The sequence below is a fragment of the Variovorax sp. GW821-FHT10C12 genome, assembly GCF_059415405.1.
This window is the reverse complement of the sequence record NZ_JBWKNE010000013.1, coordinates 1-54,446: the sequence shown is the minus strand read 5'-3', so window position 1 is coordinate 54,446 and position 54,446 is coordinate 1. Positions and strand designations below refer to the sequence as shown.

Below are 54,446 nucleotides of genomic sequence, written 5' to 3'. Positions count from 1 at the left end.
CGATCGCGCTGGAGAGCCTGGGCGTCGAGGTCGACGCCGTGCGCCGTTCGCGCCGCCGCTTCGCTTGCGCCTGCCTCGACTGGAGCGAACGCCGCCCGCACCTGGGTGGCGCGCTCGGGGCCGCGTGGCTGCAGCTGTCGCTGCGGCGCGGCTGGGTGCGGCAGGAACTCGACGGGCGCGCGCTCACGCTCACGCCGAAGGCGCAGCGCGAGATGCCGGAACTGTTTGCTTGAAGGAGAGGGCGCTCAGGCTTTCAGCTTGAGCAGATAGATCAGCGGCCCGGCCATCGCAATGTCGAGCTCGAGAAAGCTCTCGAAGTCCTTGCCCGCCATCCAGTACGGGTCCCAGTTGTTGCGCCTGATGGTCTTCTGCCAGAGGTCGTGCGTGGTGGCGCGCTGCACGGCGTCGAGCAGCTGGCCGCGGCGGTAGGGCGGGACCTTCTTGCCGGTCATCACGCCGCGCCAGTTGGCCAGGTCGGCGTCCACGCCCTGCTGGCGCACCGACGAAATGCCCTGGAACGGGTGCTTGGACGACACGCCGATGGCGCGCAGCTTGCCGTTCGCGATGTTCTCGGCGAACTCGCTGTAGCCCGAGATGCCGACCGCCGCCTTGCCCGTGTCGAGCGCTTCGACCACCTGCGCGCCGCCCGGGTGCGGCTGGTAGTTCAGCGACGCCGAGGCGCCGGCCACGCGCGCCAGCATGCCGGCGAACATGTGGTCCACGCCGCCGGCCGAGCCGCCCGCGATGACCGTGTTGGCGGCATCGGCGCGCAGCTGGGCGATGAGGTCCTTGGGGGTCTTGATGGGCGAGTCGGCCTTGACGGCGACCACCTCGTAGTCGCTGGTCAGGCGCGCCACGGGCGACACGTGCGCCAGCGTGACGGCGGGCTTTTGCAGCGCGACCGCGCCGACCATCACCATGCCGCTGACCAGCAGCGCCTCGGGGTCGGCGTCGTACTTCTCGACGTACTTGGCCAGCCCGATGGTGCCGCCCTTGCCGCCGATGTTCTCGTAGGTGACGTTGCCCACGGCGCCCGAGGCCAGCAGGGCGGCGCCGAGGGCGCGGCCGGTCTGGTCCCAGCCGCCGCCTTCGTTGGCGGGAATGACGATGCGCAGCTTGCTGCTCAGCGGCGCGTCGGCCGCGCGGGCGTTGCCGGCCCACAGCGCGGCCTGGCCCGCACCGGCGGCTGCGGCCGAGGCTGCCAGCCAGGTGCCGAAACGGCGGCGGGACAGGGGAAGGGCGGCGGCAGGCAGCGAAGACGGGCGCATCGTGTTTCCATTTGTGTACGTGACAGCCAATGATGTCCGCGAAACAAGGCAAACACGCCCTCGCCCGCACAGGGAGAAACCCTGAGGGGAAAAAAGGGGCGAAAGGCGTCGGAGCCTACTGGAAAGCCACTTCCGCGAAGCTTCGCAGCTTGCGGCTGTGCAGCCGGGTCGTGCCTTCCTCGCGCAGGATCTCGATGGCGCGCATGCCGATGCGCAGGTGCTGCTCCACGCGCTCGCGGTAGAAGTGGTTGGCCATGCCGGGCAGCTTGATCTCGCCGTGCAGCGGCTTGTCGCTCACGCACAGCAGCGTGCCGTAGGGCACCCGGAAGCGGAAGCCGTTGGCCGCGATGGTGGCGCTTTCCATGTCCAGCGCCACGGCACGGCTCTGGCTGAAGCGGCGCTGCGGCTGGTTGCCGGGCAGCAGCTCCCAGTTGCGGTTGTCGGTGCTGGCCACGGTGCCGGTGCGCATGATCTTCTTCAGGTCGGGGCCTTCGCACTTCGTGACGTCGGCCACCGCCTGTTCGAGCGCGAGCTGGATCTCCGACAGCGCCGGGATCGGCACCCACAGCGGCAGCTCCTCGTCGAGCACGTGGTCCTCGCGCACGTAGGCGTGGGCCAGCACGTAGTCGCCCAGCTGCTGCGTGTTGCGCAGGCCGGCGCAGTGGCCCAGCATCATCCAGGCGTGCGGGCGCAGCACGGCGATGTGGTCGGTGATGGTCTTGGCGTTGGCCGGGCCCACGCCGATGTTGGTCATGGTGATGCCGCTGTAGTCCTCGCGCACGAGGTGGTAGGCCGGCATCTGCGGCAGGCGCGGCGGCGCGGTGCCCTGGCTGCCGTCCAGCAGGTGGGCGAAGGTGTCGCTGTGGCCCGCGGCCAGCCCGCGCCGGCGCGTGATCACGTTGCCGGGCTCGATGAAGGCGATGTACTCGCTGTTCTCGTCGGCCATGGCCTCGTGGCCCAGGCGCACGAACTCGTCGATGTAGAACTGGTAGTTGGTGAACAGCACGAAGTTCTGGAACCACTCGGGCGCCGTGCCCGTGTAGTGGCGCAGGCGGTGCAGCGAGTAGTCGACGCGCGCCGCCGTGAACAGCGACAGCGGCTGCGGCTCGCCGGGCAGCGCCTCGAAGGTGCCGTTGGCAATGCCGTCGTCCATGGCGCCCAGGTCGGGCAGGTCGAACACGTCGCGCATGAGGGCGCGGCGCTCGGCGCTCATCGTGCCTTCGATGTGGTCGTTCTCGGCGAACGAGAAGTGGATCGGAATGGGCTGCGTGCTGGTGCCGACCTCGATCTCGACCTGGTGGTTTTCCAGCAGCAGGCGGAACTGGTCGAGGTAGTAGCGCGAGAACAGGTCGGGCCGCGTCAGCGTGGTCTCGTAGCGGCCGGGGCCGGCCACGAAGCCGTAGCTCAGGCCGGCGTTGGCCGGCGGCGTGTGGCGCGAGACGGTGTGCGTGTGCACCCGCACGAACGGGTAGCAGGCCCGCACCCGGCCTGGCAGCGCCTCGCCGGCGACGAAGCGCAGCATCGATTCGCGCAGGTGGGCCAGGCCGCCCTGGTAGATGGCTTTGACCTGGTCGAGCGCCTCGGCGGCGTCGGTGAAACGGGCGGGAGCGACAAAGGTGGGCATGTAGGGCATGCCGTCATTGTGCAATGCGCCCGTGTCGATGGGGAGGCCAGACGGTCAGTCCAAAAGGCAGGCCAGCACCTTGGCCAGCATGTCGTCCACGTCCGTGGCCTGCACCGCGCCGGGCAGGGCGACGTCGCCGTGCATCACGAACACCGGCTTGCCCCATTTCAGGCCCATCGCCATCTCCGACAGCGTGCCCATGTTGCCGCCGATGGCGACCAGGCACACGCCGCTGCGCGCGATGATGCCGTTGCGCATCTCGCCCATGCCGGTGGGAATGGCCACGCTGAGCCATTCGTTGGCATGGCGGTCGTCGTCCTCGGGCAGGATGCCCACGGCGATGCCGCCGGCCTCCACCGCGCCGCGCGAGGCCGCGGCCATCACGCCGCCGCGCCCGCCGCAGACCACCGCCATGCCCGCGCCGGCCAGCGCATGCGCCACCGCGTAGGCGGCCTCGCATTCGGCCGGGCCACCGTCGCCCGGGCCGAGCATCGCCACCGGCTGGCGGTGGCGCTGCGGCCCCCACTGCCGTTGCGCCAGGCGCGTCAGCGCCTCAGTGACCGGCGCCGACAGCACCGCGCTCGCGCCTTCGTGTAAAGACATCGCCCACTCCCATCACGACCACACACACCACCATCAGCACCAGCGACAGGGCCGCCGCCACCGCGAAATCGGACCCGCCGTCGCCCACCTGCGCGAGCAGCATCAGCGGCAGGATGTTCAGCTGCGTGCCCACCAGCGCCAGCGCCGTGCCGTAGGTGCCCATGGCAATCGCGGCCACCATGCAGGCGTTCGACAGCACCGAGGGCAGCACCTCGGGCAGCACCGTGTCCCGGAAGGCGCGCGCCTTCGAGGCGCCCAGCGTGCGCGCCGCCTGCGCCGGGCGCAGGTCGAGGTTGGCGAACACCGGGTACAACGACAGCGCCACGCGCGGGATCAGGTAGTAGGCATAGGCCAGACCCAGGCCCGACACGCTGTAGATCCAGCTGCCGATCACGGCCGGGTCGGCGCCCAGCCCTGCGAGCAGCTGCGTCACGAAGCCCGCGCGCCCGAACGCGAGGATGAAGCCGTAGGCGATCACCAGCCCCGAGAACGCCAGCGGCAGGCCCAGCAGGGTCATCATCCATTGGCGCCGGCCCTCGGGCTGGCGCGCCAGTTCGATGGCGATGCAGGTGCCCACCAGCGCCGAGATCGCGCCCGCCGCCAGGCCCAGGCCCAGCGTGTTGCGCAGCGCGCCGAAGAACAGCGGGTTGCCGAACAGTCGCCCGAAGGCGCTGCCGCCCTCGCCGAAGGCCTCGGGCAGCAGCGCCGCCAGCGGCACCGCGAAGAAGAGCGCCATGAAGGCCCAGGCGGGCCAGGCGCCGAAGCGTCGCATCACGGCCTCTTACTTGCCCAGCGCGGCCTGCGCCCAGAGCTTGTCGACCTCGGCCTTGCGCTCCGAGGCCTTCACCACGTCCAGCGGCTTGATCTGCGGTGCGGCCGGCATCTTGGCCGCGACATCGGCCGACAGCGGCGTGCCCGGCACGGCGGGCCGCACGAAGCCCTGCGCGAACAGCGACTGGCCGGCCTCGCTCATGATGAAGTTGAGCCACAGCTTGCCGGCGTTCGGGTTCGGGCCGTTCTTCACGAGGCTGATGGCGTACGGCGCGGCCACGCTGGCTTCCTTCGGGATCACGACCTCGACCGCGTCGCCCATGCCGTCGACATGCTTGGCCTTGAGGCCGTCGTTCTCGTAGCTGATCCACACCGGGATCTCGCCTTTCAGGAACTTGGCATACGGCGTGGTGCCTTCCACGCGCAGCACGTTGCCGGCCGCATGCAGCTTGCCCAGGTAGTCGGTGCCGGGCTGCACGTTGTCGACGCTGCCGCCGTTGGCGTAGGCCGCGGCGAAGGTCAGCACCTGGCCGATGCCGGTGGAGCGCGGGTCGAGGTACACCACCGTGCTCTTGAACTCGGGCTTGAGCAGGTCGGCCCAGCCCGTGGGCACGTTCTTCACCAGCTTCTTGTTCACGAGGAAGGCGATGTTGAGCGTGTGGATGGTGAACCAGCGGCCCTCGGCCTCGCGGAACACGGCCGGCAGCTTGTCGAAGTTGACGGGCTTGAAGGGCGCGACCACGTCCTTCTTCGCGGCATCGACGGCCGAGGCGGCGAAGTAGTAGGCGGTGTCGGCTTGCGGGCGGCGCTTGGTCTTTTCGAGCGCGACCACGGTGGCGGCCGAGCCGATGTCGTTGTAGGTCAGCTCGATCTCGGGGTAGCGCTTCTTGAAGTCGCGGAACAGCGACTTCCAGTTGGCCCATTCGGGGCCGGTGTCGAAGGAGACGCACAGGCCTTCCTTCTGCGCTTCGGCGTACAGCGCCTTCTCGCCCGCGTAGAGCTCGGGGCCGTCGAAGGCGAAGGCGGTGCGCGCAAGGGACAGCACGGGCAATGCGCCGGCGGCCTGGATCAGATGTCTGCGTTGCATGGGGGCTCCTTGGAAGGAAAAGGTCAGTGGTCGAGCAGGCGAAGGTGTTCGGGAGCGATGGCGATCGCTTCGGCGGCTGGTGCTGCGGACTCGGCGAGGAAGGGCTTTCCGGCACCCGCCACGTCGAAGTCGTAGCGCGTGAGCGCGCCCAGGTAGCGCTGCGCGCCGGTGCGGCCGGCCAGGCGGTTCACGCTGTCGGGCGTCGGGTCGGGCTGGATGTGTTCGGGCCGCACCAGCACATGCACCGGCGTGCCGAAGGGCCGGTTGCCGGTCTCGGCGAAGAGTTCGGCAAAGCCCATGTCGAGCCGGCCCGGCGAGGCCACCTTGGCGGGCAGGATGGTCGAGAGCCCGACGAACTCCGCCACCGCGCGGCTCGCGGGGTGCTCGTAGATCTCGCGCGGCGTGGCGATCTGCAGCAGGCGGCCGTCCTTGAGCATGGCCACGCGGTCGGCCATCACCAGCGCTTCTTCCTGGTCGTGCGTGACCAGCAGCGTGGTCGCGTTGAAGCGCTGCTGGATCGCGCGGATCTGGTCGCGCAGATGGCCGCGCACGCTGGCGTCGAGTGCCGACAGCGGTTCGTCGAGCAGCAACGCGCGCGGATCGATGGCGAGCGCACGGGCCAGCGCCACGCGCTGCTGCTGGCCGCCCGAGAGTTGCGCCACGGCGCGCTGTGCATGGTCGCCCAGCCCGACGATGTCGAGCAGCTCCTGCGCGCGCTGGCGGCGCGGGGCCGTGTCCACCTTGCGCAGCTTGAGCCCGTAGGCCACGTTGTCGAGCACGCTCAGGTGCGGGAACAGCGCATAGCTCTGGAACACCATGCCGATGTGGCGCTGGTGCACCGGCGTGCGCGACATGTCGTCGCCGCCGAGCACGATGCGGCCCGTGTGGCCGGTCTCCAGCCCCGCCACCAGCTTGAGCAGCGTCGACTTGCCCGAGCCGCTGGGCCCGATCACCGCCACGAGTTCGCCCGTGCGCACGTCGAGCGACACGTCGTGCAGGCCGTGCGCGCTGCCGGGGTAGTTGTAGCTGACGTTGTCGAGTAAGAGGCTCATGCGCGCTGCTTCACCAGAGAAGAGGAAAGAAGGGCCGACGCGCTCGCCAGCACGAGAAGGATGACGGTCGCCGCGCAGGCAAAGCCCGTCGCGCCGTAGAAGGCCTGCAGCAGCACCACCGGGTAGGTGCGGTTCTGGAAGCTCGTGAGCAGGTTCGACAACCCGAACTCGCCCACCGAGATGGCCGCCACCATCACCAGCCCGCTGATCAGGCTCTGGCGCAGGCTGGGCAGCACGATGCCGGTGAACTGCTGCCAGCCCGAGGCGCCGAGCGTGGCGGCGGCCTGCTCGAGCCGCCCGAGGTCCAGGTGGCGCAGGTCGGTGAGCAGCGTGTTCGTGAGGTAGGGCAGCGTGAGGATCGCGTGCGCGGCGATCAGCAGCGGCATCGAGCCCAGCCAGGGTGCGAGGTCGGTGTTGAACACGATCATGTAGCCGAAGGCCAGCGTGATGGTCGGCACCGCGACCGGCGTGGCGCTCACGATGCGCGCCGCGATGCTGCTGCCGCGCCGCGCGCCGTGGTACAGCGCATAGGCCAGCGGCAGCGCCAGCACCGTGTTGATCGCGCAGGCCGCCATCGCCACCACGAGGCTGCTCACGAAGGCCTTGCGGAACGAGGTGTCCAGCCACAGGTCGACATACCACTGCCCGGTGATGCCCGTGGGCAGCAGCGTGTTGGTCCAGTTGCCGCCGAAGCTGCCGATCGCCAGCAGGGCGATGGGCAGCAGCAGGTACAGGCCGTAGACGAGCGAGATGCCGCGAATCAAGGGGGTGTCTCCGAAGGTCTTGCGCACCCGGCATACTTTCCGGATGCTCTACTTTTTGCCCACGGCGGATTGCCGCGTTCCAGCGAATTCTAGGAAGCAGATGCACACTTATGGGTGAAAGTTGGATGACGACACTTGAGCAATCGGCAAGTGTTTTTCACACGACTTTCATCAACCGGAGCCAGGCATGAAACGCGACTGCCCCACCATCCAGGAACTGCTGGCCTTCGACGCCGTGGCGCGCCAGCAGAGCATCACGCTCGCGGCCGGTGCCCTGTGCATCACCGTGAGCGCCGTCAGCAAGCAGATCGCGGGGCTCGAGGCTTTCCTGGGCCGCGAGTTGCTGCAGAAGAATGGCCGCGGCGTGCAGCTCACGCCGCAGGGGCGCGTGTACTGGCAGAAGATCTCAGGCGGCCTGCGCGCCATCGAGACCGCGACCTTCGAGGCGCGCTCGGGCGATGCCGGCGCCGGCCTGCTCACGCTGGCCAGCGTGCCCACCTTCCTCACCAAATGGCTCATTCCGCGCCTGCCGGCCTTCAGCCAGAAGAGCCGCCACGTGATGCTGAGCTTCAGCCGCCACCTGGAGCCCAGCGACGGCATCCCGGCCGGCGTCGATGCCGCCATCCGCTACGGCCCCGACGGCTGGCCCGGCGTGGTGTCCGAGTACATCGCGGGGCGCGAGTTCGTGCTGATCGTGGCGCGTGCGCTGGTCGAGGGGCGCCACCGCATCGTGCAGCCCATCGACATCGTCGGCCACACCTTGCTGCACCACGAGGGCGCGCCCACCGCCTGGCGCCAGTGGGCCGCGCAGCACGGCGTGCCCGAGGTGCAGACCGTGGCCGGCCCGCGCTTCGCGCAGTACTCGGCGCTGATCCAGGCGGCGCTCAACGGGCTGGGCATCGGCCTCGTGCCCAAGCTGCTGGTGCAGGAAGAGCTGGCCGAAGGCGCGCTGCTGAGCCCCTGCGGCACGCCGGTGCGCGTGGACCAGGGCCACTACCTGTGCTACCGGCCCGACCGCCTCGACCTGCCGGCCTTCGCGGCGTTTCGCGAATGGATCATGGACGAAGGGCAGAAGTCGCGCGGCGTGGAGACCGAGGCATGAAGCGGCCGTCTTCGCTACGCTCCGTCCACGGAACAACCAAGGAATCGAATCGATGAAAGTCGCAGTCATGGGTGCCGGCGCGGTCGGCTGTTACTACGGCGCCATGCTGGCGCGCGCGGGCCACGCGGTGGTGCTGATCGGCCGGCCTTCGCATGTGGAGGCGGTGCGTGCGAACGGGCTGCGACTGGAGACGAAGGCCTTCGATGAACAGGTGCGCCTCGAGGCCAGTACCGAGGCCGGTGCCGTGCAGGGCGCCGACCTGGTGCTGTTCTGCGTGAAGTCCACCGACACCGAATCGGCCGCCGCGCAGATCCAGCCGCACCTCGCGCCCGGCGCGCTGGTGCTCACGCTGCAGAACGGCGTCGACAACGACGCGCGCGTGCGCGCGGCGCTGCCGTCGCACGACGTGGCCGCCGCCGTGGTCTACGTGGCGACCGAGATGGCGGGGCCGGGCCACGTGAAGCACCACGGCCGCGGCGAGCTGGTGATCGCGCCCTCGCGCCGCAGCGACGAGGTCGCGCAGGCACTGATCGCGGCGGGCGTGCCCACGCAGATTTCCGACAACGTGCGCGGCGCGCTGTGGGCCAAGCTGGTGCTCAACTGCGCCTACAACGCGCTGTCGGCCGTGTCGCAGCTGCCCTACGGCGAGCTCGTGCAGGGCACGGGCGTGACGGACGTGATCCGCGACGTGGTCGCCGAATGCCTCGCGGTGGCGAAGGCCGAGGGCGTGGTGATTCCGGGCGACGTCGACGCGGCGGTGCGCGGCATCGCGCAGTCGATGCCCTCGCAGTACTCGTCGACCGCGCAGGACCTCGCACGCGGCAAGCGCAGCGAGATCGACCACCTCAACGGGCTGGTCGTGCGGCGCGGCGAGGCGCTGGGCGTGCCGACGCCGGCGAACCGGGTGTTGTTCGTGATGGTGAAGCTGCTGGAAGACAAGCAGCATGGGGCTCGCCTCTAGCCTCGACGGTTGGCGCGACTTCTGTATCATTTTGAAACGCGCCTCGCACGGCGCGACACGACGGGGTCTGCCACTCCGTTCCCACACAAGAAGCGCTGGAGGAAATCATGTTCGGACGGATGCAACAGGCCATCGTGCGGCCTTGGGGGGTGTTTTGCCTGACGGCCGTTCTGGCGAGCGCTGCGGTGGCGCAGACCGCCGAACCTCAGCAGGCCCATGTCATTTCAAAGCAGTGGCACGCGGACTACGAGGTCGCGTCGGACGGCCGGTCCACGATGACCTATGCATCGGCGAACCAGGTGCTTCACGCGAGCGCGCTGGAAGACGCGAAGTCCTTGTCCTTCTCGTACAGCACGAGCATCCAGAAGGGCGAGATCCTGGAGGCCTACACGTTGAAGGCCGATGGACGGCGCATTGCGGTGCCTGCGACCAACTACCAGACCGAGGTCAACAACGGGCGTGACGGTGCGAAGCCGCTTTTCTCGGACTACACGCGACTCTCGGTGGTGTTTCCGGACGTGGCCGTGGGAGATACGGTCGGGGTGAAGTACCGGGTGGCAGACAAGGAGCCCATCTTTCCGGGCGCTTTCTCGGTCGTCCAGTCGTTCTCGCCCGCCACCGTCTATGAAGATGCTCGCATCACGGTTCGTTTCGCCAAGCCACTTGCCCTGAAGTTCGAAAGCCACAACCTGCAGGAAGAAGCCGCCCGCGAGGACAACGGCCTTCAGGTGCGTGAGTGGCGCTACCGCAATCCTGTGCCGCGGACCTATGACGAGGCGGACGAAGGAATCTGGCGCCTGGAGGAATTTCCGGTGCTGATGGTGAGCACCTTCCCGAGCTACGAGTCGATCGCCAAGGCCTATGGCGACCGCGCTTTGCCCAAGGCCGAGCCCACGGCCCGTGTGACGACACTGGCGAAGTCCATCGTGGGTGACCAGACCGACCCGCTCACACGCGCCCGGCTGCTGTACGAGTGGGTGTCCCGCAATATCACCTACGGTGGCAATTGCATCGGCGTGGGAGCGGTCGTGCCACGAGACACCGACACGGTGCTCGACAACAAGATGGGCGACTGCAAGGACCACGCGACGCTGCTGCAGGCACTGTGGCGCGCGGCCGGTATCCGGGGCGAGCAGGTACTGATCAATGCCGGCAACCAACTCGACCTGCCAGCCACGCCCGTCGTGTCCATGGTCAATCACGTCATCAACTATCTGCCCGACTGGAAGATCTACCTGGACGCGACGGCCAAGGAGATTCCCTTCGGTTACCTGCCGAATGGCTCGCATGGCAAACCGGTTCTTCATGTCGGAGCGGCCACGACATTGGCGACCATCCCGCCTTCGGCCCCCGATCGCACGCAGCAGCATGTGCGGACCCGGCTTCGCATCGGCGCCGATGGCAGCGCGACGGGCGATATCCAGATCAGCCTCAAGGGAACACGGGCCGCGCAAATGCGCACCTACATGCGTGACCTGAAAGCGGCCACCGTTCGCGACTTCGTTCGACGCACGCTGTCGGGCTCCGGCTTCAAGGCCAAGGGCGAACTCGATCGCGGCGATCTGTCCGAGGCCAAGGCCCTGTCGGACGAATACGCGTTCGGCTTTACCTTCGAGATCGACAACTACCTGCAAGCCGGCACTTCCGGCGCCTTCCGGTTGGCGCCCGTCGTGAACCTGCCGCTGTCCGTTGCCGGCTTTGCGTTCAAGGGGGAGCAGGCCCCCGTGACGCGGCGCCACTACTGCGAAGGCTTCAAGATCGATGAGAGCTACGACATCGAACTGGCGCCCGGCGTGAGCTTTGCGCAACTCCCGGAATCGTTGACGAAGCGCGGGCGGTATCTCGAGTTTGCGAGCAGCTACAAGCGCACGAAGAACGGCGTGCGTGTGGTGCGTGAACTGTTCGACAAGACGCCGGAAGGTGTGTGCACGGCAGACTTCATGAATGCCTGGCAGGCCGAAGTCGAGCCGATTGCACAGAACCTGAAGTCACAGGTCTTCTACAAGCGCAAGTCGCGCTGAGTTCTCCAACGTGCGTCGGATGTCTGGCTGTCTGTGCCGGCCATCCCGACAACGAGACCGCCTGACTCGGGTCTCCCCAGCGTCCGGAGGCTCCGCGCTTTCTGGCTGGTCAGCCGGGCATCGGTTCGCGCATGGTGACGAACTCTTCGGCCGCCGTCGGATGGATGCCGATGGTGCTGTCGAAGAGCGCCTTCGTCGCACCCGCGCGCATCGCCACCGCGAAGCCCTGCACCACCTCGCCCGCGTCCGCGCCCACCATGTGCAGGCCCACCACGCGGTCGCTCTTCTTGTCGACCACGAGCTTCATGAAGGTGCGCTCGCTGCGGCCCGAGAGGGTGTGGCGCAGCGACTTGAACTCGCTGGAGAACACGGTGACCTCGCCGAACTTCGCGCGCGCGTCGATCTCGCTGTAGCCGCAGGTGCCGATGTTCGGGTGGGTGAAGACGGCGGTGGGAATGAACTCGTAGTCCATGCCGCGCTTGCCTTTGCCGAACAGCGCATCGACCACCACCATCGCTTCGGCCAGCGCCACGGGCGTGAGCTGCACGCGGGTCGACACGTCGCCCACCGCGTAGATCGACGGCACCGAGGTGCGGTAGTGCGCATCGACCGCGATCGCGCCCTTGGCGTCGAGCTTCACGCCCGCCGCCTCGAGGCCGAGCCCTTGTGTGTTGGGCACGCGGCCGGTGGCGAAGAGCACGGTGTCGGCCTCGATCTGCTGGCCGCGCGCGAGCGTGACCACGAGGCCGTCGGGGCCGCGCGCGATCGACGAGGCCTCGCAGTTCAGGCGCACGTCGACGCCGGCCTTGCCCATCTCGCCGGCCAGAAACTGGCGCACGTCGTCGTCGAAGCCGGTCAGCAGGTGGGCGCGGCGGTGCAGCTGCGTCACCTTGGACCCCAGGCCGTTGAAGATCGACGCGAACTCGCAGGCGATGTAGCCGCCGCCCACCACCAGCAGGCGCTTGGGGAACGGGTCGAGGTCGAACATCGCGTCGGAGGTCACGATGTGCTCGCGGCCAGGAATCTCGGGCACGAAGGGCGTGCCGCCGGTGGCCACCAGCAGGTGGCGCGCGGTGTGGCGCCTGCCTTCGATTTCCACCGTGTGCGCATCGACCAGCTGGGCCCAGCCGGTGACGAGCGTGACGCCCGAGTTCTTCAGCAGCGAGCCGTAGATGCCGTTGAGCCGGCTGATCTCCTTGGCGCGCTGGGCCTTGAGGTGGGCCCAGTCGAACTGCGGCGCCGACGGGAGCTTCCAGCCGTAGCCTTCGGCTTCCTCGAACGACTCGGCATAGCCGGCCGCGTAGCTGTAGAGCTTCTTCGGGATGCAGCCCACGTTGACGCAGGTGCCGCCGAGCTCGGCGGCCTCGGCCAGCGCGACGCGCGCGCCGGTCTGCGCCGCCATGCGCGCGGCGCGGACGCCGCCGCTGCCGCCGCCAATGACGAAGAGGTCGAAATCGAATGGTTGCATGTGAAAGACGCTCCTTGCGGCCGACTGTAGCGGCGGGGCGATGGCGGCGCTTCGCGCACGGGCATGGCCGTGAAGCACCGCGGCCTGCGAGGGTCTTTGCCGGGGGGCGCTTGACCCTGAAGCTGCTTCAGGGAATCCACTGCAGTCAGGCCCGCGGGAATTCATCGCCATCGGCGACGTTGCCACCGGCCTGTTGCACGACGCAAGGGAGAAACACATGGGCATGCTGGAACGACTCTTCGGTGGACATGGCGGCGCGCGCCACGGCGGTGGCGGCGGGCACCATGGCTCGCAAGGTGGCCATGGGTATGGCCGCGACGCACCGCCGCCGCCACCCGGCGGCAGCGCCTGCCCGGCCTGCCGCGCGGTGAACACGGCCGGTGCGCGCTTCTGCCAGCAATGCGGCACGTCGATGCTGCCCGCGGCCTGCCGGCAGTGCGGCACGGCGATGGCGCCCGGCGCGAAGTTCTGCGCGCAATGCGGGCAGTCGACGCAGGCGACGTAGCGCGGCTGACGTGCGAAAAATGGGGCGGGCCGACAGCGAGAATCCGCGCTTGTCGGCAATGAAGGAGGAGCCCCATGAAGAACGATTCCAACAGGCAGAAGAAAGACGGCACGACACTGGCCTGGCTGCCGGTCCTGGCGCTGTGCGCGATGGCCGTCGCGCCGGCCGGCGCGCAGCTCGCGCGCAAGCCGTCGTACTACCAGCAACAGAACCAGCCACAGCCCGAAGGGCCGGCCGCGCAACTCGTGCCGCGCCCGGCCGTGCCCGCCTCGTTGCCGGCACTGCGCAGCCAGGGCGATTTCGACACGCTGGCGCGCGTCTACGACGCCGGCACGCCGATGCAGCTGGCCCATGTGCTGTTCGCGATCGACCGGCAGGCCAGGCCGGCGCGCATGCACTACATCGACACGCCGCGCTTCCAGCTGCATGTGCGTTTCCTGCGCGACACGCGGCTCACGCCGAACACGGTCAAGCGCGAGATCGACCGCAACTACCTCGTGCCCGACCGCCGCTTTTTGTTCGGCACGCTGAGCTGGCAGCAGAACATCGGCACCTTCACCTACGAGTTCTGGGAAGGCGACCGGCTCACGGTGCCGCTGCTGCGCGAAGCCGAGGCACAGGTGAAGGCCAGCTTCTTCGCGCCGGTGAAGTTCAAGACCAACTCCACGCTGCACGAGCGCATCGCGAAGGAGGCCGGCATCGACTTCGTGAGCCAGGAAGCGCTGATCCGCGAGCAGCCCTTCCTGCCGATGAACCTGGGCACCGCCACCGGCCGCGTGCGCATCGTGAACGACGCCTCGGGCCTGAACGCGCTGTTGCCCGACGACATCGCCGTGCTGCGCGAGGTGCCGATCAACCTGCCGCCGGTGGCCGGCGTGCTGACCGAGCGGCCGTCCACGGCGCTGTCGCACGTCAACCTGCTGGCCAAGGGCTGGGGCATTCCGAACGCCTACGTGCGCGATGCCGCCACGGTGTTGAAGGCGCACGCGGGCCAGTGGGTGGCGCTGAAGGTGGCGGCCTCGGGCTACCAGCTGCGTCGCCTCACGCCGGAAGAAATCGCCGCGCTGCCGCCGCGCGCCGTGCGTGCCGCCGCCACCGGCGCACTGCCCGGCAGCAAGGCCGCGAAGCCGGACCTGCGCGAGACGCGCCTGCTGCCCTTGGCCTCGCTGCGTGCGCGCCACAGCGTGCAATGCGGCTCGAAGGCGGCCAACCTCGGCGCGGTGTTGGCCGCGCGCATTCCCTCGACCACGGTGCCCGACGGCTTCTGCATTCCGTTCGCGCACTACGACCGCTTCATGCGGTCGAACGGGCTGGCCGAGCGCATCGCGCGCATGCAGCAGCAGTCCGGCTTCGCGGGCGACCCGCAGGTGCGGCAAAAGGCGCTGGCGCAGCTGCGCGACGAGATCGTGCAGTGGCCCGTCGAGCCCGCCACCGCGGCGGCCTGGCGCGCGGCGTGGCAGGCGCAGCTGGGCGGGGGCGGCGTGTTCGTGCGCAGCTCGTCCAACTCGGAAGATCTGCCGGGCTTCAGCGGCGCGGGGCTCTACACGACGGTGCCCAACGTGAAGACCGGCGACGCGCTCGAGCTCGCGGTGAAGAAAGTGTGGGCCTCGGTGTTCAACCCCGAGGCCTGGGAGGCGCGCAGCGCCGCGGGCTTCGGCGCCGAATCGGTGCTGATGGGCGTGTTCGTGCAGACCGCCATCGACTCGACCAACGCCGGCGTGATGATCACGCGCGACCCCTTCGACGCGGGCCACCCGCACGTCACCTACATCTCGGCCAAGCGCGGCATCGGCATCCGCGTGGTCGAGGGCAAGCGCGTGGCGGAGCAGGTGATGTACTCGAGCTGGTCGAAAGCCATCCAGGTGCTCAGCCGCTCGGCCGAAGAGACGGCGCTGCAGCTGGACAAGGACGGCGGCGTGAAGGAAGTGCCCGTGGAAGTGGGCCGCCACGTGCTGACCGACGAGCTGGTGGTGCGGCTCGCCGCCGTGGGCGCGGCGGTGAAGCGCACCTTCAACGCGGTCGACCAGGACATCGAATGGGCGACCGTTGGCGACAAGATCGTGCTGCTGCAGGCGCGGCCGTATGTGGAGCGGCGCCGCTAGTTCGCAGCGCCCTCAGCCCGGCGTGGCACGCGGGCGGTGGCCCGGCAACGTGTTCAGCGGAATGCGCAGGTAGGCCACGCCGTTGTCGTCGGGCGGCGGCAGGCGGCCGCCGCGCACGTTGACCTGCATCGACGGCAGGATCAGCGTGGGCACTTCAAGCGTGGCGTCGCGCGCGGTGCGCATGCGCACGAACGCGTCTTCGCCGATGCCGTCGCGCACGTGGATGTTGTGGGCGCGCTGCTGCGCCACCGTGCTCTGCCAGCGCGGCTCGCGCGTGGCGGGCGGGTAGTCGTGGCAGACGTACAGCGTGGTCTCGGATGGCAGCGCGAGCAGCCGGCGCATCGAACGGTAGAGTTCGCGCGCGTCGCCGCCCGGAAAGTCGGCGCGCGCGCTGCCCAGGTCGGGCATGAAGAGCGTGTCGCCGACGAAGACCGCGTCGTCCACGAGGTAGGCCATGTCGGCCGGCGTGTGGCCGGGCACGCGCAGCGCCTGCGCCTCGATCTCGCCGATGTGAAAGCGCTCGCCGTCCTTGAACAGGTGGTCGAACTGGCTGCCGTCGGGCAGGAAGTCGCGTTCCAGGTTGTAGAGGCTGCGGAAGGTGGCCTGCACCGTGCGGATGTGCTCGCCGATGGCGATGCGCCCGCCGGCCTGCGACTGCACATGGCGCGCGCCCGAGAGGTGGTCGGCGTGCGCGTGGGTCTCCAGGACCCAGTCGACCTGCAGGGCCTGCGCACGCACGTAGGCCAGCAGGCGGTCGGCCGAGGCGGTGTCGGTGTGGCCGGAGCGGAAGTCGTAGTCGAGCACCGGGTCGATGACGGCGGCGCGCTTCGTGGCGCGGTCCCAAGTCACGTAGGACACCGTGCCCGTCGCGGGATCGAAGAAGGCCTGGGTGGTGGCGCGTGGGGGCATGGGGGTCGGGGTCATCGGCGCTCCTTCTGCGGTGCCTGGAGACCAGGCCGTCGTTCATTCAATCAAGCGACAAATATTATATGAATTAATATAATGTTATTTCGCGAACTGTCATTTCCCCATGAAGACCTCGACCCCCGCCATCGACCCCGAACGGCTGCGCAGCGCCGCCGGCCAGGCCGTCGCCGTGCTCAAGCTGCTGGCCCACGAGGCCCGGCTGCTGCTGCTGTGCCAGCTCTCGCAGGGCGAGATGTGCGTGAGCGACCTCGAAAGCACGCTGGGCATCCGCCAGCCGACCCTGTCGCAGCAGCTGTCGGTGCTGCGCACCGAAGGCGTGGTGGACACCCGCCGCGAGGGCAAGAACATCTACTACCGCGTGGCCGACCCGGCCCTGCTCGAGATCCTGGCGGTGCTGTACCGCCTCTATTGCCCGAAGGAGAACTGAAGATGCCCACCATCGACTGGCCGCATTTCACGCCGTGGGCCGCACTGGCCGGCGGCGTGCTCATCGGCCTGGCCGCCGCGATGTTCGTGCTGCTCAACGGGCGCATCGCCGGCATCAGCGGCGTGCTGGGCGGCCTGCTGCGCCCCGCGAAGGGCGACGTGGCCTGGCGCGCGGCCTTCGTGCTCGGGCTGGTCGGTGCGCCGCTCGTGTACGGGCTGTTCGCCGTGCTGCCCGCGGCGCAGATCGACGCGGGCTACGGCACGCTTGCGCTGGCCGGCCTGCTGGTGGGCGTGGGCACGCGCTACGGCGCGGGCTGCACCAGCGGCCACGGCGTGTGCGGGCTGGCGCGGCGCTCGCCGCGTTCGCTGGTCGCCACGCTGGCGTTCATGGCCGCGGGGTTCGCCACGGTGTTCGCGGTGCGCCACCTGTTGAACTTCTGAACCGGGAGACCTGCCATGTGGACCGCCATTGCTTCCTTGCTCGCCGGCCTTGTCTTCGGGCTCGGCCTCATCGTCTCCGGCATGGCCAATCCGGCCAAGGTGCTGGGCTTTCTTGACCTGGGCGGGGCCTGGGACCCGTCGCTCGCCTTCGTGATGGCCGGCGCGGTGGCGGTGAGCACCGTCGGCTTCCTGCTCGCGGGCCGTCGCAAGGCCTCGCTGCTCGGTGGGCCGCTCGCGCTGCCCAGCCTGCGCCACATCGACCGCCGCCTGGTCGGCGGCAGCCTGCTGTTCGGCGTCGGCTGGGGCATCGCGGGCTTCTGTCCCGGCCCCGCGCTGGTCTCGCTCGGCACGGGCGAGACCAAGGCGCTGGTCTTCGTGGGCGCCATGCTGCTGGGCATGGGCCTGTTCGAGCTGCTTGAGCGCCGCCGCTTCGCGCGGCGCCCGGCCTCAGCCTGAGAAGGCGCGCGCGGTCAGCCGTACAGGTACTGCGGCAGCCACAGCGTCAGCCCCGGCCAGATGTACATGAACACCATGCACAGGATGACGATCAGCATGTACGGCATCATCCCCGCGAAGATCTGGTTGATCGTCACGTGCGGCGGCGACACCCCCTTCAGATAGAAGGCCGACATCGCCACCGGCGGCGACAGGAACGCCGCCTGCAGGTTCACGAACACCAGCACGCCGAACAGCAGCGGGTCGATCTGGAAGTGCGCCAGCAGCGGCAGGAAGATGGGCACGAAGATCACGATGATCTCGGTCCACTCCAGCGGCCAGCCCAGCACGAAGATGATCGCCTGCGACAGCAGCAAAAACTGCAGCGGCGACAGGTTCATGCTCAGCACCCACTCTTCGACGATGCGCTGGCCGCCCAGCAGCGCGAACACCGCCGAGAACAGCGCCGAGCCCACGAAGAGCCAGCAGACCATCGAGGTGGTCTTGAGCGTGAGGAACACCGCCTCCTTGATCTTCTTGAAGTTCAGCGTACCGGCCTGCCACGCCATCAGGAAAGCGCCGGCCGCGCCGACCGCCGCCGACTCGGTGGCGGTCGTGATGCCGAACAGGATCACGCCCAGCACCACCAGCGTGAGCGTGGCCAGCGGCATCACCGACGACACCAGCATGCGCAGGATTTCGAACTGCTCCGCGTCCATGCGCCAGTAGTACCAGCCCAGCAGCGCGAGCGTGAAGAGGCAGGCCACCCAGAAGCCGGTGTAGAAGGCCTCGGGCACCGCGGCGGTCTTGGGCGCTTCGACTGCGTCGCCCAGCTGCTGCAGGCCGCCTTCACTGGCAGGGGTGGCGGCCGGCTCGCTGCCCGGAGGTTCCTCGACGCCGCCGGGGGGCTCCTGCAGGCCGCCGCCTTCGGTGGTGTTCGCGGGTTCGTCGGTGCTCGGCGGCTCGGCCAGACCGGTGCCGGACGGCTCGGCTACAGCCGGCGCGGCGGCTGCGGGTTCGCCGGTCTTCTGCGTCGCCTGCTGCGTGGCCACCGGGGCCGGCGCGTTGTTGTCCTTCTGCGAGTAGATGGTCACGTACCACCACACCGAGCCTAGTGTGACGGCGGCCAGCGCCAGCGGCACCAGCGCGCTCAGCAGGCCGCGCAGCAGCATCCACCAGGTGAGGCGCACGCCCTCGACCGCGCCGCGCAAGGCACGCCCCGGCGACACCACGGCCGCGGCGAGCGCGGGCAGCATGCGCGGCGAGTAGCTGGCCGCGATGTGGGCGACCCACGACGAGATCGGCGCGCGCTGCTGGTCGATCGGCAGCTTGGGCGCCACCTTCGGTTGCAGCATGGCCCAGCCGATCACGTAGATCAGATAGAGGAATGCCAGGAAGAAGCCCGGGAACATCGCCGCCGCATAGAGCTTGACCACCGACTGCCCGGCCACGGCCGCGTACACGATGATCATCACCGAGGGCGGAATGAGAATGCCCAGCGTGCCGCCGGCCGTGATCACGCCGGCTGCCAGGCGCGTGTCGTAGCCCGCGTTGAGCATGGGGCGCATCGCGATCACGCCCATCAGCACCACCACCGCGCCCACCAGGCCGCTCGCAATGCCCCAGAAGGTGCACACGATGAGCGTGGTCACCGCCAGCGAGCCCGGCACGCGGCGGAAGGCGAGCTGCACGCTGTGGAACATCTTGTCGACCAGCGCGCCGCGCTCCATCACGTAGCCCATGAGCACGAAGAGCGGGATGGACAGCAGCGTCTCGTTGGTCATGGCCCCGAAGGCGCGCTGCACCATCAGGTCGAAGACCTTGTTGTCGAGCCAGGGCGAGGCGGGGTCGTAGAAGGCGATGAAGCCGAAGAACATGCCCAGGCCCATCAGCGTGAACGCCGTGGGAAAGCCGAGCATGATCACGAAGACGATCAGGCCCAGCATCAGCAGGCCGAGTGCGGGTTCGCTCATGCGGCGCCTCCGTTGCCCGTGTCGCTCTTGCGCTGTTGTGCAGCCTGTTCGATGGCGTGGGCCTTCTCGATCACCTCGCGCTTGTCGGCTTCGTTCACGTAGCTGCTGCCGGCGAGCTGTTCGCCGACCACGTCCATTTCTTCGGCATCTTTCAGGCGCGGCGTCCACACGCCGGTCTTCAGGCACAGCGCGCAGCGCACCATCTCGGCGATGCCCTGCAGCAGCAGCACCGCGCCGGCCACGGGAATCACGAACTTGAAGGGGTACACCGGGATGGGGTCGGCGTTGAAGGTCTGTTCGTGCATCGCGAGCGATTCACCGAAGTAGGTCCAGCCCGACCAGGTGAGCGCCACCACGCCGGGCAGGAAGAAGAGGGCGAACAGCACGAGGTCGAGTGCGGCCTGCGTGCGCGGCTTCATGCTGCCGTAGAAGAAATCGCCGCGCACATGGCCGGCCTGCGAGAGCGTGTAGGCGCCGCCCATCATGAACAGCGTGCCGTACAGCATGTTGTTGGCATCGAAGATCCAGGCCGTGGGCGCGTTCAGCGCATAGCGCTTGAACACCTCGCCGCACACCAGCAGCATCAGCGCGACGATGAGCCACGAGAAGGTCTTGCCCACGACCATGCTGAACCGGTCGACGGCGTGGAGGAAGCGTTGGATGGTCATGGCGGAAGAAGCGTGGGCGAGGCCCGTTCCAGGAACACCGTGGAACCGGCGAGGCCGGGCCACAGGTGTTGCCCCTTGCTAGAGGGCTGGCGAAGCGACACGAAGTGCGCGAAGACGGGAGACCCGCCTTCTTCAGCTCTTCTTTTTGCCGAAGTAGTGGTTGTAGGCCATCTTGAAGTCGACGCCATAGTCGTTCTGCCACTGCAGCGCACGCTCGGCGAACACGCGCTGCGACTCCAGCACCTTTTTGAAGAGCGGGTTCTCGCCGGCCTTCTTTTCGATCGTCTTGTCCCAGGCCGCGAGCTGCGCGCGCAGCACGGCGTCGGGCGTCTTGTAGAACTTGATGCCGGCTTTCTTCATGTCGGCATAGTCTTGCGAGTTGCGCTGCACCGCCTTCCAGCTCATGTCGGCACTGGCGGCCTGCACGGCGTAGTCGATGATGGAGCGCAGCTCCTGCGGCATGGCGCTGTACTTGCCCTTGTTGAACAGCACCTCGAACTGCTCGCCCGACTGGTGGAAGCTCTGCAGCATGCAGTTCTTCACCACGTCGGGGAAGCCCAGCACACGGTCGCTCGAGGCGTTGTTGAACTCGGCCGCGTCGATCAGGCCGCGGTCCAGCGCAGGCACGATCTCGCCGCCGGGCAGCGGGTTCACGGCGGTGCCCATCTCGGTGAACATGTCCACGGCCAGGCCCACGGTGCGGAACTTCAGGCCCTTCATGTCCTCGACCTTGGCCACCGGCTTCTTGAACCAGCCCAGCGGCTGCGTGGGCATGGGGCCGTACAGGTACGACACCACTTCCATGTTCAGCGTCTTGTAGATCTCGTCGAGCAGCGCCTTGCCGCCGCCGTAGTTGTGCCAAGCCAGTACGGTGTTGGCGTCCATGCCGAAGCCGGGGCCGGACCCCCACAGCGCCAGCGCCGAGTTCTTGCCGTAGTGGTAGGCCACCACGCCGTGGCCGCCGTCGAGCGTGCCCTTGTTCACCGCTTCGAGCAGCTGGAAGGCGGGCACGACGGCGCCCGAGGGCAGCACCTCGATCTTCAGGCGCCCGCCGGCCATGTCGTTCACCTTCTTGGCGAAGTCGTTGGCGTACTCGTGGAAGATGTCTTTCGCCGGCCAGGTGCTCTGGAAACGCAGCGACGTGGTTTGGGCCATGCTGACCATCGGCGCGGACATGGCGCCTGCGGCCACTGCCGCGCCCTTGAGGAGGCTGCGACGGCGGGGCGATTTGCTGTCTGTCATGTGTCTCTCTCCATATAGTTCTCTGACCGGAACACCCAGGCCGTCGTCTTCGCGTTATGGTTTTGACTGGCCGCGACCGCCATCTTTGGCGCGCCACACCTTGTGACAAACAGGGTTTTCACGAACCGGTGAAAAATTCCATCATCCGGCGTGCAGATCGATCGCCCCCAGCCGCCAAAGGCTCCGGGCTTACCCTAGAAATTCGAGAGAGAAAGCAACCATGAGTGAACCCGTTGGAGAAAAAGGTTACGCCGGCGACGTGACGCCCGAGCAGGCGGCGCAGTGGATGGCCAGCGGCGAGGCCGTGCTGGTGGACGTGCGCACCGACGCCGAGCGCGAGTGGGTCGGCTACGTGCCCGGCGCCGTGCCGCTGGCCTGGAAGCAGTGGCCGGGCATGGCGCTGAACCCGGCCTTCGACGACGGCGTGCGCGCCGCCGCAGAGGGCGGCAAGAAGCTGGTGCTGCTGTGCCGCAGCGGCGTGCGCTCGATTGCCGCTGCCAAGCGCGCGACCGAGCTGGGCGTGCAGGCCTACAACATCCTCGAAGGCTTCGAGGGCAACCCGGACGAGAACGGGCACCGCGGCCTGACCGGTGGCTGGCGCCGGCGCGGACTGCCCTGGCGCCAGAACTAGCCAGAGAGGCCCGCGCGCCTCACTCGGCCGTGGCCGGGTCGATCACGCTGTACACCCGGTCCACGCGGTTGGCCGGGAAGCCACCGAGCTCCGCGTGCCGGCGCACCAGGGCCTCGTCGGTCGCCTGGTAGACGCAGTAGATCCGGTCGCCGGTCACGTAGCTGTGGATCCACTGGATGTCGGTGCCCATGCTGTTGAGCACGCCGCAGGATTTTTGCGAGATGGCTTTCAGGTCCGCCGCGGTGAACTGGCCGGCGCCGGGGATGTCTCGCTCGATAACGAACTTGGGCATGGCGGTACTCCTGTCTAGAATCGGTCGAAGGCGACCAGTGCCTATGGTGCCGACGCGCAGCCGCCCCGCATTGCCCGTCTCGCCGGACTTGTTGACCGAAACCCCGCCCTCGCTTGCCGGGAGGTGACCATGGATGTCTTGTCGGACGTGCTGCGGACCATTCGCCTGGAGGGCGCGCTGTTCCTGAACGGGGACATGTATGCACCCTGGTGTTTCAAGGTACCCAAGGGAACGGACATCGCGCAGCTGCTCAGGCCCGGCGCGCAACGCCTGGCCATCTGCCACCTCGTGCTGCAAGGCGAATGCTGGGCCCAGGTCGACGGTGAGGCGCCGGTCCGTGCGTGCGCCGGCGACGTGATCGCCGTGCCGCATGGCGACTCGCATGCGTTGGGCAGTGGCCTGCACCATGCGGCCATCGACATGTCGCATGTGGTGAGTCCGCGGGCGCCCGAGCTGGAGCGCATCCGCTACGGCGGCCAGGGCGACCGCACCTTGCTGGTATGCAGCTGGTTCGCGTACGAAGGCGACGCGCCCCATCCCGTCATGGCGAACATTCCGCGCCTGTTCACCACGCCGCTGCGCAGCAGGCCGGCGGGCCCGTGGATCGAGCAGTCGGTCCACTTCGTGTTGGGTGACGCGGTCTCGCACACGCCCGGCTCGGAGATGGTGGCCGCGAAGGTGGCGGAAGTGCTGTTCACCGAAGTGCTGCGCGGCTACATCGAGTCCATGCCCGCCAACAACCCGGGCTGGCTGGCCGGCCTGCGCGACCCCCACGTGAGCCGCTGCCTGGCGCTGATGCACGCCGAGCCCGCGCGCAACTGGACGGTCGATGCACTGGCACACGAAACCCACACCTCGCGCAGCGTGCTGGCGGACCGCTTCACCGAACTGGTGGGCGCACCGCCCATGCACTACCTGGCGCGCTGGCGCATGATCCTGGCCGCCGGCATGCTGCGCAAGGACCAGGGCAACCTGGCGCGCATCGCCGAAGGCGTGGGCTACGAATCGGAAGCTGCTTTCAATCGCGCGTTCAAGCGCGAGTACGGCGTGTCGCCAGGGGCCTGGCGGCACAACGGCGCCTAGCGAGGCGCCGTTGCGGGGGTCAGAGTGCCGGAATGCGCAGCTTCTGCCCCGGATAGATCTTGTCGGGGTGCGACAGCATCGGCTTGTTCGCCTCGAAGATCACGTTGTACTTGTTGGCATCGCCGTAGTACTTCTTCGAGATGGCCGAGAGCGTGTCGCCGCGCACCACGTCGTGGTACTGGGCCGGCGGCGCGGGTGGTGCGACGAGGTTGTTGTCCACGCTCGTCACGTTGGCCACGTTGCCCGCGGCAAGCGCGGCTTTCTCGCTGGCTTCCTGCGAGGGCGCCTGGCCCGCGAGGGTGACGACGCCGCTGCTGGCGGTGTAGGTCACTTCCAGTGCGGTGAGGCCGAGGTTCTGGGTCTCGATGTAGGTCTTGATGGCCGCGGCGGCTGCCGTGTTCGCATCGGGCGTGGCCGCCTGGGCCGACGAACCGCCGAACAGTTTTTCACCGGCTTCCTTGATGAAGCTGAGCAATCCCATGGTGTTCTCCTTGTGCCGTGGTGGATGGAAAAGGCGAATGTAGTGGCGGAACCGGGACGCTCCGCGTAGGCCCATGCCGCGACTGTCAAAGAGGCGCCAGCAGGAATAACAACAAAGTCGCAATAATCGCGCGCATGTCTTCCCCCTTCCTCGCCATCGACATCGGCAACACCCGGCTCAAGTGGGCGCTTTACGAGGGGGCCTTCCCCGGCGCGGCACTGCAGGCCCATGGTGCCGAATTTCTCGACCACATCGAACGGCTGGCCGACGGCCCCTGGGCCGACCTGCCGGCGCCCGGTTCCATGCTGGGTTGCGTCGTGGCCGGCGACACCTTGCGGCGGCGCGCCGAAGAGCAGATCACCGAGCGCTTCGACTGCACGCCGCGCTGGGTGGTGTCGAGCGCGGGCGAGGCCGGCATCGTCAACGGCTACGACCATCCGACGCGCCTGGGCGCCGACCGCTTCGTGGCCATGATCGGCGCGCGCCACCGCATGCTGTCGCAGGGGCCCGAGCGGCCGATGGTGGTGGTGCTGATCGGCACGGCCGTCACCGTGGAGGCGATCGATGCCAGCGGCAAGTTCCTGGGCGGCCTCATCCTGCCGGGCCACGGCATCATGCTGCGCGCGCTCGAGTCGGGCACGGCGGGCCTGCACGTGCCCACCGGCGAGGTGCGCGAATTTCCCACCAACACCAGCGACGCGCTGACCAGCGGCGGCACCTACGCCATCGCGGGTGCGGTCGAGCGCATGGTGCAGCACGTGCGCTCGCACTGCGGCGCCGAACCGGCCTGTTTCATGACCGGCGGCGCGGGCTGGAAGATGGCGCCCGCCATGAACGGGGACTTCGAACTGGTCGAGAGCCTGATCATGGACGGCCTGCTCGTCATCGCGAAGCAGCGTGCCGGCTGAGCCTCAGGGCTTCATCAGCGCCTCGCCCATGGCCTGGAAGGCGGGCAGGGTGAGCGGGTCGTTGCCCGCGTTGGCGGCGATCGGGTGCGCGGCGTAGCGCACGATCACCATCTCGGCCTTCGGGTCGACGTAGATGCTCTGGCCGTGGATGCCGCGCGCCATGTACGCGCCGTGCGGGTTGTGCGAGACCCACCACATGTTCCGGTAGCTCCAGCCCGGCAGCAGCGCGTAGCCCGCCTTCGCGAACTTGGCCGGGTCGGCGCCGCGCTGGATGTCGTCGACCACCGCCTTGGCGATCGCCTGCTGCCCGTTGGGCGCGCGCCCGCCGTTGCGCAGCGTCTCGCCGAAGCGCGCGATGTCGCGCAGCACGGTGTTCAGGCCGCCGCCGCCCGACTCGGTGCCGATGCGGTCGACCATGAAATACGCGTCCTGCTCGGCGCCGATGCGGCGCCAGATCTTCTCGCTGAGCAGGTCGGCCAGCGAGCGGTTGGATGCGCGGCGCACGATCCAGGCCAGCACCTCGGCGTTGACCGTCTTGTAGGCAAAGGCGTCGCCGTGCGTGCCTTCCTTCTTGAGCGTGGTCAGGAACTCGTAGAACGATTTCGGGCCTGCGTAGTTGGCGCCCTGCGTGAGCATGCCGCCGGCGCGCGCGTAGTCCCAGACCTCGGCCTTCGGGTCGGCGTAGTTCTCGGAGTAGCGCACGCCGATGGTCATGTCCATCACCTGGCGCACCGTGGCGTCGCCGTAGGCCGTGTCCTTGAGCTCGGGCAGGTACTTGGTGACCGGCGCCGACGGGTCGAGCGTGCCTTCCTGCGCGAGGATGGCCGCCAGCGTGCCCACGAACGACTTGGTGACCGACATCGCCAGGTGCGGCCGCTCGGGCGTGAGCGCGCCGAAGTACTTCTCGTAGACCACCTGGCCGCGGTGCAGCACCAGGATGCCGTCGGTGTAGGTGCGCGCGATCATCTGGCCGAAGGTCTGCGCCTCGCCGCCGCCCATGGGCTGGAAGCGCACGGCCTCGATGTCGAAGCGGGGCTTGGCCGCCGGCAGCGGGCTGGCGGCGCCGGGGCCGCGCCACACGTTGGCCGTGGGCACCGTCTCGCGCACGTGCGAGAAGCTCCAGCGGATGCGCGGGTACACGCCGCCGACCGGGTTGTCGAAGGTGATCTGCTTGTCGGGCGGCGGCGGAAAGCCCTGCATCCAGCCCAGCGCCTCGACCGAGGTGGCGGCGGGATCGGGCAGCGCGGGCGCTGGCGGGGTCTGGGCGAGGCTGGTGTTCACGGCAAGAAGGGTGAAGGCGGCGGCCAGCGCCGTGCGTTGAAAGAAGAGAAACGACGACACAGAAGAAGAGGGCATGCAACGGACTCCAGTGGACGACAGAAACGGAACGGAAATCAACAGCCTCAACGGCCGCTGAAACGCGCAGGCCGGCGCTCGATGAAGGAGCGCACGCCCTCGGCCGCGTCCTCGCTGTTCGACAGGCGTTTCTGCGTCTCGATGAATTCCGCCACGGCCGCCAGCGGCCCGTGTTCGATCGCCTTGAGCACGTTGAGCCGCGTGGCCTGCACGGCCAGCGGCGCCTGGGCCGCGATGCGCTGCGCGATCTGCAGCGCTTCGTCCAGCTCCTGGCCGGCCGGCACCACCTTCTGCACGAAGTTCAGGCGATAGGCCTCGGCGCTGTTGAACTCGTCGGCCGTGAGCAGGTGCAGCATCGCGTTGCCCAGCCCCGCGCGCTCGGCCATGCGCAGCGTGGCGCCGCCCGTGGCCATGATGCCGCGCTGCACTTCCATCTGCGAGAAGCGGCAGTTGTCGGCCGCGATCACGATGTCGGCGCCCAGCATCAGCTCGATGCCCACCGTGAAGCAGATGCCCTTGACGGCCGCCACCATCGGCTTGGTGCGGCGGCGGTAGCCCTCCAGGCCGAAGTCGTGCGGCTCCACCAGCCCGGCCGGAATCGCCTTTTCGCCGCGCTTCATGTACTCGGTGACCGCGGGCAGGTCCAGGCCCGCCGTGAAGTGGTCGCCGAAGGCATGCAGCACGCCCACGTGCAGGCTCGGGTCGTCGTCCAGCCGCGTGTAGGCCTCGGCCAGCTGCTTGAACATCGGCGGCGTCCAGCCGTTGCGCTTGGCGGGGCGGTTGATGCCGATCAGCAGCACGTGGTCGAGCACCTGCGTGTCGATGCAGCCTTCGGCGGGCGGGGTGGTGGGGGTGGCGGTCATGGCGTTGCTTGTCTCCTTGTTTTTATGGAATGCCGGATCAGTACGTGTAGACGCCGCGGCCCGTTTTACGGCCCAGTTGGCCGGCGGCGACCATTTCCTTGAGCAGCGGGCAGGGGCGGTACTTGGAATCGCCGAACTGCTCCAGGTACACCTCCATCACGGCCAGGCACACGTCCAGGCCGATCATGTCGGCCAGCGCCAGCGGGCCGATGGGCTGGTTGCAGCCCAGCTTCATGCCGGCGTCGATGTCCTCGGCCGTGGCCAGGCCCTCGGCCAGCACGAAGAAGGCCTCGTTGATCATCGGCACCAGGATGCGGTTGACCACGAAGCCCGGCGCGTTCTTCACCGTGATGGGCGACTTGCCCAGCTTCTCGGCCAGCGCCTTCACCGCGTCGTGCGTGGCGTCGCTCGTGAGGTAGCCGCGGATCAGCTCCACCAGCGCCATCATCGGCACCGGGTTGAAGAAGTGCATGCCGATGAAGCGGTCGGCGCGCGAGGTGGCGGCGGCCAGCTGCGTGATCGAGATCGACGAGGTGTTCGACGCGATGATCACCTCGGGGCCCACCAGCTCGTCCACCTGCTTGAGGATCTTGAGCTTGAGCGCGTGGTTCTCGGTGGCGGCCTCGATGACCAGCTGCGCGCCCTTCAGGTCGTTGTAGTCGGTCGAGCCCTTGATCAGCGCCAGCGCGGCGGCCTTCTGCTCTGCCGTGAGCTTTTCCTTCTTGATCAGGCGGTCGAGGCTGCCCGAGATGGTGGCGATGCCCTTGTCGACGGCGGCCTGGGCCACGTCGATCATCACCACGTTGACACCCGACACCGCGCAGGCCTGGGCGATGCCGTTGCCCATGGTGCCGGCGCCGATGATGCCCACAGTTTGAATCGTCATGAAAAATGCTCCTTGAAACAAAAAAGAAAATCGCAGGCGAGGGCGGGCGCGGGGCCGCCGTCGCGCAATGTCGGCAATTGTGAATCAGCCCGGAGGGGCCGCCGTTCCCGTGGGCGACACCGACCCGGGGTGGCTTACAGTGCTGCGATTGTTTTCAACCCCATTTTTTCGAGCCCTCGCATGACCACCCTCGGCACCCCCCTGTCCCCTTCCGCCACCCGCGTGATGCTGCTCGGCTCCGGCGAGCTCGGCAAGGAGGTGCTGATCGCCCTGCAGCGCCTGGGCGTCGAGACCATCGCCGTCGACCGCTACGAGAACGCCCCCGGCCAGCAGGTGGCGCACCACGCGCGCACCATCACCATGAGCGACCCCGACCAGCTCAAGGCGCTCATCGAGGCCGAGAAGCCCACGCTGGTGGTGCCCGAGATCGAGGCCATCGCCACGCCGATGCTGCAGCAGCTGGAAGACGCGGGCGTGGTGCGCGTCATTCCCACGGCCCGCGCCGCCCGCCTGACGATGGACCGCGAAGGCATCCGCCGCCTGGCCGCCGAGACGCTGGGCGTGCCCACCAGCCCCTACAAGTTCTGCGACTCGCTGGCCGAGCTGCAGGCCGCGATCGACGCGGGCATCGGCTACCCCTGCATCGTCAAGCCCGTGATGAGCAGCTCCGGCAAGGGCCAGAGCAAGATCGACGGCCCCGCCGACGTGCAGAAGGCCTGGGACTACGCCATGGCCGGCGGCCGCGTGAGCCATGGCCGCGTGATCGTCGAGGGCTTCATCGACTTCGACTACGAGATCACGCTGCTGACCGTGCGCGCGAAAGACGCGGCGGGCGCCGTCGAAACCAGGTTCTGCGACCCCATCGGCCATGTGCAGGTCAGCGGCGACTACGTGGAAAGCTGGCAGCCCCACCCCATGGCGCCGGCCGCGTTGCAGAAGGCGCAGCAGATCGCGCAGGCCGTCACCGCCGACCTGGGTGGCCAGGGCCTGTTCGGCGTCGAGCTGTTCGTGAAGGGCGACGAGGTCTGGTTCAGCGAGGTCAGCCCGCGCCCGCACGACACCGGCATGGTCACCATGGCCACGCAGTGGCAGAACGAGTTCGAACTGCATGCGCGCGCCATCCTCGGCCTGCCGGTCGACACCTCGCTCAAGAGCCCGGGCGCCAGCGCCGTGATCTATGGCGGCGTGGACGCCACCGGCATCGCCTTCGACGGCGTGGCCGAGGCGCTGCAGGTGCCCGGCAGCGACATCCGCCTGTTCGGCAAGCCCGAGAGCTTCGTCAAGCGCCGCATGGGCGTGGCGCTGGTGCATGCGGCCGACACCGACACGGCCCGCCAGCTGGCCAAGGAAGCCGCCTCGCGCGTGAAGCCCCGCACGGCCTGAACGACCGAACCCTCCGGGTGAACCCGCGAGCCGGGCCCCGGTAGCCAGTTTTCGCAAGCGACCCCGCAGCGGTGCGGGCATGGTGCGGGTCTTGTCGCCAGGACGCCGGTCGGGTGCGGGTGCATGCGGATAGCCCGCAGGCGCCCCGCCCTCCACACTGAGCGCTCCGTTCGATTCACCGGAGACACCATGCTGCATCCCCAGGCGCGCGCCTTGCTGGATTTCATCGAAGCGCGCGGCATTCCGCCGACCCACACCCTGTCGCCCGCCGACGCGCGGGCCTACTACCGCGAGCGCCGCACCGCCACGCAGCCGCTGCCGGCCGAGGTCGCCGAGGTGCGCGACCTCGCCGCCGACGGGCCGCACGGCACCATTGCGGTGCGGCTGTACAAGCCGCTCGGCGCAGGCCCGGGCCCGCTGCCGGTGCTCGTGTACTACCACGGCGGTGGCTGGGTCATCGGCGACCTCGACACGCACGACGTGCTGTGCCGCGAACTGGCCAACGGTGCGGGCTGCGCGGTGGTCGCGGTCGACTACCGCATGGGCCCCGAGCACCGCTTTCCCACCGCCGTGGACGACGTGCTCGCCGCCACCCGCTGGGTGCGCCGCGAAGCTGCCGCACTGGGGCTCGATGCGAGCCGCCTCGCGGTGGGCGGCGACAGCGCGGGCGGCAACCTCGCGGCCGTGGCGTCGATCGCCGCGCGCGATGCGGGCGACCTGCCGATCGTGTTCCAGCTCCTGATCTACCCGGCCACCGACATGCGCCGCGGCCATCCGTCGCACCAGGCGAACGGGCAGGGCTACCTGCTCACGCGCGACACGATGACCTACTTCCACGACCACTACATCACCGACGCGAAGCACGACCTCGACTGGCGCGCCTCACCGCTGCTGCACACCGACCTGTCGGGCCTGCCGCCGGCGCTCGTGCTCACCGCCGGCTACGACCCGCTGCGCGACGAAGGCGCGGCGTACGCCGAGGCGCTCACGGCCGCCGGCAACCGCGCGAACTACGTGTGCTTCGAGCGCCAGATCCACGGCTTCATCACCATGGGCAAGGTGCTCGACGAGGCCCACACCGCCGTCGCGTTGTGCGCGGCGGAACTGCGCCGCGCGTTCGCGTCGGCCTAGGGAAAGTCCCCGCGCAAATGGATGCCGCGCGCAAGGCCCCCGCCGCTACGATCCAGCGAACGCGGCGCCACCCCCCGGTCGGACGTCGTCGACCGATGCAGGAGACAGACACCATGCAGCGAACCAGGACGTCGACGCCTTCGGGCGGCGATGCACGGCAGGGCGAACGCCTCATGTGGCTCACGCCGCAGCGCGTCTTCTACGCCGGGCTGCTCGGCGCCGCCGCCGAGCGCGCCATGGGCGGGCACGGCGTGTACGTGTCGCCCGCCGGTGCGCCGCCCAACCGCATCCGCATCGGCGGCGGGGCCTGGCAAAGCGGCGAGTTCATCGTGGTGCCGCCGCACGTGCCGCACCAGGTCGAGAGCGCCTGCCCGCTGATCTTCAACCTGCTGATCGAATCGGAGTCGGTCGATCCCGCGCGCATGCCGGCCTTCTTGCAGCACTGCGGCCCGGTCGATGCGCCGGCCTTCGTGCAGCGCATGCGCGAGGTCCACGCCCACCTGCTGGCGGCTTCGGCGCGCGGCATCGACTTCGACGGCTTCGATTTCGACGCGCTGTTCTTCGACGGCCCGCTCACGCCGCGCCCGCTCGACGCGCGCATCCGCAAGGTGGTCGACATGCTCGTGGCCGACCCGGCCGCGCCCGCCTCGGCGGAAGACTGCGCGGCCTCGGTGCACCTGTCGTTCTCGCGCTTCCTGCACCTGTTCAAGCAGGAGACAGGCATGGCCTTTCGCGGCTTCCGGGCCTGGAAGCGCGCGCGCAGCCTGCTGCGCTACGTGCACCAGAGCGGCACGCTGACCGACATCGCGCTGGACACCGGCTACCCCGACTCCACGCACTTCAGCCATTCGATCCGCCAGGTCTACGGGCTCAAGCCCAGCGACATCGTGGCGGGCTCGCGCCGCCTCGCGCTGCACGATGCGGCCGGCGGGTTCCGGCAGTAAGCGCAGGCGGGACGGCAACGCATGCAGATCCTCCAACTCCTGCTGTCGGGCATCGCACAAGGGTGCATCTACGGCCTCATCGCGCTGGGCTTCGTGCTGATCTACAAGGCCACCGAAACGGTGAGCTTCGCGCAGGGCGACTTGATGATGCTGGGCGCGTTCGGTGCCTTCGCGGGCATGTCGCTGTTCGGCATGCCGTTCTGGCTCGCGGCGCTGCTGGCCGTGGTGGCCATGGCGGCCTTCGGCGTGCTGCTCGAGCTGGTGGTGATCCGCCCGATCCTCGGGCAGCCGCAGTTCTCCATCGTGATGCTGACCATCGGCATCGCCTACGTGGCGCGCGGCCTGATCACCATGGTGCCGGGCATCGGCACCGACACCCACACGCTGGCCGTGCCCTACAAGGACCAGATCTGGAAGCTCGGCGAGCTGGTGGTGAACCTCGAGCAGCTCGTGATCATCGTGGCTACCGCGATCCTGTGCGGCCTGCTGTTCGCGATGTTCCGCTACAGCAAGCTGGGCATCGCGATGCAGGCCTCGTCGCAGAACCAGCTCGCGGCCTACTACATGGGCATTCCGGTGAAGCGGCTCAACGGGCTGGTGTGGGGGCTTGCTGCCGCGGTGGCCGCCATCGCCGGCATGCTGCTGGCGCCCATCACCTTCGTGCACGCGAACATGGGCTTCATCGGCCTGAAGGCCTTTCCGGCGGCGGTGGTGGGGGGCTTCGGCAGCCTGCCGGGCGCGATCGTCGGCGGGCTGGTGATCGGCATCGTCGAGTCGTTCGCGGGCTTTTACCTGCCCGACGGTTTCAAGGACACGGCGCCGTACATCGTGGTGCTGCTGATGCTCATGATCAAGCCGAACGGTCTGTTCGGCGAAAAGCTGCGCAAGAAGGTGTAAGTCTCATATGCGCTTCATCTTCAAGACCAGCTACGACCAGGACATCCGCCTCGCGCGGCACGGCGGCCACGTGCTCTGGTACAGCCTGCTCGTGGCCTTCCTGCTCGTCGCGCCGTGGGTCATCGACGAGTACTGGCTCGCGCAGCTGACCTTCGTGCTGATCTACGGCATCGTCGGCCTGGGGCTGATGCTGCTGGCGGGCTTCACGGGGCAGTTCTCCATCGGGCATGCGGCGTTCCTCGGAACGGGTGCGTACACGCAGGGCGTGCTGACGAACATGGGCGTGCCGTTCCCGCTCGCGCTGCTGGCGTCGGCCGCGCTGTCGGCGGCGGTGGGCGTGGTGGTGGCGATGCCGGCGCTGCGCGTGAAGGGCATCTACCTGGGCATCGCGACGCTGTCCTTCGGCTTCATCGTCGAGGAGGTGTTCGCGCGCTGGGAAAGCGTGACGGGCGGCAACGCGGGCCTGCATGTGAAGTCGCCGCAGTTGTTCGGCTGGTCGCTGGGCTCGGGCGAGGGCTTCTACTTTCTCTGCCTGGTGGTGGCGGTGGTGTCCACGCTGGGCATCCTGAACCTGCTGCGCTCGCCGACGGGGCGTGCCTTCGTGGCGATCCGCGATTCGGAGATTTCGGCGCAGAGCATGGGCATCCACCTGGCGCGCTACAAGACGATGTCGTTCGCGATCTCGGCCGCGCTCGCGGGTTTGGGCGGCGCGCTGTATGCGCACAAACTGAGCTTCATCTCGCCGGACCAGTTCAACATCCTGCAGTCGATCGACCTGCTGCTGATGGTGGTGATCGGCGGGCTGGGCTCGGTGCACGGCGCGTTCCTCGGTGCGATTTTTCTCATCGCGATGCCGCAGCTGATCTCGATGGGCAAGGACTGGCTGCCGGCGGTGGTCGGGCAGGCGCCCGGCCTGCAGGGGCTGGTGTACGGGCTGGTGCTGATCGCCTTTGTGCTGTTCGAGCCGCTGGGGCTGTACGGGCGCTGGCTCAAGATCCGCACCTGGCTGCAGCTCTTCCCGTTCTACCGCAAGGGTTTGTTCAAGCGGCAGAAGTCGTTCACCAAATCGGACCGGCTGAGATGAGCAACGACGTCCTTCTTTCCGCGAAAGACCTGAGCGTGCGCTTCGGCGGCGTGCTGGCGGTCAACAAGGTGAGCTTCGATGTGCGGCGCGGCGAGGTGTTCACGCTGATCGGCCCGAACGGCGCGGGCAAGACGACGGTGTTCAACCTGATCAGCCGCATCTACACGCCGACCACGGGCGAGATCACCTGGCATGGCGAGGCGGGCGGGGCGATCGCGCTCACGCAGCAGGCGCCGCACGCGATTGCGGCGCTGGGCATTGCGCGCACCTTCCAGAACATCGAGCTGTTCGAGCATGCGACGGTGCTGCACAACCTGCTGATCGGGCGCCACACGCACCGGCAGACGGGGTTCTGGAGCGAGGTGTTCTTCACGCCGGCCACGCGCCGCGCCGAGATCGCGGCGCGCGAGAAGGCAGAGCAGGTGATCGACCTGCTCGACCTGCAGCACTACCGCGACTCGATGGTGGCGGGGCTGCCCTACGGCGTGCGCAAGGTGGTGGAGCTGGCGCGCGCGCTGTGCACCGAGCCCAAGCTGCTGCTGCTCGACGAGCCTTCTTCGGGGCTCAATGTCGAGGAGACGGCGGACATGGCGTTCTGGATTCAGGACATCCAGCATGAGCTGGGGGTGTCGGTGCTGATGGTCGAGCACGACATGTCGCTTGTTTCCAAGGTGTCGGATCGCGTGCTCGCCATGAATCAAGGCGAGGTGCTGGCTACGGGGTCTCCGCGTGAGGTGCAGGCGGATTCTCGCGTCATCGAGGCTTACCTTGGGACTGTGGATGACGTGAGCAGTTTGCGGAGGGTGGTGGCGTGACTTGCTTCTTCGTTACCTCTTTGGAAGCGCCCGGTGCGCGGCACGGCGCGGTCGCCCCCACTGTGCCGGCCCTTCGGGCTCCCTTCCGGTGCTCGCTTTCCGCGGGGTCCCGCCCAAACTCGCTTCGCTCAAACAAGGGCGGGCCCTTGTCCGCGAAAAGCTGCGCTCCTCAGCGGCACAGAGGGGGCGCCCACACCGCACCGCACACCGAGCTCTTGCTGTGGGGTGTTCGCCCTCTGCGTGTCCACGGCGTTGGGGCCCATGCCCCGGGCGGGCCGTTGAGGCACCGCCGAGCAGCGCAGCGACGGGCGGATCAGGGCTCGCAGCTGTTTGAGCGAAGCGAGTTCTGCGAGACCCCGCCCGTCGTGAGCAGCGCAGGGCAGCCCGAAGGGCCGGTGACGTCGGCCCGCCCGGGGCATGGGCTCCAACGCCGTCCCCCGAACCAGGGAGTGCACGTATGAGCGACGTCGTGCTTCAACTGCTCAACGTCGAAAGCGCCTACGGCCCCATCAAGGCTATCCGCGGCGTGAGCCTGAAGGTGCGCAAGGGCGAGATCGCCACCGTGCTCGGCTCCAACGGCGCGGGCAAGACGACGATCCTCAAGACCATCTCGGGGATCATCGATCCGCGCAAGGGCAGCATCGAGTTCCAGGGGCAGGACATCACGGCGAAGGACCCGGCCTTCATCGTGCAGCAGGGGCTGAGCCACGTGCCGGAAGGGCGCGAGGTGTTTCCGCTGCTGTCGGTGAAGGACAACCTGCTGATGGGCGCCTACACGCGCAAGGACCGCGACGGCGTGGCGCGGGACATCGAGACCGTCTTCACCTACTTCCCGATCCTGCGCGAGCGCGCCACGCAGGACGCCGGCCTGCTCTCGGGCGGGCAGCAGCAGATGCTGGCCATCTCGCGCGCCATCATGGCGGCGCCGCACCTCATTCTTCTGGACGAGCCCAGCCTGGGCCTGAGCCCCAAGCTCACCAAGGAGATCTTCGAGATCGTGGTGCGCATCAACCGCGAGCGCGGCACCACCATCCTGCTGGTGGAGCAGAACGCGAACATGGCGCTCAACGCCGCCGACCACGGCTACGTGCTGGAGAACGGCCGCATCGTGATGGAAGACTCGTGCGAACGCCTGCGCGAGAAGGACGACATCAAGGAGTTCTACCTCGGTGTCAAGGACGACGGCGTGCGCGGCGAGCGGCGCTGGAAAAAGAAGAAGACCTGGAGGTAGCCGTCGCCATGCAAGGACTCTGGGATCTGCGAACCATCGAACCCGGCCACGACATCCTCGTGCCCGGCGAGACGCTCTCGGCCATGTTCTGGAACGCCGTGCGCCAGCGCGGCGACAACATCTGGATGCGGCAGAAGGAGCTGGGCATCTGGCGCAGCTGGAGCTGGCGCCAGACCGCCGAGGCCGTGCGCGAGATCGCGGCCGGGCTGCAGGCCATCGGCTTCACGCGCGGCGAGTGCGCGTCCATTCTTTCGAACACCGTCATCGAATGGGTGCTGGCCGACCTGGCCGTGCTCAGCTGCGGCGGCGTCTCCAACGGCATCTACCCGACCGACGCCGCGTCGCAGGTGCAGTACCTGTGCGAAGACTCGCGCACCACGGTGCTCTTCGTGGAAGACGACGAGCAGCTCGACAAGGCGCTCGAGGTGCGCGCCCGCCTGCCCGGCCTGCGCCGCGTGGTCGTGTTCGACATGGAAGGCCTGCGCGAGCTCGACGACCCGGGCGTGATGAGCCTCGATGCGCTGCGCGCCCTCGGCCGCACGCACCTGGCGGGCGACCCGCAGGCGGTGGAGCGCAGCGTGGCGGCGTGCCGGCCCGAAGACCTGGCCATCCTGGTCTACACCTCGGGCACCACCGGCAAGCCCAAGGGCGCCATGCACAGCCACGCGGGGCTGGTGTACACCGCGCGCGGCTACAACACGCTCATCGCGCAGGACGAGAAAGACGAGCGCATGTGCTTCCTGCCGCTGTGCCACATCGCCGAGCGCATGGGCGGCGAGTACTTTGCGATGTACACGGGCTCGATCCTCAACTTCGTCGAGAACCCCGAGACGGTGCCCGAGAACGTGCGCGAGATCGCGCCCACGGTGTTCACCGGCGTGCCGCGCGTGTGGGAGAAGTTCTATTCGGGCGTGATGATCGCGCTGAAGGAGGCCAGCCCGCTGCAGCAGGCCGCCTACCACTGGAGCATCGGCGTGGGCGAGACCATCGCCAACAAGGTGCTCGCGGGCCAGGAGATCGGCACGGGGCTGCGCCTGAAGTTCCGGCTGGCGCGACTGCTGGCGCTGGACAACGCGCGCAAGCTCATCGGCATCCACCGCGCGCGTTTTCTCGTGACCGGCGCGGCGCCCATTTCGCCCGAGCTGGTCAAGTGGTACCTCGCGCTGGGCGTGCCCATGCTCGAGGTGTGGGGCATGACGGAGTCGTGCGGTGCCTCCACCGCCGTGCCCGTCACCCGCATCAAGCCCGGCTCCATCGGGCCGGCCACGGGCTACAACGAGGTGCGCATCGATCCGGCCACCAGCGAGATCCTGGTGCGCGGCCCCAATGTCTTCATGGGCTATTTGAATCTGCCGGAGAAGACGGCAGAGACCATCGACGCCGACGGCTGGCTGCACACGGGCGACGTGGGCGTGATGGACGAGGACGGGTATTTCCGCATCACCGACCGGATGAAAGACATCATCATCACGGCAGGCGGCAAGAATGTGACCCCGAGCGAGCTGGAGAACGAGCTCAAGTTCAGCCTCTACATCACCGATGCCGTGGTGATCGGCGACAAGAGGCCCTACCTCACGGTGATCGTCATGATCGACCAGGAGAACGTCGAGAAATTCGCGCAGGACCACGACGTGCCGTTCAGCAACTACGAGAGCCTGACACGCACGCAGGAAGTGCAGGACCTGATCCAGGGCGAGATCGATCGCGTCAACGCCAAGTTCGCGCGCGTCGAGCAGATCAAGAAGTTCTTCCTGCTCGAGACGCAGCTCAGCGCCGAGGACGAGGAGCTCACGCCCACGATGAAGCTCAAGCGCAAGCTGGTGCAGACCAAGTACGCGCAGCGCATCGACGCCATGTACCGCTGACCTCTTTTTTGCCAACCCGAGGAGACAACGCTATGACGAAGCTCAAGACATTGACGACGCTGGCCGTGCTGGGCCTGATCGCGACGCTCGCGTCGGCGCAGCAGGGCGTGACCAAGGACGAGATCCGCATCGGCACCATCCAGGACCTGTCGGGTCCGCTCGCGGGCTTCGGCAAGCAGGCGCGCAACGGCATGCAGCTGCGCGTGGACGAGCTCAACGAGCAGGGCACGCTCAACGGCCGCAAGCTCAAGCTCTTCGTCGAAGACTCGGGCTACGACCCGAAGAAGGCGGTGCTGGCGGCGCAGAAGCTGGTCAACCAGGAAAAGATCTTCATCATGGCCGGCCACATCGGCACGGCGCAGAACATGGCGGCGATGCCGGTGCAGTTCGACAAGAACGTCATCAACTACATGCCGATCACGGCGGCGCGCGAAATGTACGAGCCGCTGAACCGGCTGAAGTATTCGTTCGCGGCCACCTACTACGACCAGATCCGCCTGGCGCTGCCCAAGATGATCAAGGACAAGGGCGCCAAGAAGGTCTGCACGATCTACCAGGACGACGAGTTCGGCCTGGAAGTGCAGCGCGGCGCCGAGGCCGGCCTGAAGGCGGCGGGCATGGAGCTGGCCGAGAAGACCTCGTTCAAGCGCGGTGCCACCGATTTCAGCTCGCAGGTCGCGAAGATGAAGGCCGCCAACTGCGACCTCGTGGTGCTCGGCACCATCATCCGCGAGACCATCGGCACGGTGGGCGAGTCGCGCAAGACCGGCTTCAACCCGACCTTCCTGGGTTCGAGCGCGGCCTACACCGACCTGATCCACAAGCTCGGCGGCAAGGCCATGGACGGCGTGTACGCCACCATGACGGTGCAGAACCCCTACACCGACGAGCAGTCGCAGCCGCTGCGCTTCTGGGCCAACAAGTACAAGACCAAGTTCAACGAAGACCCGACCGTGTTCTCGGTGTACGGTTACGTGATCATCGACTCGTTCATCAAGGCCGCGACCAAGGCCGGCCCGAACCTGACGACCGACAGCTTCATCAAGGCGATGGACAGCATCACCTTCGAGCCCGACATGTTCGGCAGCCCGAAGAGCACCTACACCGCCACCAAGCGCCTGGGCAACGACCAGTCGCGGCTGTCGCAGATCAAGGACGGCAAGTGGGTCGTCGTCTCTGACTACGTGACGCCGTAAGCGAGGCTCGCCCCGGTACCGTACTGGGGGCGAGCGGCTATATTCCGCGAAATCCCCCTTCGCGAGACCGCCGCCATGCCCCAGTACTGGTTGATGAAATCCGAGCCCGACGAGGTCTCGATCGACGATGCCCTCGCCGCGCCCGATGCCACCGTGGCGTGGACTGGCGTGCGCAACTACCAGGCACGCAACTTCATGCGCGACGGCATGAAGGTCGGTGACGGCGTGCTGTTCTATCACTCGAGCTGCCCCGAGCCCGGCATTGCCGGCATCGCGCGCGTGGCCTCGGGCATCCAGCCCGATCCGACGCAGTTCGACCCGAAGTCGCCGTACTACGACGCCGGCGCGAAGAAGGAAGACCCGCGCTGGCTGCTGGTCGATGTGCAGGCGGTGCGCAAGACCCGGCTGCTGGCGTTGCCCGAGCTGCGCGCCAAGCCCGAGCTGGCCGATCTGGTCATCCTGCGCAAAGGCAACCGGCTGTCCATCACGCCGGTGGAGCCGGCGCACTGGAAGGTCATCGAGAAGATGCTGGCCTGAACCGGGTCAGGCGACTTTCGACAGGATCGGGAACAGCTTGCCGAGCCCGTCGGCCATCACTTCGACCGCGAGCGCCGCGAGGATCAGGCCCATCAGCCGCGTCATGATGTTGATGCCGGTCTTGCCGAGCACCCGCGCGATCGGCTGCGCGAGCGAAAAGGCCAGCGCGGTCGCCAGCGCCACCACCACGCCATAGCCGACCAGCACGGCCAGCTCCCACAGGTGCTGCGCCTTGTCGGCGTAGATCACCACGGTGGAGATCGCGGCCGGGCCGGTGAGCAGCGGGATGGTGAGCGGCACCACCGCGATGGAGGCGCCCATGGACGCCTTCACTTCCACCGCGCGCAACTCGTCGACGTTGGTCTTGCTCTCGGCCGGTTGCGCGTTGAGCATCGAGATCGAGCTCATGAGCAGCAGCAGCCCGCCGCCGACCTGGAAGCTCGCGATCGAGATGCCGAAGAAGGACAGCAGCTGCAGCCCGATGAGCGCGCTCACGGCAATGACCACGAAGGCGCTGAAGGCCGACATGCGCACCGTGCGCTTGCGCTGGGCGTCGGAGTAGTCCTGCGTGTAGTGGATGAAGAAGGGCACGATGGCCAGCGGGTTGACGATGGCCACCAGCGTGACCAGCGGCTTGATGAGGTCCATGGAGGTGCTCATCGTTATCGTCCTCCGGTCACATCGAGCAGGGCCATGGTGGTGTAGCTGGCCTCGGGCGAGAGCAGCCACAGGATGGCGCCCGCGATTTCCTCGGGGCTGCCGGTGCGCTGCATCGGCACGGTGGGTGCGAGTTCGGCCGCGCGGTCGGGCATGCCGCCCGAGGCGTGGATCTCGGTGTCGATGAGGCCGGGGCGCACGGCGTTCACGCGGATGCCTTCGGTGGCCACTTCCTTGGCCAGGCCGATGGTCAGGGTGTCGATGGCGGCCTTGCTGGCCGCGTAGTCGACGTACTGGCCCGGCGAGCCCAGGCGCGCGGCGCCGCTGGAGATGTTGACGATGGCGCCGCCCGCGCCGCCGTACTTCGTGCTCATGCGCTTCACGGCCTCGCGCGCGCAGACGAAGCTGCCGATCACGTTGATGCGGAACATGCGCTCCAGGCGCGCCACGCTCATGGCGTCGACGCGCGCCTGCACGTCGACCACGCCGGCGTTGTTCACGAGCGCCGTGAGGCGCCCGAGCTTGGCGTCGACCTTCGCGAACATCGCGAGCACCTGGGCCTCGTCGCCCACGTCGGCCTGCACCGCCATGGCAGTGCCGCCGCCCGCGCGGATGGTGCGCACCACCTCGTCGGCGGCCAGCGAGTTGCTGGCGTAGTTCACGGCCACGGCGTAGCCGCGCTTCGCGGCGAGCAAGGCCGTGGCGGCACCAATGCCGCGCCCACCGCCGGTGATCAAGAGCACCTGGTCCAAATCCCACCTCCTGCAGAGAAACTGTGTGTCAGTTAAAACCGTTCGCTTGGATTACATCATCGAGGGCCCGCGCATCAGCGTGAGCGCCGCGTCGCCCCAAGCCAGCTTGCACCGCAGTGCGAAGCACGGAGGTTATTGAATGCACAAGACGATCGACTATTACTTTGCGCCACAGAGTCCGTGGACCTATCTGGGGCATACCCGCTTTGCCGCCATCGCCGCGGCGGCCGGCGCCACCGTGCGCGTGCGGCCCATCGACATGGGCAGCGTGTTCCCCGTGTCGGGCGGGCTGCCGCTGGGCAAGCGCGCGCCGCAGCGCCAGGCCTACCGGCTGCTCGAGCTGGCGCGCTTCTCGAAGCACCTGGGCCTGCCGCTGAACCCGAAGCCGAAGTTCTTTCCGGTGGCCGGCGACGATGCGGCGCGGCTGATCATCGCGGTCGACCTGCACGACGGCACCGAGGCCGCGATGCGCATCAGCGCCGCGGTGTTCGCGGCCGTGTGGGTGCAGGAGCGGAACATCGGCGACCCGAACCTGCTCGAAGCCCTGGTCGCGGAGTGCGGCCTGCCGGCCAAGCGCGCCGAGCAATCGCAGAGCCAGGCGGTGCAGGAACGTTACGAGGCTTACACGCAGGAAGCGATCGACATCCAGGTGTTCGGTGCGCCGAGCTACGTGATCGACGGCGAGATCTTCTGGGGCCAGGACCGGCTCGATTTCGTCGAGCGGGCGTTGCGCGCGTAAGGCGCAAGCCCACCCGTTTTTTATTCCATCGTTTTCAGGAGGACCCCATGGGCCAATTCATCGATCTCACCGCCAAAGACGGCTTCACCTTTCCCGCCTACGTGGCCGAACCCGCGGGCACGCCGCGCGGCGCCGTGGTGGTGGTGCCGGAAATCTTCGGCGTGAACTCGCACATCCGCTCGGTGGCCGACGGCTACGCGGCCGACGGCTACCTGGCCGTGGCGCCGTCGACCTTTCACCGCGTCAAGCCCGGCGTCGAGCTGGGCTACAGCGACGACGACATGAAGACCGGCTTCGGCTACAAGACCGCGGTCGAGGCGCTGCCCGCGCCCGGCGTGCTGCAGGACCTCGAAGCCGCGATCGCCTACGCCTCGAAGGCGGGCAAGGTCGGCATCGTCGGTTACTGCTGGGGCGGCCTGCTGGTCTGGCGCGCCGCGGCCCTGCTGCCGGGCCTGGCCGCTGCCGCGCCGTACTACGGCGGCGGCATGACGACGCCGGAAGAAAGCGCGCGCCAGCCGAAGGTGCCGGTGCTCGCGCAGTTCGGCAACCGCGACCACTGGATTCCGCTGGACACCATCGAGGCCTTCAAGAAGGCGCACCCCGAAGTGGAAGTGCATGTCTACGAGGCCGACCATGGCTTCAACTGCGACCAGCGCGCCTCGTACAACGCCGAGGCGGCGAAGCCGGCGCGTGAACGCGTGCTGGCCTTCTTTGCCAAGCACGTCGGCTGATCCGGCACGCCTCAAGCAAAAGCCCGGCAGTGCCGGGCTTTTTCATTTCTATTTCTTGGCGCCGACGCGGGTCTGCAGGAAGTCGAGCAACGCGCGCAGCGCCGCGCTGTTGTGGCGCCGCTGCAGGTAGGCGGCCGACAGCCACATGTCCTTGCGCGCATAGCCTTCGAGCACCGGCACCAGCTCGCCGCTGTCGATGTGCGACTGCACGAGCAGCGAGGGCAGGTAGATCACGCCGAAGCCGCGCATCGCGACGCGGATCAGCGGCGCGCCTTCGGTGCAGTCCATGCGGCTCTTGACCTGCACGTCCAGCGGCTGGCCGTTGTCATCGAAGCGCCACACGGGCTGCGTGCCCAGCAGTGAATGGGTCAGCGCCTCGTGGTGGGCGAGCTCCTGCGGGTGCGCGGGCTTGCCGTGCTTCTTCCAGTAGACCGGCGAGGCGCAGACCACCATGTGGATGAGCCGCAGCTTGCGCACGATGAGGTTGGCGTCTTCCACCGGGCCGCTGCGGATGTCGACGTCGATGCCTTCCTCGGCGAGGTCGACGGTGCGGTTGGTCAGCTGCAGGCTGATGCTCACGTCGGGGTAGTGGCGCATGAAGTCGGCCAGCAGGTCGGGGAACTCGCCGTTGCCCATGCCGTGCGGCGCCGAAATGCGCAGCCGGCCGCCGGGCTGGCTGGCGCGCTCCTGCAGTTCGGCCTGGGTGAGCTCGACCATCTCGAGCATCGGTGTGCTGCGTTCGAGCAGCAGCTGGCCGGCGTCGGTGAGGCTGACGGAACGCGTGGAGCGGTTGAGCAGGCGCACGCCGAAGCGGGTCTCGAGTTCGGCGACGTACTTGCTGACCGTGGCCTTCGACATGTCGAGCCGCTTGGCGGCCTGGGAGAAGCTGCCGTGCGAGGCGACTTCCCGGAAGGTTTTGATCAGATCGAGACTGTCCATGTCAGTGAAACCCGTTGTTTTTCGCGAGGGAGCGCGGTGTGCCGATTCTCGGGGGTTTTGCCGGATAGGACCGGCGCGGGGTTCTGGTGTAAGCCGGAAGCAGTCAGGCGGCGAATGCCCCGGTTTTTTGCGTGCACGACTTTGTTGACTGATTGTTTCGCTACAGGAAACACCGTGTCTCTGAACCGAGTGTTTTCCCGGAGGAATTCCGGCTGACACTCGCCGCACAGGCGAGCCAACGTGCAAGCCTGGTGGACATCCCATCTAGCCGAACACAAGGAACAGACATGAAGACCTCGCACATTTTCGCAGCCGCCGCCCTGACCCTCCTGGCCGCCACCGGCGCCCAAGCCGAGACGTACCAAGGCGTGACCCAAGTGATCTCGTCCAAGAGCCGCGACGAAGTCAACGCCGAAGCCCAGCGCACCGCCGCAGCCCCGAACCAGAACGTCGTGCGTGGTTCGCGCGGCGCGGAAACCGTGGCCGTGTCGAAGGACCGTTCGATCGTCGAAGCCGAAGCCATCCGCACCGCCTACGCTCCCGACCAGAACGTGACCTCGGGTTCGCGCGTCAACAGCAAGGTCATCTCGACCATGGTGAACCCGATGGACGCACGCGTTCAAGCCCAGCAAGGTTCGGGCGCCGTCGCCAAGTAATTGGCCACGAAGCCAGCCGCCTTCCGGGGCGGCCCGGGCTGACAAGAAAAAGCCACGCATCTGCGTGGCTTTTTTCATGGGCGCTCAGCGCGTGCGGGCGAGGTAGCGCTTGCGCCAGAAGACCAGGACCAGCAACACCGCGATGACCAGCATCGCCGTCATCGCGATCCAGAAGCCGTCCGCCTTGTGCACCAGCGGGATGAACTCGAAGTTCATGCCGAAGATGCCCGCGATGAGGTTCAGCGGCAGGAAGATGGCGGTGAGCACGGTCAGCACCCGCATGATGTCGTTGGCCCGGTGGCCCTGGACGCTGAAGTGCATCTGCACGGCCGTCTCGGCGTTCTGCTCGAGCCGGTGCACGTGGTGCACCACGCGCTGGATGTGCTCCAGCACGTCGCGGCTGCGCACCATGATCAGGTCGCGCTCGCGCTGCGCGGTCTCGCCCTGCGGCACGGGCAGGGTTTCGAGCGAATCGATCCAGTCCTGCATGGCGGCGCGCTGGTCTTCGCAGATTTCGTCCAGGCGGTGCAGCGACTGGCGCGCCTCCATCAGCGCGCTCCAGTTGGTGAAGCGGCTGCGCGGGTCGATGAGCTCGGTCTGCCAGTGGTCGAGCTGCTTCGTGAGCTCGCGCCGCAGGTCGAGGTAGCCGTCGACGATCAGGTTGACGATGCGAAGCATCAGGTCGGCGGGGCTGGCCGGCAGGCGGGCCGAGGTGGCGCGCACGTCGAGCGCCGGCGTGCCGCGGTCGTCGGACGAGGCCGCCGCCAGCAGCCGGGCGGCGAAGGCGTCGCGCACCGTGCCGTCCTCGGGGTGTACCGACAGCAGCACACGGTCGAACACCGCGAAGCCGACGGGGCGGGTGTCGATGCGGCGCAGCACCGGCGGGCCGCCGCGCGACGGGCGTTGCTGTGGCGGCGGTTCAGCGCTGTCCTGGCCGTTGCCTGTGGCCAAACGGCGGAACACCAGCACGTCGTACAGCGAGGTGTAGTCGTAGTGCGAGGGCAGCTGGTCGTTGAGCAGGTCGGCCACGTGCAGGTCGACCAGCTGGGTCTGGCACAGCGTCTGCAGGATCTGCTGCACCTCGGACTGGGCGGCGCGGAATTCGTCGCGCGTCAGCGAAATCCAGAGGTAGCTGGCGGCGGCGCAAGCGCCCGGCACGGCCAGTGGCGCCAGCGAGGCGTGCTCGCTGACCTGCGAGCGGCTGATTTCGAAGATGCGCATGGACACTCGCCCCCGGTGGTTCTTCTTCCACGCCAGAAGTGCCGTGGAGGTGCGGCAGGCATGCCGCAGTAGCTATTATTTTTGTAGCAACCGGGCGGCGTCAAGCGCGAAGTAGGTCAGCACGCCGTCGGCGCCGGCGCGCTTGAAGGCCAGCAGGCTCTCGAGCACCACGGCGTCGTGGTCGAGCCAGCCGTTCTGGGCCGCGGCCTTCAGCATCGCGTACTCGCCGCTCACCTGGTAGGCGAAGGTCGGCACGTGGAACTCGTCCTTCACGCGGCGCACGATGTCCAGGTAGGGCATGCCGGGCTTCACCATGACCATGTCGGCGCCTTCGGCGATGTCGATGGCGACCTCGCGCAGGGCTTCGTCGCTGTTGCCGGGGTCCATCTGGTAGACCTTCTTGTTGCTCTTGCCGAGCGTGGCGGACGAGCCGACGGCGTCGCGGAAGGGGCCGTAGAAGGCGCTGGCGTACTTGGCGCTGTAGGCCATGATGCGCGTGTGGATGTCGCCGCGGGCTTCGAGCGCGGTGCGGATCGCGCCGATGCGGCCGTCCATCATGTCGCTCGGCGCCACAATGTCGACGCCAGCTTGCGATTGTGTGAGTGCCTGCTTCACCAGAACTTCAACGGTGGCATCGTTGAGGATGTAGCCGGTGTCGTCGAGCAGGCCGTCCTGGCCGTGGCTGGTGTAGGGGTCGAGCGCCACGTCGGTCATGACGCCGAGCTCGGGGAAGCGCGCCTTGAGGGCGGCCACCACGCGGGGAATCAGGCCGTCGGGGTTGAAGGCCTCGTCGCCCGCGGGCGTCTTGAGGCTGGCGTCGATCACCGGGAACAGCGCCATCACCGGGATGCCGGCCTGCACGCACTGCTCGGCCACGGGCAGCAGCAGGTCGAGGCTCAGGCGGTCGACGCCGGGCATCGAGGGCACGGCGTCGCGGCGCTTCTCGCCTTCCTGCACGAACACCGGGTAGATCAGGTCGTTCGTCGTCAGCGCATGCTCGCGCACCAGGTTGCGGGTGAAGGCATCGCGGCGCAGCCGTCGCGGGCGGCCGGCGGGGAACATCGCGAGCGGAGAAAATGGTGACGTCATATATCTAAAATTGTGCCTGAAGCGGAAAAACGCAGCCCAGGGCTCCGGGAAGCAAGTTGTCTGACAACTACGGGAATTAATAGAACTTAAGTTCTAGATTTTTGTTGTAAAAGTCAAAGAAACTGCCTCAATCGCTTGAAACCTTGTTTCGTCTTTGTTAAATTCTGAAGCGGGCGGCTTGCCGCTCCCCGCTTTTCCTCCCTGAGCGGGTGCCTTGATGTGTGACAGCAAAAGGGCTTCCCAGCCCGACGTGAAGACGTCGGGCTTTTTTTTGCCCGAAACCTTGGCAAAGGGCCCCAAAAGGGCTCAGTGTGCAGCCACCACTAAACTGCCGCCATGCTCTGGGTCAAATCTCTTCACATTGTTTTCATTGCCAGTTGGTTTGCCGGGCTGTTCTATCTGCCGCGGATCTTCGTCAACCTGGCGATGGTGCCGCCGGAGTCGGTCGCGGAGCGTGAGCGCCTGCTGCTGATGGCGCGCAAGCTGCTGCGCTTCACCACTTTCCTGGCGGTGCCGGCGCTGGTGTTCGGCGCCTGGCTCTGGCTGGGCTACGGCATCGGACGCGGCCCGGGCAACGGCTGGATGCACGCCAAGCTGGCGCTGGTGCTGGTGGCCATCGGCTATCACCATGGCTGCGGCGTGCTGTTGCGCCGTTTTGCGGCCGGCGGCAACCGCCGCAGCGACCGCTGGTACCGCTGGTTCAACGAGCTGCCCGTGCTGCTGCTGCTGGGCATCGTGATCCTGGTGGTGGTGAAGCCCTTCTGAGCCCGTGTCGACGGTGGACATGCCGCACAAGTCTGCCGCGCTCCCCCTGGCGCTGGCCTATGCGGCGCTGATCGTCTATGCCAGCCTCTACCCCTTCGCCGACTGGCGTGACCAGGGGATCGCGCCCTGGGCGTATCTCTCGGCGCCCTGGCCCAAGTACTGGACGGGTTTCGACTTCGGGGTGAATGTGGTGGGCTACGTGCCCTTCGGTTTCCTGTGCGCGCTGACCGTGCTGCGCACGGGGCGCAGCCACAGTGTCTGGCGCGCGCTGCTGCGCGCCACGGTGGCGGGCGCGGCGATCGCCTTTGCCATGGAGACGCTGCAGAGCTATTTGCCGGCGCGCATTCCTTCGAACGTCGATCTGGGGCTGAACACCGCCGGAACCGTGCTCGGCGCGGTGCTGGCCGCGGCGCTGGAGCGGCTCGGTGCGATCGCGCACTGGAGCCGCGTGCGCTCGCAATGGTTCGTCGAGGACGCACGCGGCGGCTTGGTGCTGCTCGCGCTCTGGCCCTTTGCGCTGCTGTTCCCCGCCGCCGTCACCTTCGGCCTCGGCCAGGTGTTCGAACGGCTGGAGACGACGATTTCCGAGTGGCTGCTCGACACGCCTTTCATCGATTGGCTGCCGGTGCGCCAGTTCGAGCTGGAGCCGCTGGTGCCGGCCGTGGAGCTGCTGTGCGTGATGCTCGGGGCGCTGGTGCCGTGCCTGCTGGGCTACCTGGTGGCGCGCAACGTGGTGCAGCGCGCGGTGCTGCTGCCGCTCATCCTGCTGGCGGGCGTCGCAGCCTCGGCGCTGTCGGCGGCCATGAGCTACGGCCCCGCGCATGCGTGGGCCTGGCTCGATCTGCCAGTGCAGGTCGGGCTGGCCGCGGCGGTGTTCGCGGGCGTGCTGTTGCTGTTCGCGCCGCGCCGCTTGTGCGGCGCGCTGCTGCTCATGGGGCTCGTGCTCCAGCTGAGCCTGCTGAACCAAGCACCCGAGAGCGCCTACTTTGCGCAGACCCTGGCCACCTGGGAGCAGGGCCGTTTCATCCGCTTCCACGGCCTGGCCCAGTGGCTGGGCTGGGGCTGGCCCTTCGCGGTGCTGGTCTATGTGTTGGCCGCGCTGTCGCGGCGCCGCCGTCCTGTATCGCCCTCGTCCTCGTCCTGAGCGCGCTCATAAAATCGATCGATGCCCAGCACCACTCCCGCCGCGCCGTCCGGCTACTACGGCCGCCACATCTTCTTCTGCCTGAACGAACGCAAGAACGGCGAAGACTCCTGTGCCCTGCACAACGCACAGGAAGGCTTCGACCGCTGCAAGGCCAAGGTGAAGGAGCAGGGGCTCGCCGGGCCCGGCAAGGTGCGCGTCAACAAGGCCGGCTGCCTTGACCGCTGCGCGGGCGGGCCCGTGGCGGTGGTCTACCCGGAGGCTGTCTGGTACACCTTCGTGGACGCCGAGGACATCGACGAGATCGTCGAGTCGCACCTGAAGAATGGCCAGGTCGTCGAGCGGCTGGTGTTGCCGCCCGACGTCGGCCGCTGAACTTTCCCGCGGACCCCGTGCTCGTACCGTGCACGTTGCCGGCATCGCCGGCCCAGCCAACCCCAGCGCCATGAACTCCCAGACCGAAAAAATCAGCCTCCAGGGCGCCGCGGGCGTGATCGAGGTGCAGCGCGATGTGCCCTCCGGCGACGCGCGCGGCATCGCGGTGATCGCCCATCCGCACCCGCTGTTCGGCGGCACGATGGACAACAAGGTCGTGCAGACCCTGGCACGCGCCTTCGTGTCTTGCGGATGGACGGCGGTGCGCTTCAACTTCCGCGGCGTCGGCGCCAGCGAAGGTGCTCACGATGAAGGGCGCGGCGAGCTCGAGGACATGCTGCATGTCGTCGGCCAGCTCGCGCCCGAAGGTCAGCTGGCGATTGCCGGCTTTTCCTTCGGTGCCTTCGTGGCCAGCTGCGCGGCCGAGAAGCTCTGGGCCGCACGCGACGTGCGGCAACTGGTGCTGGTGGGCACGGCCGCCTCGCGCTTCTCGGTGGCCACGCTGCCGGCCGACGCGCACGAGCGCGCGCTGGTGGTCCATGGCGAAGCCGACGACACCGTGCCTCTCGCTGCCGTGATGGATTGGGCGCGTCCCCAGTCACTCCCTGTCACGGTTATTCCCGGGGGCGGCCATTTCTTTCACGGACAATTGCCGCTGCTCAAAAGCCTGGTCGCCCGCCATCTGCGCGCGGGCGCCGAATGAAAGCCTTGCAGGCTTGTCCTCGTCTCTTCTTATCTTCCCCATGAATCGTTTTTTCACTGCGCTTCGCGCACTGGTGCTGACCGCTGCTGCCTCGGTTGGCGTGATCGCCGCCGCCCAGATGCCGGCCCCGCCTGAAATCGCCGCGCGCAGCTACCTGCTGCTCGACGTGACCGCGAACCAGATCCTGGCGCAGAAGGACATCGACAGCCCCATCGAGCCGGCCTCGCTCACCAAGCTGATGACCGCGTACGTCGCGTTCGATGCGTTGCGCGCCAAGAAGATCACGCTGACCCAGACCCTGCCGGTGAGCCCGCGCGCCTGGAAGATGCCCGGCTCGCGCATGTTCATCGACCCCAAGATGCAGGTGCCGGTGGAAGACCTGATCAAGGGCGTGATCGTGCAGTCGGGCAACGACGCCACGGTGGCGCTGGCCGAAGGCGTGGGCGGCACGGTGGAGCACTTCGTCGAGATGATGAACGCCCAGGCCAAGGTGCTGGGCATGAAGAACACCACCTACAAGAACCCCGAAGGTCTCACGGCGCCCGGCCACACGACCACGGCACGCGACCTGAGCATCCTGGCCACGCGCCTGGTGCGCGACTTCCCCGAAGAAGCCAAGTACTACGCCATCAAGAAGTACCGCTACCCGGGTACGCCGTCGACCAACGACACCAACCGCAACCTGCTGCTGTTCCGCGACCCGACCGTCGACGGGCTGAAGACCGGCCACACCGACGCCGCCGGCTACTGCATGATCGCCACCGCCAAGCGCGACTTCCCGAACCTGACCGGCGGCCGTCGCCTGCTGTCGATCGTGCTGGGCGCGACCAGCGAGACCGTGCGCGCCAACGAGTCGCAGAAGCTGCTGAACTGGGGCTACACGGCCTACGACGCCGTGCGCCTGTTCGAAGCCGGCCAGCCCGCCGCCACGCCCGCCGTCTGGAAAGGCAAGGCCAACGTGCTGAAGCTGGGCCGCCCCGAGGCCATCGTGGTCGCGGTGCCGACCGGCTCCGCCAGCAAGATCAAGACGCAGGTGTCGCGCCCCGATCCGCTGGTCGCGCCGTTCACCAAGTACCAGGCCGTCGGCTCGCTCAAGGTCACGCTGGACGACCAGCCCCTGGCGGACGTGCCGCTGGTCGCCCTGGAGCCGGTCGAGCAGGCCGGCGTCTTCGGCCGCGCCTGGGACGCCGTGCGTCTCTGGATCAAGTAAGAGGCGGGCAAAAAGGGCCTTGAAACGGGTGGTGGCGGGGCCTCAGGCGCCTGACATTGCCATTTCAGACCCGCCTGCTATACTCGTGGGCTTTTCGGAATTTTCCGAAGGGTTTCACGTTTTCGTTATTCCCGGCTTCCTTGAGTCACGACCAAGGGCGGTTTCACTACCAAAGTCGGGTTGTTTTGGGACTAATTCATTCATGCCAACCATCAATCAACTGGTGCGTCAGGGTCGAACGGTCGAAAAGATCAATTCGAAGAGCCCTGCCATGCAGAACTCGCCGCAACGTCGCGGTGTCTGCACCCGCGTCTACACCACGACGCCCAAGAAGCCCAACTCGGCGCTTCGTAAAGTTGCCAAGGTCCGTCTGACCAATGGCTTCGAAGTCATTTCCTACATCGGCGGCGAAGGCCACAACCTGCAAGAACACAGCGTCGTGCTGGTTCGCGGCGGTCGTGTCAAGGACTTGCCCGGTGTGCGTTACCACATCGTGCGCGGTTCGCTCGACCTGCAAGGCGTGAAAGACCGCAAGCAGTCGCGTTCCAAGTACGGCGCGAAGCGTCCCAAGAAGGCTTAAGCCTTCCTGTCGTCAAAAAACAAAGCGGTGTTCGATGGCCTTGGCGGGCTTGTCGAACGAAGTGACCCACTGTCGGGTCGAGTAAGTGAGAGTCCTGACTGACTCTCGCGGTATCGGAAACGATGCCAACTGAAGCAAAGAGGTTAGAAAAATGCCACGTCGTCGCGAAGTCCCCAAACGTGAAATCCTGCCGGATCCCAAGTACGGCAATGTCGAGCTGTCCAAATTCATGAACGTGATCATGGAAGGCGGCAAGAAGGCTGTGGCCGAGCGCATCATCTACGGTGCCCTCGACTTCATCGAGAAGAAGAACCCGGACAAGGACCCCCTCGAAGCGTTCACCGTTGCCATCAACAACGTGAAGCCGATGGTCGAAGTGAAGTCGCGCCGCGTCGGTGGTGCGAACTACCAGGTGCCGGTCGAAGTCCGTCCTGTCCGTCGCCTCGCCCTGTCGATGCGCTGGATCAAGGAAGCTGCCCGCAAGCGCGGTGAGAAGTCGATGGCCCTGCGTCTGGCCAACGAACTGATGGAAGCCACGGAAGGCCGTGGCGGTGCCATGAAGAAGCGCGACGAAGTGCACCGCATGGCAGAAGCCAACCGCGCCTTCAGCCACTTCCGCTTCTAAAAATCACACGTCTCTTGAGCGTTGGGGGTTGAGTGCCGGGCGAAATCGCCCGTGCTCGACGCCCAGCGCTCAACGCATTTAAACCCGAAAGTACACCATGTCCCGCAAGACCCCCATCGAGCGCTACCGCAACATCGGTATCTCCGCGCACATCGACGCCGGCAAGACCACCACCACCGAACGTATCCTGTTCTACACGGGCGTGACCCACAAGCTCGGCGAAGTGCACGATGGCGCGGCAACGACCGACTGGATGGAGCAAGAGCAAGAGCGTGGCATCACGATCACCTCGGCTGCCGTGACCTGCTTCTGGAAGGGCATGGACCACTCGCTGCCCGAGCACCGCATCAACATCATCGACACCCCCGGCCACGTGGACTTCACCATTGAAGTCGAGCGCTCGATGCGCGTGCTGGACGGCGCCGTCATGGTGTACGACTCGGTCGGCGGCGTGCAGCCCCAATCGGAAACCGTCTGGCGCCAGGCCAACAAGTACAAGGTGCCGCGTCTGGCGTTCGTGAACAAGATGGACCGCATCGGCGCCAACTTCTTCCGCGTTCGCCAGATGATGGTCGACCGCCTGAAGGCCAACCCCGTGCCGATCGTGATCCCGATCGGTGCCGAAGACAAGTTCCAGGGCGTGGTTGATCTGCGTCTGATGAAGGCGATCTTCTGGGACGAAGCCTCGCAAGGCATGAAGTTCGAAACGCGCGAGATCCCCGCCGAGCTGGTCGAGTTGGCCAAGGAATGGCGCGAGAAGATGGTCGAAAGCGCGGCCGAAGCGTCGGAAGAGCTGATGAACAAGTACCTTGAAGAAGGTGACCTGACGCTCGAGGAAATCACCCACGGTCTGCGCACGCGCACGATCGCCGGCGAAATCCAGCCGATGCTGTGCGGCAGCGCGTTCAAGAACAAGGGCGTGCAGCGCATGCTCGACGCCGTGATCGAACTGATGCCTTCGCCGCTGGACATTCCTCCGGTGCACGGCACGGACGACGACGAGCAGGACGTGACCCGCAAGGCTGACGACGGCGAGAAGTTCTCGGCGCTGGCATTCAAGCTCATGACCGACCCGTACGTCGGCCAGCTGACCTTCGTGCGCGTGTACTCGGGCGTTCTGAGCAAGGGCGACACCGTCTACAACCCGGTCAAGGGCAAGAAAGAGCGTATCGGCCGTATCGTGCAGATGCACGCCAACGAACGTCTCGAAATCGAAGAAATCCGTGCCGGCGACATCGCCGCTTGCGTGGGCCTGAAGGACGTCACCACGGGCGAAACCCTGTGCGACCCGAACGCCATGATCACGCTGGAGCGCATGGAATTCCCCGAGCCCGTGATCTCGCAGGCCGTCGAGCCGAAGACCAAGGCCGACCAGGAAAAGATGGGCATCGCCCTGCAGCGCCTGGCTTCGGAAGATCCGTCGTTCCGCGTGCGTACCGACGAAGAATCCGGCCAGACCATCATCTCCGGCATGGGCGAACTGCACCTCGAAATCATCGTGGACCGCATGAAGCGCGAATTCGGCGTGGAAGCCAACGTGGGCAAGCCGCAAGTGGCTTACCGCGAAACGATCCGCAAGACCGTCGAAGAAGCCGAAGGCAAGTTCGTTCGCCAGTCGGGCGGCAAGGGCCAGTACGGTCACGTCGTCCTGAAGATCGAGCCGCAGGAAGCCGGCAAGGGCTTCGAGTTCGTCGACGCCATCAAGGGCGGTGTGGTTCCTCGCGAATACATCCCCGCAGTGGAAAAGGGCGTTGTGGAAGCACTGACCCAGGGCGTGCTGGCGGGCTACCCCGTCGTGGACGTCAAGGTCACGCTGCACTTCGGTTCGTACCACGACGTGGACTCGAACGAAATGGCGTTCAAGATGGCCGCCATCTTCGGCTTCAAGGAAGGCGCTCGCAAGGCCAGCCCGGTCATCCTCGAGCCGATGATGGCTGTGGAAGTCGAAACGCCTGAAGACTACGCCGGCAACGTGATGGGCGACCTGTCCAGCCGTCGCGGCATGGTGCAAGGCATGGACGACATGATCGGTGGCGGCAAGCTCATCAAGGCTGAAGTGCCCCTGTCGGAAATGTTCGGCTACTCGACCACGCTGCGCTCGGCCACGCAAGGCCGCGCCACGTACACGATGGAGTTCAAGCACTACGCTGAAGCTCCGCGTAACGTCGCTGAAGCCATCGTCGCTGCGCGTTCGAAGTAAATTTCAAGAATGTGGGGCCATGCAGTGCATGGCCCTTCTTGTCTGCGATCCGGTGCCGCCCTGTTCCCGTGCGGGGCGAACCAGCAATCGGATGCAGACATAAAACCAACACACGGGACATGCTCTTTCAAGGATTGAAAAATGGCAAAAGGTAAATTCACCCGCACCAAGCCGCACGTGAACGTGGGCACGATCGGTCACGTTGACCACGGCAAGACCACGCTGACGGCTGCGATCGCAACTGTTCTGTCGTCCAAGTTCGGCGGCGAAGCCAAGGCTTACGACCAGATCGACGCAGCGCCCGAAGAAAAGGCCCGTGGCATCACGATCAACACCGCGCACGTCGAGTACGAAACGGCCAACCGCCACTACGCACACGTCGACTGCCCCGGTCACGCCGACTACGTGAAGAACATGATCACGGGCGCCGCTCAGATGGACGGCGCCATCCTGGTGTGCTCGGCCGCTGACGGCCCGATGCCCCAGACCCGTGAGCACATCCTGCTGGCTCGCCAGGTGGGCGTGGGCTACATCATCGTTTTCCTGAACAAGTGCGACATGGTCGACGACGCCGAGCTGCTCGAGCTGGTCGAAATGGAAGTGCGCGAGCTGCTCGACAAGTACGAGTTCCCTGGCGACGACACCCCCATCATCCACGGCTCGGCCAAGCTCGCCCTCGAAGGCGACAAGGGCAAGCTGGGCGAAGAAGCCATCCTGAAGCTGGCCGAAGCGCTGGACACGTACATCCCCACGCCTGAGCGCGCTGTGGACGGCACGTTCCTGATGCCCGTCGAAGACGTGTTCTCGATCTCGGGTCGCGGCACCGTGGTGACCGGCGCCGTCGAGCGCGGCGTGATCAAGGTCGGCGAAGAAATCGAAATCGTCGGCATCCGCCCGACCGTCAAGACCACCTGCACCGGCGTGGAAATGTTCCGCAAGCTGCTGGACCAAGGTCAAGCGGGCGACAACGTCGGCGTGCTGCTGCGCGGCACGAAGCGCGAAGAAGTCGAACGCGGCCAAGTGCTGTGCAAGCCCGG

56 protein-coding genes (1 of these 56 running past the window's edge) are annotated in these 54,446 nt (G+C 67.5%); 34 read left to right on the top strand and 22 right to left on the bottom strand.

The annotated features are described in order from the left end of the window. Positions 1 to 233, top strand: the end of a protein-coding gene (locus AC07OH_RS30915) for an ArsR/SmtB family transcription factor (RefSeq protein ID WP_492737159.1). The gene continues 463 nt to the left of window position 1, outside the view; only the last 233 of its 696 coding nucleotides appear in the window; the start codon falls outside the window, past its left edge; the stop codon is at positions 231 to 233. A gap of 12 nt (positions 234 to 245) precedes the next feature. On the opposite strand, the gene AC07OH_RS30910 is transcribed toward AC07OH_RS30915, so the two are convergent. The 7 genes from AC07OH_RS30910 to AC07OH_RS30880 all read right to left on the bottom strand — a co-directional run bounded on the left by AC07OH_RS30910 (position 246) and on the right by AC07OH_RS30880 (position 7,169). Next, positions 246 to 1,268 (bottom strand): Bug family tripartite tricarboxylate transporter substrate binding protein, encoded by a 1,023-nt coding sequence (locus AC07OH_RS30910; RefSeq protein ID WP_495303226.1) that lies wholly within the window; start codon positions 1,266 to 1,268, stop codon positions 246 to 248. Between the two features lie 115 nt (positions 1,269 to 1,383). Then, complete coding sequence (locus AC07OH_RS30905) at positions 1,384 to 2,901, bottom strand: AMP nucleosidase (RefSeq protein WP_489061101.1); 1,518 nt, start codon at positions 2,899 to 2,901, stop codon at positions 1,384 to 1,386. A 45-nt stretch (positions 2,902 to 2,946) separates the two neighbouring features. Beyond that, positions 2,947 to 3,495, bottom strand: coding sequence for a TIGR00725 family protein (locus tag AC07OH_RS30900; protein ID WP_062481403.1), 549 nt, complete (start codon positions 3,493 to 3,495; stop codon positions 2,947 to 2,949). Next, positions 3,446 to 4,267 carry an ABC transporter permease gene (locus AC07OH_RS30895; RefSeq protein ID WP_095747076.1) on the bottom strand — a complete coding sequence of 274 codons (822 nt, stop codon included), beginning with the start codon at positions 4,265 to 4,267 and terminating at the stop codon, positions 3,446 to 3,448. The genes AC07OH_RS30900 and AC07OH_RS30895 overlap by 50 nt, the downstream gene beginning before the upstream one ends. Before the next feature lie 9 nt (positions 4,268 to 4,276). After that, a complete protein-coding gene (locus AC07OH_RS30890) occupies positions 4,277 to 5,353 on the bottom strand; it encodes an extracellular solute-binding protein (protein ID WP_062481407.1) in 1,077 nt (358 codons plus the stop codon). Positions 5,354 to 5,376: 23 nt separating this feature from the next. Beyond that, positions 5,377 to 6,405, bottom strand: coding sequence for an ABC transporter ATP-binding protein (locus AC07OH_RS30885; RefSeq protein WP_495303225.1), 1,029 nt, complete (start codon positions 6,403 to 6,405; stop codon positions 5,377 to 5,379). Next, positions 6,402 to 7,169, bottom strand: coding sequence for an ABC transporter permease (locus AC07OH_RS30880; protein ID WP_495268035.1), 768 nt, complete (start codon positions 7,167 to 7,169; stop codon positions 6,402 to 6,404). The genes AC07OH_RS30885 and AC07OH_RS30880 overlap by 4 nt, the downstream gene beginning before the upstream one ends. A 187-nt stretch (positions 7,170 to 7,356) precedes the next feature. On the opposite strand from AC07OH_RS30880, the gene AC07OH_RS30875 reads away from it, so the two are divergent. From AC07OH_RS30875 to AC07OH_RS30865, 3 genes are all read left to right on the top strand, one after another. Further along, positions 7,357 to 8,271, top strand: a complete 915-nt coding sequence (locus AC07OH_RS30875; protein WP_070061858.1) for a LysR substrate-binding domain-containing protein — start codon at positions 7,357 to 7,359, stop codon at positions 8,269 to 8,271. A 52-nt stretch (positions 8,272 to 8,323) separates the two neighbouring features. After that, positions 8,324 to 9,232, top strand: coding sequence for a ketopantoate reductase family protein (locus AC07OH_RS30870; RefSeq protein WP_495303224.1), 909 nt, complete (start codon positions 8,324 to 8,326; stop codon positions 9,230 to 9,232). A gap of 107 nt (positions 9,233 to 9,339) precedes the next feature. Then, a complete protein-coding gene (locus AC07OH_RS30865; RefSeq protein WP_495303223.1) occupies positions 9,340 to 11,253 on the top strand; it encodes a DUF3857 domain-containing transglutaminase family protein in 1,914 nt (637 codons plus the stop codon). A 109-nt stretch (positions 11,254 to 11,362) separates the two neighbouring features. Here the strand turns inward: AC07OH_RS30865 and gorA are convergent, their stop codons facing one another. Next, positions 11,363 to 12,721 carry a glutathione-disulfide reductase gene (gene gorA, locus AC07OH_RS30860; protein ID WP_495303222.1) on the bottom strand — a complete coding sequence of 453 codons (1,359 nt, stop codon included), beginning with the start codon at positions 12,719 to 12,721 and terminating at the stop codon, positions 11,363 to 11,365. A 223-nt stretch (positions 12,722 to 12,944) separates the two neighbouring features. On the opposite strand from gorA, the gene AC07OH_RS30855 reads away from it, so the two are divergent. Then, the gene (locus AC07OH_RS30855) at positions 12,945 to 13,226 is read left to right on the top strand and encodes a double zinc ribbon domain-containing protein (RefSeq protein WP_492683658.1); all 282 of its coding nucleotides are present in this window, start codon (positions 12,945 to 12,947) and stop codon (positions 13,224 to 13,226) included. A gap of 149 nt (positions 13,227 to 13,375) precedes the next feature. Continuing rightward, positions 13,376 to 15,328: a PEP/pyruvate-binding domain-containing protein gene (locus AC07OH_RS30850; RefSeq protein WP_495303232.1), complete on the top strand. Its 1,953-nt coding sequence runs from the start codon at positions 13,376 to 13,378 to the stop codon at positions 15,326 to 15,328. A 12-nt stretch (positions 15,329 to 15,340) separates the two neighbouring features. Here AC07OH_RS30850 and AC07OH_RS30845 read toward each other — a convergent pair whose 3' ends face one another. Continuing rightward, complete coding sequence (locus tag AC07OH_RS30845; protein WP_495303221.1) at positions 15,341 to 16,252, bottom strand: MBL fold metallo-hydrolase; 912 nt, start codon at positions 16,250 to 16,252, stop codon at positions 15,341 to 15,343. Between the two features lie 106 nt (positions 16,253 to 16,358). Here AC07OH_RS30845 and AC07OH_RS30840 point away from each other — a divergent pair, with 106 nt between their 5' ends. The 3 genes from AC07OH_RS30840 to AC07OH_RS30830 are packed head-to-tail and all read left to right on the top strand — an operon-like array spanning position 16,359 to position 17,578. After that, positions 16,359 to 16,682 (top strand): ArsR/SmtB family transcription factor, encoded by a 324-nt coding sequence (locus AC07OH_RS30840; RefSeq protein ID WP_492683655.1) that lies wholly within the window; start codon positions 16,359 to 16,361, stop codon positions 16,680 to 16,682. Between the two features lie 2 nt (positions 16,683 to 16,684). Beyond that, positions 16,685 to 17,122, top strand: a complete 438-nt coding sequence (locus tag AC07OH_RS30835; RefSeq protein WP_495303220.1) for a YeeE/YedE family protein — start codon at positions 16,685 to 16,687, stop codon at positions 17,120 to 17,122. 15 nt (positions 17,123 to 17,137) lie between these two features. Then, on the top strand, positions 17,138 to 17,578 hold the full coding sequence (locus AC07OH_RS30830; protein WP_495303219.1) for a DUF6691 family protein: 441 nt from the start codon (positions 17,138 to 17,140) through the stop codon (positions 17,576 to 17,578). Between the two features lie 14 nt (positions 17,579 to 17,592). Here AC07OH_RS30830 and AC07OH_RS30825 read toward each other — a convergent pair whose 3' ends face one another. The 3 genes from AC07OH_RS30825 to AC07OH_RS30815 form a co-directional block, all read right to left on the bottom strand. Continuing rightward, a complete protein-coding gene (locus AC07OH_RS30825) occupies positions 17,593 to 19,530 on the bottom strand; it encodes a TRAP transporter large permease (protein WP_495303218.1) in 1,938 nt (645 codons plus the stop codon). After that, on the bottom strand, positions 19,527 to 20,198 hold the full coding sequence (locus AC07OH_RS30820; RefSeq protein ID WP_495303217.1) for a TRAP transporter small permease subunit: 672 nt from the start codon (positions 20,196 to 20,198) through the stop codon (positions 19,527 to 19,529). The genes AC07OH_RS30825 and AC07OH_RS30820 overlap by 4 nt, the downstream gene beginning before the upstream one ends. Before the next feature lie 132 nt (positions 20,199 to 20,330). Next, a complete protein-coding gene (locus AC07OH_RS30815; protein WP_489061077.1) occupies positions 20,331 to 21,440 on the bottom strand; it encodes a TRAP transporter substrate-binding protein in 1,110 nt (369 codons plus the stop codon). Between the two features lie 220 nt (positions 21,441 to 21,660). Between AC07OH_RS30815 and AC07OH_RS30810 the strand changes: the two genes are divergently transcribed. Further along, on the top strand, positions 21,661 to 22,071 hold the full coding sequence (locus AC07OH_RS30810) for a rhodanese-like domain-containing protein (protein ID WP_492683651.1): 411 nt from the start codon (positions 21,661 to 21,663) through the stop codon (positions 22,069 to 22,071). A gap of 19 nt (positions 22,072 to 22,090) precedes the next feature. Here AC07OH_RS30810 and AC07OH_RS30805 read toward each other — a convergent pair whose 3' ends face one another. Then, positions 22,091 to 22,363 carry a DUF4242 domain-containing protein gene (locus tag AC07OH_RS30805; protein WP_159279511.1) on the bottom strand — a complete coding sequence of 91 codons (273 nt, stop codon included), beginning with the start codon at positions 22,361 to 22,363 and terminating at the stop codon, positions 22,091 to 22,093. A 129-nt stretch (positions 22,364 to 22,492) separates the two neighbouring features. Between AC07OH_RS30805 and AC07OH_RS30800 the strand changes: the two genes are divergently transcribed. Further along, positions 22,493 to 23,446, top strand: coding sequence for an AraC family transcriptional regulator (locus tag AC07OH_RS30800; RefSeq protein WP_495303216.1), 954 nt, complete (start codon positions 22,493 to 22,495; stop codon positions 23,444 to 23,446). 19 nt (positions 23,447 to 23,465) lie between these two features. On the opposite strand, the gene lysM is transcribed toward AC07OH_RS30800, so the two are convergent. Next, positions 23,466 to 23,927, bottom strand: coding sequence for a peptidoglycan-binding protein LysM (lysM, locus tag AC07OH_RS30795; RefSeq protein WP_492737129.1), 462 nt, complete (start codon positions 23,925 to 23,927; stop codon positions 23,466 to 23,468). A 134-nt stretch (positions 23,928 to 24,061) separates the two neighbouring features. Here lysM and AC07OH_RS30790 point away from each other — a divergent pair, with 134 nt between their 5' ends. After that, positions 24,062 to 24,835: a type III pantothenate kinase gene (locus AC07OH_RS30790; protein WP_099793571.1), complete on the top strand. Its 774-nt coding sequence runs from the start codon at positions 24,062 to 24,064 to the stop codon at positions 24,833 to 24,835. Between the two features lie 3 nt (positions 24,836 to 24,838). On the opposite strand, the gene AC07OH_RS30785 is transcribed toward AC07OH_RS30790, so the two are convergent. Genes AC07OH_RS30785 through AC07OH_RS30775 form a run of 3 tightly spaced genes read right to left on the bottom strand, consistent with a single transcriptional unit; the run spans position 24,839 to position 27,940 of the window. Next, on the bottom strand, positions 24,839 to 26,191 hold the full coding sequence (locus AC07OH_RS30785; RefSeq protein WP_495303215.1) for a serine hydrolase domain-containing protein: 1,353 nt from the start codon (positions 26,189 to 26,191) through the stop codon (positions 24,839 to 24,841). Between the two features lie 47 nt (positions 26,192 to 26,238). Beyond that, on the bottom strand, positions 26,239 to 27,054 hold the full coding sequence (locus AC07OH_RS30780) for a crotonase/enoyl-CoA hydratase family protein (RefSeq protein ID WP_495303214.1): 816 nt from the start codon (positions 27,052 to 27,054) through the stop codon (positions 26,239 to 26,241). Between the two features lie 37 nt (positions 27,055 to 27,091). Next, a complete protein-coding gene (locus tag AC07OH_RS30775; RefSeq protein ID WP_062478806.1) occupies positions 27,092 to 27,940 on the bottom strand; it encodes a 3-hydroxybutyryl-CoA dehydrogenase in 849 nt (282 codons plus the stop codon). Positions 27,941 to 28,120: 180 nt separating this feature from the next. Between AC07OH_RS30775 and purT the strand changes: the two genes are divergently transcribed. The 10 genes from purT (at position 28,121) to AC07OH_RS30725 (ending at position 39,023) form a co-directional block, all read left to right on the top strand. Further along, positions 28,121 to 29,323, top strand: coding sequence for a formate-dependent phosphoribosylglycinamide formyltransferase (gene purT, locus AC07OH_RS30770; protein ID WP_495303213.1), 1,203 nt, complete (start codon positions 28,121 to 28,123; stop codon positions 29,321 to 29,323). Positions 29,324 to 29,512: 189 nt separating this feature from the next. Next, on the top strand, positions 29,513 to 30,454 hold the full coding sequence (gene lipP1, locus AC07OH_RS30765; RefSeq protein WP_062478799.1) for a LipP1 family hormone-sensitive lipase: 942 nt from the start codon (positions 29,513 to 29,515) through the stop codon (positions 30,452 to 30,454). A 113-nt stretch (positions 30,455 to 30,567) separates the two neighbouring features. Beyond that, positions 30,568 to 31,398: a helix-turn-helix domain-containing protein gene (locus tag AC07OH_RS30760; RefSeq protein ID WP_095950254.1), complete on the top strand. Its 831-nt coding sequence runs from the start codon at positions 30,568 to 30,570 to the stop codon at positions 31,396 to 31,398. A gap of 21 nt (positions 31,399 to 31,419) precedes the next feature. Then, complete coding sequence (locus AC07OH_RS30755) at positions 31,420 to 32,295, top strand: branched-chain amino acid ABC transporter permease (RefSeq protein WP_495303212.1); 876 nt, start codon at positions 31,420 to 31,422, stop codon at positions 32,293 to 32,295. A gap of 7 nt (positions 32,296 to 32,302) precedes the next feature. Then, positions 32,303 to 33,379, top strand: coding sequence for a branched-chain amino acid ABC transporter permease (locus AC07OH_RS30750; protein ID WP_062478791.1), 1,077 nt, complete (start codon positions 32,303 to 32,305; stop codon positions 33,377 to 33,379). Next, positions 33,376 to 34,194 carry an ABC transporter ATP-binding protein gene (locus AC07OH_RS30745; protein ID WP_095747054.1) on the top strand — a complete coding sequence of 273 codons (819 nt, stop codon included), beginning with the start codon at positions 33,376 to 33,378 and terminating at the stop codon, positions 34,192 to 34,194. The genes AC07OH_RS30750 and AC07OH_RS30745 overlap by 4 nt, the downstream gene beginning before the upstream one ends. 457 nt (positions 34,195 to 34,651) lie before the next feature. Further along, on the top strand, positions 34,652 to 35,425 hold the full coding sequence (locus AC07OH_RS30740; RefSeq protein ID WP_056576626.1) for an ABC transporter ATP-binding protein: 774 nt from the start codon (positions 34,652 to 34,654) through the stop codon (positions 35,423 to 35,425). A gap of 8 nt (positions 35,426 to 35,433) precedes the next feature. Then, positions 35,434 to 37,290 (top strand): AMP-dependent synthetase/ligase, encoded by a 1,857-nt coding sequence (locus AC07OH_RS30735; protein WP_095950252.1) that lies wholly within the window; start codon positions 35,434 to 35,436, stop codon positions 37,288 to 37,290. Positions 37,291 to 37,322: 32 nt separating this feature from the next. Continuing rightward, complete coding sequence (locus AC07OH_RS30730) at positions 37,323 to 38,486, top strand: ABC transporter substrate-binding protein (protein ID WP_095950251.1); 1,164 nt, start codon at positions 37,323 to 37,325, stop codon at positions 38,484 to 38,486. Between the two features lie 75 nt (positions 38,487 to 38,561). Next, positions 38,562 to 39,023: an EVE domain-containing protein gene (locus AC07OH_RS30725; RefSeq protein WP_139700433.1), complete on the top strand. Its 462-nt coding sequence runs from the start codon at positions 38,562 to 38,564 to the stop codon at positions 39,021 to 39,023. A gap of 6 nt (positions 39,024 to 39,029) precedes the next feature. Here AC07OH_RS30725 and AC07OH_RS30720 read toward each other — a convergent pair whose 3' ends face one another. Together AC07OH_RS30720 and AC07OH_RS30715 are read right to left on the bottom strand one after the other, a co-directional pair. Then, positions 39,030 to 39,683, bottom strand: a complete 654-nt coding sequence (locus tag AC07OH_RS30720) for a MarC family protein (protein WP_139700432.1) — start codon at positions 39,681 to 39,683, stop codon at positions 39,030 to 39,032. A 2-nt stretch (positions 39,684 to 39,685) separates the two neighbouring features. Then, positions 39,686 to 40,432, bottom strand: a complete 747-nt coding sequence (locus AC07OH_RS30715) for an SDR family oxidoreductase (RefSeq protein WP_139700431.1) — start codon at positions 40,430 to 40,432, stop codon at positions 39,686 to 39,688. A 139-nt stretch (positions 40,433 to 40,571) separates the two neighbouring features. On the opposite strand from AC07OH_RS30715, the gene AC07OH_RS30710 reads away from it, so the two are divergent. Together AC07OH_RS30710 and AC07OH_RS30705 are read left to right on the top strand one after the other, a co-directional pair. Continuing rightward, positions 40,572 to 41,171 carry a 2-hydroxychromene-2-carboxylate isomerase gene (locus tag AC07OH_RS30710; RefSeq protein WP_139700430.1) on the top strand — a complete coding sequence of 200 codons (600 nt, stop codon included), beginning with the start codon at positions 40,572 to 40,574 and terminating at the stop codon, positions 41,169 to 41,171. Between the two features lie 47 nt (positions 41,172 to 41,218). After that, the gene (locus tag AC07OH_RS30705) at positions 41,219 to 41,902 is read left to right on the top strand and encodes a dienelactone hydrolase family protein (protein WP_495303211.1); all 684 of its coding nucleotides are present in this window, start codon (positions 41,219 to 41,221) and stop codon (positions 41,900 to 41,902) included. A 48-nt stretch (positions 41,903 to 41,950) separates the two neighbouring features. Here AC07OH_RS30705 and AC07OH_RS30700 read toward each other — a convergent pair whose 3' ends face one another. Then, positions 41,951 to 42,841: a LysR family transcriptional regulator gene (locus AC07OH_RS30700; RefSeq protein ID WP_139700428.1), complete on the bottom strand. Its 891-nt coding sequence runs from the start codon at positions 42,839 to 42,841 to the stop codon at positions 41,951 to 41,953. A 287-nt stretch (positions 42,842 to 43,128) separates the two neighbouring features. On the opposite strand from AC07OH_RS30700, the gene AC07OH_RS30695 reads away from it, so the two are divergent. Continuing rightward, the gene (locus AC07OH_RS30695) at positions 43,129 to 43,497 is read left to right on the top strand and encodes a hypothetical protein (RefSeq protein ID WP_062478764.1); all 369 of its coding nucleotides are present in this window, start codon (positions 43,129 to 43,131) and stop codon (positions 43,495 to 43,497) included. A gap of 84 nt (positions 43,498 to 43,581) precedes the next feature. Here the strand turns inward: AC07OH_RS30695 and AC07OH_RS30690 are convergent, their stop codons facing one another. Then, the gene (locus tag AC07OH_RS30690) at positions 43,582 to 44,718 is read right to left on the bottom strand and encodes a magnesium transporter CorA family protein (RefSeq protein WP_495303210.1); all 1,137 of its coding nucleotides are present in this window, start codon (positions 44,716 to 44,718) and stop codon (positions 43,582 to 43,584) included. Between the two features lie 75 nt (positions 44,719 to 44,793). Next, positions 44,794 to 45,807: a porphobilinogen synthase gene (gene hemB, locus AC07OH_RS30685; protein ID WP_495303209.1), complete on the bottom strand. Its 1,014-nt coding sequence runs from the start codon at positions 45,805 to 45,807 to the stop codon at positions 44,794 to 44,796. Positions 45,808 to 46,143: 336 nt separating this feature from the next. Here hemB and AC07OH_RS30680 point away from each other — a divergent pair, with 336 nt between their 5' ends. The 9 genes from AC07OH_RS30680 to tuf all read left to right on the top strand — a co-directional run. Next, complete coding sequence (locus AC07OH_RS30680) at positions 46,144 to 46,572, top strand: CopD family protein (RefSeq protein WP_062478845.1); 429 nt, start codon at positions 46,144 to 46,146, stop codon at positions 46,570 to 46,572. A gap of 19 nt (positions 46,573 to 46,591) precedes the next feature. Beyond that, entirely contained in the window at positions 46,592 to 47,716 is a 1,125-nt protein-coding gene (locus AC07OH_RS30675) for a VanZ family protein (protein ID WP_495303208.1), read from the top strand. Positions 47,717 to 47,737: 21 nt separating this feature from the next. Then, positions 47,738 to 48,091 carry a (2Fe-2S) ferredoxin domain-containing protein gene (locus tag AC07OH_RS30670; RefSeq protein WP_095950244.1) on the top strand — a complete coding sequence of 118 codons (354 nt, stop codon included), beginning with the start codon at positions 47,738 to 47,740 and terminating at the stop codon, positions 48,089 to 48,091. Positions 48,092 to 48,161: 70 nt separating this feature from the next. Beyond that, entirely contained in the window at positions 48,162 to 48,794 is a 633-nt protein-coding gene (locus AC07OH_RS30665; RefSeq protein ID WP_495303207.1) for an alpha/beta hydrolase, read from the top strand. A 40-nt stretch (positions 48,795 to 48,834) separates the two neighbouring features. Then, positions 48,835 to 50,004: a D-alanyl-D-alanine carboxypeptidase family protein gene (locus AC07OH_RS30660; protein ID WP_489061051.1), complete on the top strand. Its 1,170-nt coding sequence runs from the start codon at positions 48,835 to 48,837 to the stop codon at positions 50,002 to 50,004. 202 nt (positions 50,005 to 50,206) lie between these two features. Next, on the top strand, positions 50,207 to 50,584 hold the full coding sequence (gene rpsL, locus AC07OH_RS30655; protein ID WP_013543948.1) for a 30S ribosomal protein S12: 378 nt from the start codon (positions 50,207 to 50,209) through the stop codon (positions 50,582 to 50,584). A gap of 151 nt (positions 50,585 to 50,735) precedes the next feature. Then, positions 50,736 to 51,209 (top strand): 30S ribosomal protein S7, encoded by a 474-nt coding sequence (gene rpsG / locus AC07OH_RS30650; protein ID WP_007829591.1) that lies wholly within the window; start codon positions 50,736 to 50,738, stop codon positions 51,207 to 51,209. A 97-nt stretch (positions 51,210 to 51,306) separates the two neighbouring features. Beyond that, positions 51,307 to 53,409 (top strand): elongation factor G, encoded by a 2,103-nt coding sequence (fusA, locus tag AC07OH_RS30645; protein WP_489061049.1) that lies wholly within the window; start codon positions 51,307 to 51,309, stop codon positions 53,407 to 53,409. A gap of 141 nt (positions 53,410 to 53,550) precedes the next feature. Next, on the top strand, positions 53,551 to 54,446 hold an 896-nt coding region (gene tuf / locus AC07OH_RS30640; protein ID WP_495303206.1), incomplete at its 3' end, for an elongation factor Tu.

Bases quoted from the DNA above. Each gene is read 5' to 3' on its own strand.
- AC07OH_RS30910 (WP_495303226.1), bottom strand. From the start codon at position 1,268: ATGCGCCCGTCTTCGCTGCCTGCCGCCGCCCTTCCCCTGTCCCGCCGC.
- AC07OH_RS30840 (WP_492683655.1), top strand. From the start codon at position 16,359: ATGAAGACCTCGACCCCCGCCATCGACCCCGAACGGCTGCGCAGCGCC.
- AC07OH_RS30905 (WP_489061101.1), bottom strand. From the start codon at position 2,901: ATGCCCTACATGCCCACCTTTGTCGCTCCCGCCCGTTTCACCGACGCC.
- AC07OH_RS30890 (WP_062481407.1), bottom strand. From the start codon at position 5,353: ATGCAACGCAGACATCTGATCCAGGCCGCCGGCGCATTGCCCGTGCTG.
- AC07OH_RS30760 (WP_095950254.1), top strand. From the start codon at position 30,568: ATGCAGCGAACCAGGACGTCGACGCCTTCGGGCGGCGATGCACGGCAG.
- AC07OH_RS30855 (WP_492683658.1), top strand. From the start codon at position 12,945: ATGCTGGAACGACTCTTCGGTGGACATGGCGGCGCGCGCCACGGCGGT.
- AC07OH_RS30710 (WP_139700430.1), top strand. From the start codon at position 40,572: ATGCACAAGACGATCGACTATTACTTTGCGCCACAGAGTCCGTGGACC.
- AC07OH_RS30695 (WP_062478764.1), top strand. From the start codon at position 43,129: ATGAAGACCTCGCACATTTTCGCAGCCGCCGCCCTGACCCTCCTGGCC.
- rpsL (WP_013543948.1), top strand. From the start codon at position 50,207: ATGCCAACCATCAATCAACTGGTGCGTCAGGGTCGAACGGTCGAAAAG.
- gorA (WP_495303222.1), bottom strand. From the start codon at position 12,721: ATGCAACCATTCGATTTCGACCTCTTCGTCATTGGCGGCGGCAGCGGC.
- AC07OH_RS30835 (WP_495303220.1), top strand. From the start codon at position 16,685: ATGCCCACCATCGACTGGCCGCATTTCACGCCGTGGGCCGCACTGGCC.
- AC07OH_RS30815 (WP_489061077.1), bottom strand. From the start codon at position 21,440: ATGACAGACAGCAAATCGCCCCGCCGTCGCAGCCTCCTCAAGGGCGCG.
- AC07OH_RS30895 (WP_095747076.1), bottom strand. From the start codon at position 4,267: ATGCGACGCTTCGGCGCCTGGCCCGCCTGGGCCTTCATGGCGCTCTTC.
- AC07OH_RS30720 (WP_139700432.1), bottom strand. From the start codon at position 39,683: ATGAGCACCTCCATGGACCTCATCAAGCCGCTGGTCACGCTGGTGGCC.
- AC07OH_RS30730 (WP_095950251.1), top strand. From the start codon at position 37,323: ATGACGAAGCTCAAGACATTGACGACGCTGGCCGTGCTGGGCCTGATC.
- fusA (WP_489061049.1), top strand. From the start codon at position 51,307: ATGTCCCGCAAGACCCCCATCGAGCGCTACCGCAACATCGGTATCTCC.
- AC07OH_RS30690 (WP_495303210.1), bottom strand. From the start codon at position 44,718: ATGCGCATCTTCGAAATCAGCCGCTCGCAGGTCAGCGAGCACGCCTCG.
- AC07OH_RS30680 (WP_062478845.1), top strand. From the start codon at position 46,144: ATGCTCTGGGTCAAATCTCTTCACATTGTTTTCATTGCCAGTTGGTTT.
- AC07OH_RS30805 (WP_159279511.1), bottom strand. From the start codon at position 22,363: ATGCCCAAGTTCGTTATCGAGCGAGACATCCCCGGCGCCGGCCAGTTC.
- purT (WP_495303213.1), top strand. From the start codon at position 28,121: ATGACCACCCTCGGCACCCCCCTGTCCCCTTCCGCCACCCGCGTGATG.
- AC07OH_RS30825 (WP_495303218.1), bottom strand. From the start codon at position 19,530: ATGAGCGAACCCGCACTCGGCCTGCTGATGCTGGGCCTGATCGTCTTC.
- AC07OH_RS30810 (WP_492683651.1), top strand. From the start codon at position 21,661: ATGAGTGAACCCGTTGGAGAAAAAGGTTACGCCGGCGACGTGACGCCC.
- AC07OH_RS30875 (WP_070061858.1), top strand. From the start codon at position 7,357: ATGAAACGCGACTGCCCCACCATCCAGGAACTGCTGGCCTTCGACGCC.
- AC07OH_RS30865 (WP_495303223.1), top strand. From the start codon at position 9,340: ATGTTCGGACGGATGCAACAGGCCATCGTGCGGCCTTGGGGGGTGTTT.
- AC07OH_RS30850 (WP_495303232.1), top strand. From the start codon at position 13,376: ATGGCCGTCGCGCCGGCCGGCGCGCAGCTCGCGCGCAAGCCGTCGTAC.
- AC07OH_RS30830 (WP_495303219.1), top strand. From the start codon at position 17,138: ATGTGGACCGCCATTGCTTCCTTGCTCGCCGGCCTTGTCTTCGGGCTC.
- AC07OH_RS30900 (WP_062481403.1), bottom strand. From the start codon at position 3,495: ATGTCTTTACACGAAGGCGCGAGCGCGGTGCTGTCGGCGCCGGTCACT.
- rpsG (WP_007829591.1), top strand. From the start codon at position 50,736: ATGCCACGTCGTCGCGAAGTCCCCAAACGTGAAATCCTGCCGGATCCC.
- AC07OH_RS30790 (WP_099793571.1), top strand. From the start codon at position 24,062: ATGTCTTCCCCCTTCCTCGCCATCGACATCGGCAACACCCGGCTCAAG.
- AC07OH_RS30775 (WP_062478806.1), bottom strand. From the start codon at position 27,940: ATGACGATTCAAACTGTGGGCATCATCGGCGCCGGCACCATGGGCAAC.
- AC07OH_RS30735 (WP_095950252.1), top strand. From the start codon at position 35,434: ATGCAAGGACTCTGGGATCTGCGAACCATCGAACCCGGCCACGACATC.
- AC07OH_RS30750 (WP_062478791.1), top strand. From the start codon at position 32,303: ATGCGCTTCATCTTCAAGACCAGCTACGACCAGGACATCCGCCTCGCG.
- AC07OH_RS30885 (WP_495303225.1), bottom strand. From the start codon at position 6,405: ATGAGCCTCTTACTCGACAACGTCAGCTACAACTACCCCGGCAGCGCG.
- AC07OH_RS30745 (WP_095747054.1), top strand. From the start codon at position 33,376: ATGAGCAACGACGTCCTTCTTTCCGCGAAAGACCTGAGCGTGCGCTTC.
- AC07OH_RS30660 (WP_489061051.1), top strand. From the start codon at position 48,835: ATGAATCGTTTTTTCACTGCGCTTCGCGCACTGGTGCTGACCGCTGCT.
- AC07OH_RS30780 (WP_495303214.1), bottom strand. From the start codon at position 27,054: ATGACCGCCACCCCCACCACCCCGCCCGCCGAAGGCTGCATCGACACG.
- AC07OH_RS30665 (WP_495303207.1), top strand. From the start codon at position 48,162: ATGAACTCCCAGACCGAAAAAATCAGCCTCCAGGGCGCCGCGGGCGTG.
- AC07OH_RS30670 (WP_095950244.1), top strand. From the start codon at position 47,738: ATGCCCAGCACCACTCCCGCCGCGCCGTCCGGCTACTACGGCCGCCAC.
- AC07OH_RS30675 (WP_495303208.1), top strand. From the start codon at position 46,592: ATGCCGCACAAGTCTGCCGCGCTCCCCCTGGCGCTGGCCTATGCGGCG.
- AC07OH_RS30845 (WP_495303221.1), bottom strand. From the start codon at position 16,252: ATGACCCCGACCCCCATGCCCCCACGCGCCACCACCCAGGCCTTCTTC.
- AC07OH_RS30820 (WP_495303217.1), bottom strand. From the start codon at position 20,198: ATGACCATCCAACGCTTCCTCCACGCCGTCGACCGGTTCAGCATGGTC.
- lipP1 (WP_062478799.1), top strand. From the start codon at position 29,513: ATGCTGCATCCCCAGGCGCGCGCCTTGCTGGATTTCATCGAAGCGCGC.
- hemB (WP_495303209.1), bottom strand. From the start codon at position 45,807: ATGACGTCACCATTTTCTCCGCTCGCGATGTTCCCCGCCGGCCGCCCG.
- AC07OH_RS30725 (WP_139700433.1), top strand. From the start codon at position 38,562: ATGCCCCAGTACTGGTTGATGAAATCCGAGCCCGACGAGGTCTCGATC.
- AC07OH_RS30785 (WP_495303215.1), bottom strand. From the start codon at position 26,191: ATGCCCTCTTCTTCTGTGTCGTCGTTTCTCTTCTTTCAACGCACGGCG.
- AC07OH_RS30705 (WP_495303211.1), top strand. From the start codon at position 41,219: ATGGGCCAATTCATCGATCTCACCGCCAAAGACGGCTTCACCTTTCCC.
- AC07OH_RS30700 (WP_139700428.1), bottom strand. From the start codon at position 42,841: ATGGACAGTCTCGATCTGATCAAAACCTTCCGGGAAGTCGCCTCGCAC.
- AC07OH_RS30740 (WP_056576626.1), top strand. From the start codon at position 34,652: ATGAGCGACGTCGTGCTTCAACTGCTCAACGTCGAAAGCGCCTACGGC.
- AC07OH_RS30800 (WP_495303216.1), top strand. From the start codon at position 22,493: ATGGATGTCTTGTCGGACGTGCTGCGGACCATTCGCCTGGAGGGCGCG.
- lysM (WP_492737129.1), bottom strand. From the start codon at position 23,927: ATGGGATTGCTCAGCTTCATCAAGGAAGCCGGTGAAAAACTGTTCGGC.
- AC07OH_RS30870 (WP_495303224.1), top strand. From the start codon at position 8,324: ATGAAAGTCGCAGTCATGGGTGCCGGCGCGGTCGGCTGTTACTACGGC.
- AC07OH_RS30755 (WP_495303212.1), top strand. From the start codon at position 31,420: ATGCAGATCCTCCAACTCCTGCTGTCGGGCATCGCACAAGGGTGCATC.